This is a genomic window from Flavobacterium sp. N2270, assembly GCF_025947225.1.
In the GTDB taxonomy this organism is placed as follows: domain Bacteria; phylum Bacteroidota; class Bacteroidia; order Flavobacteriales; family Flavobacteriaceae; genus Flavobacterium.
The window spans coordinates 1,211,100-1,268,770 of the sequence record NZ_CP110005.1 but is presented as its reverse complement, the minus strand read 5'-3'; the positions used below and the strand labels follow the sequence as shown (position 1 = coordinate 1,268,770).

General features: G+C 30.6%; 52 protein-coding genes and 3 tRNA genes (2 of these 55 cut by a window edge). 26 read left to right on the top strand and 29 right to left on the bottom strand.

Annotation, left to right across the window (positions count from 1 at the left end; all coding sequences use genetic code 11):
• The 5 genes in view from OLM55_RS05850 to OLM55_RS05830 are tightly spaced (at most 12 nt apart) and all read left to right on the top strand, a layout consistent with a single transcriptional unit that may run on beyond the window.
• Positions 1–498, top strand: partial view of a M23 family metallopeptidase gene (locus OLM55_RS05850; protein WP_264560475.1) — the 3' portion only. 480 nt of this gene lie to the left of the window's left edge; only the last 498 of its 978 coding nucleotides appear in the window; the start codon falls outside the window, past its left edge; the stop codon is at positions 496–498.
• Positions 498–827, top strand: a complete 330-nt coding sequence (locus OLM55_RS05845) for a MerR family transcriptional regulator (RefSeq protein WP_264560474.1) — start codon at positions 498–500, stop codon at positions 825–827. Before OLM55_RS05850 ends, OLM55_RS05845 begins: the two co-directional genes overlap by 1 nt.
• Positions 828–839: 12 nt before the next feature.
• Positions 840–1,457 carry a LemA family protein gene (locus OLM55_RS05840; protein ID WP_264560473.1) on the top strand — a complete coding sequence of 206 codons (618 nt, stop codon included), beginning with the start codon at positions 840–842 and terminating at the stop codon, positions 1,455–1,457.
• Entirely contained in the window at positions 1,457–1,894 is a 438-nt protein-coding gene (locus OLM55_RS05835; protein ID WP_264560472.1) for a TPM domain-containing protein, read from the top strand. The genes OLM55_RS05840 and OLM55_RS05835 overlap by 1 nt, the downstream gene beginning before the upstream one ends.
• Positions 1,894–2,730: a TPM domain-containing protein gene (locus OLM55_RS05830; RefSeq protein WP_264560471.1), complete on the top strand. Its 837-nt coding sequence runs from the start codon at positions 1,894–1,896 to the stop codon at positions 2,728–2,730. The genes OLM55_RS05835 and OLM55_RS05830 overlap by 1 nt, the downstream gene beginning before the upstream one ends.
• 58 nt (positions 2,731–2,788) lie before the next feature.
• Here OLM55_RS05830 and OLM55_RS05825 read toward each other — a convergent pair whose 3' ends face one another.
• Positions 2,789–5,575, bottom strand: coding sequence for an outer membrane beta-barrel protein (locus tag OLM55_RS05825; RefSeq protein WP_264560470.1), 2,787 nt, complete (start codon positions 5,573–5,575; stop codon positions 2,789–2,791).
• Between the two features lie 134 nt (positions 5,576–5,709).
• Complete coding sequence (der, locus tag OLM55_RS05820) at positions 5,710–7,020, bottom strand: ribosome biogenesis GTPase Der (RefSeq protein ID WP_264560469.1); 1,311 nt, start codon at positions 7,018–7,020, stop codon at positions 5,710–5,712.
• 167 nt (positions 7,021–7,187) lie between these two features.
• On the opposite strand from der, the gene OLM55_RS05815 reads away from it, so the two are divergent.
• Positions 7,188–7,682, top strand: a complete 495-nt coding sequence (locus OLM55_RS05815; protein WP_264560468.1) for a hypothetical protein — start codon at positions 7,188–7,190, stop codon at positions 7,680–7,682.
• A gap of 32 nt (positions 7,683–7,714) precedes the next feature.
• Here OLM55_RS05815 and era read toward each other — a convergent pair whose 3' ends face one another.
• A complete protein-coding gene (gene era / locus OLM55_RS05810; RefSeq protein ID WP_264560467.1) occupies positions 7,715–8,599 on the bottom strand; it encodes a GTPase Era in 885 nt (294 codons plus the stop codon).
• Positions 8,600–8,752: 153 nt separating this feature from the next.
• On the opposite strand from era, the gene OLM55_RS05805 reads away from it, so the two are divergent.
• From OLM55_RS05805 to OLM55_RS05780, 6 genes are all read left to right on the top strand, one after another.
• Positions 8,753–8,825: transfer RNA gene (locus OLM55_RS05805), tRNA-Met, on the top strand.
• 34 nt (positions 8,826–8,859) lie between these two features.
• A tRNA-Met gene (locus OLM55_RS05800) sits at positions 8,860–8,932 on the top strand.
• Between the two features lie 114 nt (positions 8,933–9,046).
• Complete coding sequence (locus OLM55_RS05795; RefSeq protein ID WP_264560466.1) at positions 9,047–10,876, top strand: hypothetical protein; 1,830 nt, start codon at positions 9,047–9,049, stop codon at positions 10,874–10,876.
• A gap of 106 nt (positions 10,877–10,982) precedes the next feature.
• On the top strand, positions 10,983–11,429 hold the full coding sequence (locus OLM55_RS05790) for a KTSC domain-containing protein (protein WP_264560465.1): 447 nt from the start codon (positions 10,983–10,985) through the stop codon (positions 11,427–11,429).
• A gap of 94 nt (positions 11,430–11,523) precedes the next feature.
• Positions 11,524–12,006 carry a DUF1761 domain-containing protein gene (locus OLM55_RS05785; protein ID WP_264560464.1) on the top strand — a complete coding sequence of 161 codons (483 nt, stop codon included), beginning with the start codon at positions 11,524–11,526 and terminating at the stop codon, positions 12,004–12,006.
• A 75-nt stretch (positions 12,007–12,081) separates the two neighbouring features.
• Entirely contained in the window at positions 12,082–13,227 is a 1,146-nt protein-coding gene (locus tag OLM55_RS05780) for an 8-amino-7-oxononanoate synthase (protein WP_264560463.1), read from the top strand.
• Between the two features lie 35 nt (positions 13,228–13,262).
• On the opposite strand, the gene OLM55_RS05775 is transcribed toward OLM55_RS05780, so the two are convergent.
• Positions 13,263–15,173 (bottom strand): ABC-F family ATP-binding cassette domain-containing protein, encoded by a 1,911-nt coding sequence (locus OLM55_RS05775; RefSeq protein ID WP_264560462.1) that lies wholly within the window; start codon positions 15,171–15,173, stop codon positions 13,263–13,265.
• Between the two features lie 68 nt (positions 15,174–15,241).
• Between OLM55_RS05775 and OLM55_RS05770 the strand changes: the two genes are divergently transcribed.
• Positions 15,242–15,640 (top strand): DUF983 domain-containing protein, encoded by a 399-nt coding sequence (locus OLM55_RS05770; protein WP_264560461.1) that lies wholly within the window; start codon positions 15,242–15,244, stop codon positions 15,638–15,640.
• Here OLM55_RS05770 and OLM55_RS05765 read toward each other — a convergent pair.
• The 7 genes from OLM55_RS05765 to topA form a co-directional block, all read right to left on the bottom strand.
• Entirely contained in the window at positions 15,637–16,686 is a 1,050-nt protein-coding gene (locus OLM55_RS05765) for an NAD(P)/FAD-dependent oxidoreductase (protein ID WP_264560460.1), read from the bottom strand. The two genes, OLM55_RS05770 and OLM55_RS05765, sit on opposite strands and share 4 nt — an antisense overlap.
• A 66-nt stretch (positions 16,687–16,752) precedes the next feature.
• Positions 16,753–17,640: a gliding motility protein GldN gene (gene gldN / locus OLM55_RS05760; protein ID WP_264560459.1), complete on the bottom strand. Its 888-nt coding sequence runs from the start codon at positions 17,638–17,640 to the stop codon at positions 16,753–16,755.
• Between the two features lie 44 nt (positions 17,641–17,684).
• A complete protein-coding gene (gene gldM / locus OLM55_RS05755; protein WP_264560458.1) occupies positions 17,685–19,229 on the bottom strand; it encodes a gliding motility protein GldM in 1,545 nt (514 codons plus the stop codon).
• Positions 19,230–19,282: 53 nt separating this feature from the next.
• Entirely contained in the window at positions 19,283–19,918 is a 636-nt protein-coding gene (gene gldL, locus OLM55_RS05750; RefSeq protein WP_264560457.1) for a gliding motility protein GldL, read from the bottom strand.
• 52 nt (positions 19,919–19,970) lie between these two features.
• Complete coding sequence (gldK, locus tag OLM55_RS05745) at positions 19,971–21,362, bottom strand: gliding motility lipoprotein GldK (RefSeq protein ID WP_264560456.1); 1,392 nt, start codon at positions 21,360–21,362, stop codon at positions 19,971–19,973.
• Positions 21,363–21,506: 144 nt separating this feature from the next.
• Positions 21,507–22,655: a formimidoylglutamase gene (locus OLM55_RS05740; RefSeq protein WP_264560455.1), complete on the bottom strand. Its 1,149-nt coding sequence runs from the start codon at positions 22,653–22,655 to the stop codon at positions 21,507–21,509.
• Between the two features lie 3 nt (positions 22,656–22,658).
• Positions 22,659–25,160, bottom strand: a complete 2,502-nt coding sequence (gene topA / locus OLM55_RS05735; protein WP_264560454.1) for a type I DNA topoisomerase — start codon at positions 25,158–25,160, stop codon at positions 22,659–22,661.
• A 178-nt stretch (positions 25,161–25,338) separates the two neighbouring features.
• Between topA and miaB the strand changes: the two genes are divergently transcribed.
• The 7 genes from miaB to groL all read left to right on the top strand — a co-directional run bounded on the left by miaB (position 25,339) and on the right by groL (position 31,846).
• Positions 25,339–26,787: a tRNA (N6-isopentenyl adenosine(37)-C2)-methylthiotransferase MiaB gene (gene miaB, locus OLM55_RS05730; RefSeq protein WP_264560453.1), complete on the top strand. Its 1,449-nt coding sequence runs from the start codon at positions 25,339–25,341 to the stop codon at positions 26,785–26,787.
• Between the two features lie 54 nt (positions 26,788–26,841).
• Positions 26,842–28,110 carry a sigma-54 interaction domain-containing protein gene (locus tag OLM55_RS05725; RefSeq protein WP_264560452.1) on the top strand — a complete coding sequence of 423 codons (1,269 nt, stop codon included), beginning with the start codon at positions 26,842–26,844 and terminating at the stop codon, positions 28,108–28,110.
• A gap of 7 nt (positions 28,111–28,117) precedes the next feature.
• A complete protein-coding gene (gene lptE, locus OLM55_RS05720; RefSeq protein WP_264560451.1) occupies positions 28,118–28,621 on the top strand; it encodes an LPS assembly lipoprotein LptE in 504 nt (167 codons plus the stop codon).
• 15 nt (positions 28,622–28,636) lie between these two features.
• Positions 28,637–29,410 (top strand): tetratricopeptide repeat protein, encoded by a 774-nt coding sequence (locus OLM55_RS05715; RefSeq protein WP_264560450.1) that lies wholly within the window; start codon positions 28,637–28,639, stop codon positions 29,408–29,410.
• On the top strand, positions 29,410–29,772 hold the full coding sequence (gene secG, locus OLM55_RS05710; protein ID WP_264560599.1) for a preprotein translocase subunit SecG: 363 nt from the start codon (positions 29,410–29,412) through the stop codon (positions 29,770–29,772). Before OLM55_RS05715 ends, secG begins: the two co-directional genes overlap by 1 nt.
• A gap of 136 nt (positions 29,773–29,908) precedes the next feature.
• Positions 29,909–30,187 (top strand): co-chaperone GroES, encoded by a 279-nt coding sequence (groES, locus tag OLM55_RS05705; RefSeq protein ID WP_264560449.1) that lies wholly within the window; start codon positions 29,909–29,911, stop codon positions 30,185–30,187.
• A 30-nt stretch (positions 30,188–30,217) separates the two neighbouring features.
• Entirely contained in the window at positions 30,218–31,846 is a 1,629-nt protein-coding gene (gene groL, locus OLM55_RS05700; protein WP_264560448.1) for a chaperonin GroEL, read from the top strand.
• A gap of 74 nt (positions 31,847–31,920) precedes the next feature.
• Here groL and OLM55_RS05695 read toward each other — a convergent pair whose 3' ends face one another.
• From OLM55_RS05695 to xrtF, 12 genes are all read right to left on the bottom strand, one after another.
• On the bottom strand, positions 31,921–32,679 hold the full coding sequence (locus OLM55_RS05695; protein WP_264560447.1) for a DUF2490 domain-containing protein: 759 nt from the start codon (positions 32,677–32,679) through the stop codon (positions 31,921–31,923).
• An 87-nt stretch (positions 32,680–32,766) separates the two neighbouring features.
• Complete coding sequence (locus tag OLM55_RS05690) at positions 32,767–34,365, bottom strand: SulP family inorganic anion transporter (protein ID WP_264560446.1); 1,599 nt, start codon at positions 34,363–34,365, stop codon at positions 32,767–32,769.
• Positions 34,366–34,464: 99 nt separating this feature from the next.
• Positions 34,465–36,333 (bottom strand): proton-conducting transporter membrane subunit, encoded by a 1,869-nt coding sequence (locus OLM55_RS05685; RefSeq protein WP_264560445.1) that lies wholly within the window; start codon positions 36,331–36,333, stop codon positions 34,465–34,467.
• A gap of 6 nt (positions 36,334–36,339) precedes the next feature.
• Positions 36,340–38,829 (bottom strand): YbcC family protein, encoded by a 2,490-nt coding sequence (locus OLM55_RS05680; protein WP_264560444.1) that lies wholly within the window; start codon positions 38,827–38,829, stop codon positions 36,340–36,342.
• Positions 38,830–38,914: 85 nt separating this feature from the next.
• Complete coding sequence (locus OLM55_RS05675) at positions 38,915–39,301, bottom strand: hypothetical protein (protein ID WP_264560443.1); 387 nt, start codon at positions 39,299–39,301, stop codon at positions 38,915–38,917.
• 111 nt (positions 39,302–39,412) lie between these two features.
• A complete protein-coding gene (locus OLM55_RS05670; protein ID WP_264560442.1) occupies positions 39,413–39,766 on the bottom strand; it encodes a heavy-metal-associated domain-containing protein in 354 nt (117 codons plus the stop codon).
• Positions 39,767–39,785: 19 nt separating this feature from the next.
• Entirely contained in the window at positions 39,786–42,029 is a 2,244-nt protein-coding gene (locus OLM55_RS05665; protein ID WP_264560441.1) for a TonB-dependent receptor, read from the bottom strand.
• A gap of 54 nt (positions 42,030–42,083) precedes the next feature.
• Positions 42,084–42,491 carry an HYC_CC_PP family protein gene (locus tag OLM55_RS05660; protein WP_264560440.1) on the bottom strand — a complete coding sequence of 136 codons (408 nt, stop codon included), beginning with the start codon at positions 42,489–42,491 and terminating at the stop codon, positions 42,084–42,086.
• Positions 42,492–42,534: 43 nt separating this feature from the next.
• Positions 42,535–43,890: an MBL fold metallo-hydrolase gene (locus OLM55_RS05655; protein ID WP_264560439.1), complete on the bottom strand. Its 1,356-nt coding sequence runs from the start codon at positions 43,888–43,890 to the stop codon at positions 42,535–42,537.
• Complete coding sequence (locus tag OLM55_RS05650) at positions 43,887–44,720, bottom strand: restriction endonuclease (protein ID WP_264560438.1); 834 nt, start codon at positions 44,718–44,720, stop codon at positions 43,887–43,889. Before OLM55_RS05650 ends, OLM55_RS05655 begins: the two co-directional genes overlap by 4 nt.
• A gap of 24 nt (positions 44,721–44,744) precedes the next feature.
• Positions 44,745–45,179, bottom strand: coding sequence for an exosortase F system-associated membrane protein (locus tag OLM55_RS13270; RefSeq protein WP_413614315.1), 435 nt, complete (start codon positions 45,177–45,179; stop codon positions 44,745–44,747).
• Positions 45,172–45,711 carry an exosortase family protein XrtF gene (gene xrtF / locus OLM55_RS05645; RefSeq protein WP_264560598.1) on the bottom strand — a complete coding sequence of 180 codons (540 nt, stop codon included), beginning with the start codon at positions 45,709–45,711 and terminating at the stop codon, positions 45,172–45,174. The genes OLM55_RS13270 and xrtF overlap by 8 nt, the downstream gene beginning before the upstream one ends.
• Positions 45,712–45,794: 83 nt before the next feature.
• On the opposite strand from xrtF, the gene OLM55_RS05640 reads away from it, so the two are divergent.
• The 6 genes from OLM55_RS05640 to rpe all read left to right on the top strand — a co-directional run bounded on the left by OLM55_RS05640 (position 45,795) and on the right by rpe (position 53,020).
• Complete coding sequence (locus OLM55_RS05640) at positions 45,795–46,247, top strand: GAF domain-containing protein (protein ID WP_264560437.1); 453 nt, start codon at positions 45,795–45,797, stop codon at positions 46,245–46,247.
• 111 nt (positions 46,248–46,358) lie between these two features.
• Positions 46,359–46,628, top strand: a complete 270-nt coding sequence (rpsO, locus tag OLM55_RS05635) for a 30S ribosomal protein S15 (protein WP_264560436.1) — start codon at positions 46,359–46,361, stop codon at positions 46,626–46,628.
• 128 nt (positions 46,629–46,756) lie between these two features.
• Entirely contained in the window at positions 46,757–48,910 is a 2,154-nt protein-coding gene (locus tag OLM55_RS05630) for a polyribonucleotide nucleotidyltransferase (RefSeq protein ID WP_264560435.1), read from the top strand.
• 123 nt (positions 48,911–49,033) lie between these two features.
• On the top strand, positions 49,034–51,265 hold the full coding sequence (locus OLM55_RS05625; RefSeq protein ID WP_264560434.1) for an amino acid permease: 2,232 nt from the start codon (positions 49,034–49,036) through the stop codon (positions 51,263–51,265).
• A gap of 81 nt (positions 51,266–51,346) precedes the next feature.
• Complete coding sequence (locus tag OLM55_RS05620; protein ID WP_264560433.1) at positions 51,347–52,210, top strand: RNA polymerase sigma factor RpoD/SigA; 864 nt, start codon at positions 51,347–51,349, stop codon at positions 52,208–52,210.
• A gap of 150 nt (positions 52,211–52,360) precedes the next feature.
• On the top strand, positions 52,361–53,020 hold the full coding sequence (gene rpe, locus OLM55_RS05615) for a ribulose-phosphate 3-epimerase (protein ID WP_264560432.1): 660 nt from the start codon (positions 52,361–52,363) through the stop codon (positions 53,018–53,020).
• Positions 53,021–53,082: 62 nt separating this feature from the next.
• Here the strand turns inward: rpe and OLM55_RS05610 are convergent, their stop codons facing one another.
• From OLM55_RS05610 to ftsA, 6 genes are all read right to left on the bottom strand, one after another.
• Positions 53,083–53,502, bottom strand: a complete 420-nt coding sequence (locus OLM55_RS05610; RefSeq protein WP_264560431.1) for a CBS domain-containing protein — start codon at positions 53,500–53,502, stop codon at positions 53,083–53,085.
• 95 nt (positions 53,503–53,597) lie between these two features.
• Positions 53,598–54,398 (bottom strand): zinc-dependent peptidase, encoded by an 801-nt coding sequence (locus OLM55_RS05605; protein WP_264560430.1) that lies wholly within the window; start codon positions 54,396–54,398, stop codon positions 53,598–53,600.
• 142 nt (positions 54,399–54,540) lie between these two features.
• Positions 54,541–54,614, bottom strand: a tRNA-Arg gene (locus tag OLM55_RS05600).
• 60 nt (positions 54,615–54,674) lie between these two features.
• The gene (locus OLM55_RS05595; protein ID WP_264560429.1) at positions 54,675–55,124 is read right to left on the bottom strand and encodes a GatB/YqeY domain-containing protein; all 450 of its coding nucleotides are present in this window, start codon (positions 55,122–55,124) and stop codon (positions 54,675–54,677) included.
• A gap of 111 nt (positions 55,125–55,235) precedes the next feature.
• Entirely contained in the window at positions 55,236–57,194 is a 1,959-nt protein-coding gene (gene ftsZ / locus OLM55_RS05590; protein WP_264560428.1) for a cell division protein FtsZ, read from the bottom strand.
• Between the two features lie 11 nt (positions 57,195–57,205).
• Positions 57,206–57,671: the 3' end of a cell division protein FtsA gene (gene ftsA / locus OLM55_RS05585; RefSeq protein ID WP_264560427.1), read on the bottom strand. Its footprint extends 902 nt past the window's final position; 466 of the gene's 1,368 nt are visible here — the last part of the coding sequence; its start codon lies off the right edge, out of view; the stop codon is at positions 57,206–57,208.

Below are 57,671 nucleotides of genomic sequence, written 5' to 3'. Positions count from 1 at the left end.
GCAAAACAAAAAGAAAAGTTATTGGCTGCAATTCCTGCAATTCAACCGGTTAAAAATGAAGATTTGAAAAGAATGGCTTCTGGTTTTGGATATAGAAGTGACCCTTTTACAAAAATTAGAAAATTTCATTATGGAATGGATTTTACTGCAAAAACCGGAACTCCTGTTTATGCAACTGGAGATGGAGTTGTTCTAAAAGCAGACAATTCGCTTTCAGGATATGGAAATCATATAGAAATAAATCATGGTTATGGCTATGTAACTTTATATGCTCATTTAAGTAAATACAATTGTAGAGCAGGTCAAAAAGTAAAAAGAGGCGACATTATTGGATATGTAGGAAGTACAGGAAGAAGTGAAGCGCCCCATTTACATTATGAAGTAATTAAAGGAAAAGAAAAAATTAATCCGTTGAATTTTTATTACGGAAGTATTTCAGCTCAAGAATATGTTGAAATTACAAAACTTGCCAATCAAGAAAACCAATCTTTAGACTAATGCATTTAGAATTACCAGAGAAAAGATATTACAGCATTGGCGAAGTTGCCAAAGCATTTGATGTTAACGCATCGCTAATTCGTTTTTGGGAAAAAGAATTTGATATTATAAAACCCAAGAAAAATGCAAAAGGGGATCGGAAATTTACTCCTGAAGACATAAAAAACCTTCAATTAATTTTCCATTTGGTTAAAGAAAGAGGTTTTACGCTTGATGGCGCAAAAATACATCTAAAAGAAAACCAAAAGAAAACCTTAGATAAATTTGAAATCATTAGAAAATTAGAAACTATAAAATCACAATTAACAAATCTTAAAAATCAACTTTAAAAAATTAAACTTATGAAAAAATTCTTACCATGGATTATAGCAGTCGTAGTTATATTTGGAATGTACAGCTATGTAAAAGGAATTAATAATACAGCTGTAACTTTAGATCAAAGCGTACAAGAAGCCTGGGGAAATGTAAACACCTCTTACCAAAGAAGAAATGATTTAATTGGTAACTTAGTTAAAACCGTTAAAGGTGCTGCTGATTTTGAAAAATCAACTTTAGAAGCTGTAATTAACGCACGTTCAAAAGCAACATCTGTTACTATTGACCCAACGAACATTTCTCCAGAACAATTAGCGCAATTTAATCAAGCGCAAAGTGGAGTTTCATCTGCTTTATCAAGATTATTAGTAACAGTTGAAAGATATCCTGATTTAAAAGCCAATCAGAATTTCTTAAAATTACAAGACGAATTAGCAAGTACAGAAAATCAAATTTTAACAGCTAGAACTCGTTTTAACGAAGCTGTAAAACCATACAACAACCACATTAAAATTTTCCCAAACAATTTATTTGCAGGAATGTTCGGATTTAAAGAAAAAGTATATTTCGAAGCAGTTGCTGGGGCAGAAAAACCAGTTGACGTAGAGTTTGATTTTGGAAACGACAAAGAAGAAACAAAATAATGTCTAAAACCGAAGATTTCTTAACCAAAGAAGAAGAACAAGAAATTGTTCAAGCTATAGTTACAGCCGAAAAAAACACTTCGGGGGAAATTCGTGTACATATTGAAGAAACATCAGAAAAACCTCCTATCGAAAGAGCTAAGGAGGTTTTTTCTACACTAGAAATGCACAAAACAGAAGCCAGAAATGGCGTATTGTTTTATATAGGTGTCGCCAATAAAGGTTTCGCTATTTTAGGTGATGAAGGAATAAACAACGTTGTAGAAGCTGATTTTTGGGATTGCACAAAAGACCTTGTTTTAGAACATTTTAAAAATAAAGAATTTAAGAAAGGTTTAGTTGAAGGCGTTTTAAGAGCAGGTGAAAAATTGAAACATTATTTTCCATATCAGTCTGATGACACTAACGAACTTTCTAATGAAATATCAAAAGGATAATGAGAATAAGTAAAAAGGCAAAAGATAAAAGGCAAAAGATAAAAATAGTACGTAATCTATTTTTATTGTTTACCCTATTCTTCAGTAGCAATTTACTGTTTTCTCAGTATAACATTCCTGAAGTTCCAAAATTTCAAACGAGTGTATATGATTATGCAAACGTTTTATCTGCTTCAGAAAAGCAACAATTAGAAGAAAAACTAATCCATTTTTCCGACTCAACAACTACACAAATTGTTGTTATTACTATTGAAAGCCTTAAAGGCGAAGACATTGGAATTCTTACTCCTAAGTGGGGACAAGAATGGGGAATTGGTGGAACAGAAAAAAATGACAATGGTGTCATAATTTTATTAGCTAGAGACGAACGTAAAATATGGATTTCGCCTGGTTATGGCTTGGAACAATATTTATCTGCAGGAATAACTGGCGAAATTGTTAGAGACATAATTATTCCTGAATTTAAAGCAGGAAGTTATTATAATGGACTAAATGCTGGTACTGACGCCATTTTTGAAGTTATTAAGGGAACTTACAAAGGAACTCGCAAACAAAACAATAAAGGAAGCGGAATTCCTGTTTTCATTTTTATTTTCTTTATAATTATACTTATCATTTTAATTTCAAAAAACAAAGGCAACGGTAACAACAACGGAACAGGTGGTTTTGGCGGTCCTAGCCTAATGGATGTAATTATCTTAAGCAGCCTAGGTCGTGGAAACGGCGGAGGAAGTTTTGGTGGTGGTTCATCTGGTGGTGGTTTTGGTGGAGGAGGTTTCGGTGGTGGCTTTGGCGGCGGCGGTTTCTCTGGTGGAGGAGCTGGCGGAAGTTGGTAATTCAATTAACATAATAAATTAAAAAAAAACTCGTTAGAAAATCTAACGAGTTTTTTTATTAATCGATTATAATGAATGAATTATCGTCTTTTTTCTTCCCTCCAAACTTTTCTAATTTATAGGTCAAAGAGAACATTGCATATTGCTGTAAAACTGTATTCTCAGCATCAGTAATTGCTGTTGGTGTAATTGTTCTGGTGGCACTTACATTTTGATTTAAAACATCATATACTTTTACTTTTGCTAATAATTTATCTTGAAAGAAATTATATCCTAAACTCAAATTCCATAAATAAAAATCTTTTTGGAAACCATCGGCAATATTTGAGTTGTAATTATAACCAAAATCACTTCCTAAAACTACCTTTTTAGGCCAATAAGTTGTAATTTCTAATTTAGCATTATGTAAGAAGTTATTTGTATTATCAATCACATAATTAGTAAAATCATTTGTTATGTATGTATATTTATACGACGGACTAATTGTAATTAATTCATCGATAATCCAAGAAGCATTAATTTTCGGATTTAAATTCAACCCTCTTGATTCAAACAATGTAGTATTTGTTAATCCTTGATTATAGTCATAACCAACTTGCAATCCAAATCCGTATTTAAACGTTCTTGTTTCCTTTTTCAAGGATTTACTAAAGCTAAAGCCAATATAAGAACTATATGCTTTATCTACATTTTGATAAGTTGTTGTTGCTTTAAAATCTGAATCGTAGGTAGTTGAAGCCACAATTTGATTTACATCATAATCTCCTCCTGCATAAGCATAAAAACCACTTCGTGTAGGGTAATCATAATTATTAAAGTTCAAATAAAGAGAATAATTTTCATTTGGTTTTAAATCAGCATTCCCTATAAATGTATTCAAAGGATTTGAAAGGTTCTGGAAAGGTAAAATTTGATTTGCAGTAGGAAGATTAACGCTATATGAGTAATAACTGTAGATAGATTTTGATTTTGCCAATGTAATACTTAAATAACCATTCATTTTTGGATACATGTAATTTTTATTTACAGTAGTTTTAGTTGACAAATAATTAGACTGATTGTTGAAGTTTATAATTTCAGTTCCCATTGAAATACTTCCTCTAATTTTCTTTTTTCGAATACTAATTCCCGCCATTGGAATAACAGATGAAGTAGTTGAAAATATATCGTTTGAAAGTATATCGTTAAAAGTATCGTACTCATTAATTGAAGTGTTAAAATCAAAAGTGTTTCTTGAGTCTTTAGATTTTTTGTAACTGTAAGTTGTTTTAAAATTAAAAACAAGAGAATCCATCAAAGGTTCAGAATACCCTATTTCTGCTCTAAAACTATCTTTTCTTGAATCGTCAGCTCTAAACTGATCTCTATCATCGTTTGAGCTACCCGATTGTAAAAAAGTAGTGGTTGTTTTTGTATATAAATCGGAATTGTTTTTACTGTTCTCATTATTAAACGAAGCGCTAATTCCTCTACCTTTTTTCTTTAACCCTTTATAAAAGTAGATGTTGTTTTTGAAAGTATTATTATTACTTGCCCAACTATTATCCGTTGTGTTTTCGTTTAAAGCAGCTCCAGATTCATCAAATGTTGCATCAAATCCTGAGTTATTATTTACAATTTCACTTTTAGAAAAACTTGGACTTATGTATAATGTTGCAGTTGAATCTAGTTTTATTTCAAAATCCATTGCAATATTGTGTCCATCAGTAGTTGATTTTGTTTTTGATTCTGCAAGTGTATTTGTGTTTCCTGCAGGTAGTAAATTAACACGGTTGGTTCTATTAGAATTATTGGTTTCTGCATTAGAATAATAGTAACTTCCATTTGGACTAATTTTCTTATTTGCCCATTCATCTGCATAATTTACACCAATCATATTTGATTGTGTAATTCCATTATTTCCACCAAATTGCATTCCGTTAATACCAAAACTTCCGTTATCGTTAATCCAAATAGAGCTATTTCTTCCGCCGCCCATATTGTCAAATATTTCATCCATTGAAAAACCAATAGAATTAATATTATTTGAAGAACCTAAAACACTAATTTTTTGAACATCTTTAAAATAGTTAAACAATAAACTTGATTCATACCGATTGTCAGTTCCATAACCTGCTGTAACTTTACCAAACATTCCTTTATTTTTATCTTCTTGAATGGTTAAGTTTATCGTTTTTTCATTAGAAGTAGCATCTTGACCAGAAAGCTCTTCTTCTTTTGTTTTGGTATCAGAAACTTGTACCTTTTCAATCATATCTGCCGGTAAATTTTGGGTTGCAATTTTCCCGTCTTTACCAAAAAAAGGCTTTCCATTAACCAAAATATTATTTACTTCTTTACCGTTTACCGTTATTTTTCCTTCTTCATCAATTTCTACTCCTGGCAATTGTTTCAATAAGGCTTCAACGTTAGCATCTGGCCTTACTTTAAAAGAGGAAGCATTAAATTCTAGAGTATCATTTTTAATTGTAATTGGTGGTGCTTCAGACTTTACAACAACTTCGTTTAACGTATTTACATTTTCAGATAATCTTAGAAAACCAAAATCTTTATCTTGATTTATAGATTCTAATTTTTCAGAATAATCAATATATCCAATGTATGAAATTTTAAAAGCTACTGAGGTTTCAATTTTTTTAGTTTTTATTTCAAAGTTTCCGTTTTTATCTGAAATAGTATAATCTAAAACAGCATCAGTATTAATTGACTTTAAGTAAATTGTTGCTGATTCTAGTGGAAGTGAAGTTTCTTTATCAACCACTTTCCCTTTTAAGGAAACTGTATTCTGACTATAATTTGCTGTGAAATAAAATAAAAATAATGTAAATATTACTTTTTTGAACATATTGATAACGTTGTTTAGTTTACTTTTTTTAATTAAACAACGAAATAAAATAATTATTGTGTAAATAAAATTTTTCTTACGAAAAATTTAACTTTTTACAACAAAAAACCGAAGCATTAACTTCGGTTTTTATATTATTTCTGTCTAAAATAAATATCTATTGGTACTCCACTAAAGTTATATTCTTGTCGCAATTGATTTTCAATAAATCGCTTATATGGGTCTTTTACATATTGTGGTAAGTTAGCAAAGAAAACAAACTGTGGTGTAGCCGTTGGCAATTGCATACAATATTTAATTTTTACATATTTACCTTTTAATGCTGGTGGTGGCATTCTTTCAATAATAGGCAACATGGTGTCGTTAAACTTAGAAGTTGGAATACGTTGTTTTCTATTTTCAAAAACTTCAACAGCAGCTTCTAACGCTTTTAGTAAACGTTGTTTTGTAAGTGCAGACACAAACAAGATAGGCACATCTGTAAAAGGTTTTAATTCTTCACGTATACGTGCTTCATATTCTTTAGTAGACATGGTGTCTTTTTCAATTAAATCCCATTTGTTTACTAAAATTACAATTCCTTTTCTGTTTTTTTCAGCTAACCAAAAAATACTTTGATCTTGACCTTCAAATCCTCTGGTTGCATCAATCATTAAAATACAAACATCACTATGTTCAATTGCTCTTACTGAACGCATTACTGAGTAAAATTCTAAATCTTCTTTTACTTTAGCTTTTCTACGAATTCCAGCAGTATCCACTAATTTAAATTCAAATCCAAAACGATTATAAGTGGTATCAATTGCATCACGAGTTGTTCCGGCAATATCTGTAACTACAAATCGTTCTTCTCCAATTAATGCATTGATAAAAGATGATTTTCCTGCATTTGGTCGACCAACAACTGTAAAACGAGGCAATGGATTTTCTTCAACAACAACTTCTGGCATTTCTGGCAAAGCTTCAACAAGAGCATCTAACAAATCTCCTGTACCACTTCCACTCATTCCTGCAATTGTAAAATAATCACCTAAACCTAGATTATAGAATTCTACAGCGTCTTTTTCACGCATTGCATTATCTACTTTATTTACAGCAATTAAAATAGGTTTTGTGACTTTACGAAGTAATTTAGCCACTTCTGCATCCATAGGAGTTATACCTTCTTCAACATCAACCATGAAGATAATAGCATCTGCTTCATCGATAGCTAATTCTACCTGACGGCGAATTTCGCCTTCAAATACATCATCAGAGCCTTTTATATAACCTCCAGTATCAATTACAGAAAACTCTTTTCCATTCCATTCACTTTTTCCGTAATTTCTATCACGTGTTACTCCACTAACCGAATCTACAATCGCATCTCTACGTTGAATTAATCGATTGAACAAAGTTGACTTACCAACATTTGGCCTTCCTACTATGGCAACAATATTATTCATACTCCTATTTTTGAATTTGCAAAAGTACAATTTTTTTCGGAGCTTTTAAAGTATGCAATACAACACGATTAATTTATATTTTTTTATTTCAACTTCAACTGATATTTATCTCTGATTTATTTGAAAACTATTATTTTTTTTTACTTTAGCTTTCAAATAAACTATATATGGAAATAGAAAATAATATTGTGTTACGACCAAGGTTTCAAAAAGACATTGCGTTGACTACCGAAACTATTTTAGAAAATGCTAAAAAATTAAAAGAAGAAGTAAAAGAAGATTATCGTATTAAAATTTCAGATAATCATATTTTCTTTTTTATAACATTAGCTAAAAGAAAATATTATTCGCCTCATTTGCATATTGAATTAGAAGAAAACGAAGACAAAACCACTCATATAAAAGGGTTATTTGGTCCAGACCAAACTGTTTGGACTTTTTTTATGTTTCTTCATTTTATTATTGCAGGGATTTTTTTAATCTTCTCAATGATAGCTTATTCTCATTGGAGATTAAAACAATCTACTACATTAGATTTTATAATTATGGGCACAATGGTTGTTTTTTGGTTTGCACTATATACTCAAGCCAGAATAAATAGAAAAAAATGTGCTCCGCAAATGTATAAGTTAGAAGATTTAATGAATAAGATATTAGAATAAAAAAAAGCCTATCGAGTTCGATAGGCTTTTTTTTAATTATTATTATAACCAAATCTTTTTAATTGATAAGCACTGCTTCTCCAATCTTTATTTACTTTAACGTAAGTTTCAAGATGAATTTGTTTTCCAAAGAACTTCTCTAAATCGGCTCTTGATTGAATTCCAACTCTTTTTAAAGCCGAACCTTTATGCCCAATAATGATACCTTTTTGAGAATCTCTCTCAACCATAATTACAGCTCTAATTCTAATTATTTTTTCATCTTCAAGAAATTCTTCTGTTTCAATTTCAACAGCGTATGGAATTTCTTTGTCGTAATTAAGAAGTATTTTTTCTCTAATAATTTCGTTAACAAAGAAACGTTCAGGTTTGTCTGTTAAAGTGTCTTTTGGATAAAAAGGTGGTGAAACTGGTAGTAATTCAACAATTCTATCAAAAACCATTTGAACATTAAAATTTTCTAAAGCCGAAATAGCAAAAATTTCTGCATTTGGCACTTTTTCAGACCATAATTCAACTTGTTCGTCTAATTCTTCTTGGTTTGACTTATCAATTTTATTTAAAATTAATAAAACAGGAATTTTTGAATGGATAATTTTATTAAAAAAAGCTTCGTCTTTTAACTCCTTCTCTCCTATTTCCACCATATAAATAAGCACATCAGCATCTTCAAAAGCACTTTTTACAAAGTCCATCATTGACTTTTGCATTTCGTATGCAGGTTTAATAATACCAGGTGTATCAGACAAAATCATTTGAAAATCATCTCCATTTACAATTCCTAAAATTCTATGACGAGTTGTTTGTGCTTTACTTGTAATAATTGACAAACGCTCACCAACAAAAGCATTCATTAATGTAGATTTACCAACGTTTGGATTTCCAATAATATTTACAAAGCCCGCTTTATGATCCATTTAAAATATATTAATTCTTATTGTGAATATTTTTTGACTTAAAAAGTCTAGTTTACAAAGGTAATCATATCAGTTGAATACAAGAAATAAAAGAATATTTATTAAAAAACACTTGTATATTCAAATAATCGTTGTACTTTTGCACTCACAAATCGCGGGATAGAGCAGTAGGCAGCTCGTCGGGCTCATAACCCGAAGGTCACAGGTTCGAGTCCTGTTCCCGCTACTAAGTAACCTTATTGAGAGTACAAAACGCACATCGCGGGATAGAGCAGTAGGCAGCTCGTCGGGCTCATAACCCGAAGGTCACAGGTTCGAGTCCTGTTCCCGCTACTAAGAAGCTTTCTAGAAATAGAAAGCTTTTTTTATATAAAAAAATGCCTGTTGATTAATTTCCAATTTTTCTCGTAAAGATTCTTTAAATTTGAAAAAATCTCTTCTATATAAATGAAAATTAAAACATTTATTTTTTTATTATTTTGTCTCTTATGGAATAACAATTCCTTTTCCCAAAACATTACAGAAGCAAAAGACACAGTTTCTGTTTATCAGAATATTAAAGAATTTTCAGTTAAAAACAATGTTTCAGATTTTTTCTACAAACTGATTTTTAAATTAAAAAAGAAAAATAAAAATAGAAAAATTGTCAATACGAATTCAATAATTTCAGACACCTTAAACTATAATTCAAAAATAATAAGAAACATTTACATTGAAACTTATGATCCTTTTGGCTATTCTATTCAAGACAGCTTGAAGAAACCTGAAAACAAAATTGACAAGTTTGGAAATGCATTACATATAAAAACTAAAAAAATCACTATAAAAAACCTTCTTTTATTTAAAAAAAATGAACCTTTTGACCAACTAACCATCAATGAATCAGAACGTTTAATAAGAAGTCAACGCTATACAAGAAGAGTTACAATCACTCCCTTACCTATTTCAACCGAAAATGATTCAATAGATATTTTTGTAAAAGTATTAGATTCATGGAGCTTATTACCTAACGGAAGTGCATCATCAAATCAAGCAACAGGGAAACTAACTGAACGTAACTTGCTTGGATTAGGCCATCGAATCAGTGGGACATATAAAACCCGATTTGAAGACAAAGAAAAAGCTATTTCAGGATCATATACAGTTAACAACATAAAAAACACCTATCTACAATTTATTTTAGGCTATACTAACGACTTTGACAACAACAGTAAAAGAAGTGTAAATTTAAAAAGAGATTTCTTTTCACCAGTAACTAAATGGGCTGGTGGAGTATACTTTGAAAATAAAATTCAAAACGAAAAATTTATAAGCATTCCAGATACTATTGTTAATAATATGATAAAATCTGAGTATCAAGAATATTGGATTGGTAAATCATTTAAAATTTTTAGTTCCAATGATTACTTCAAAAGAAGCACACGATTAATAACTTCTATTACTTACCAAAAAACAAATTATTTGACAAAAGCAACATCTTATGCTGATCCTTATGATTATTTTTCAAACACAAAAAATATAATTGGACAAATAGGAATTACTTCGCAAAAATACTATAAAGATCAATTTTTATTTAATTATGATATTACTGAAGACGTACCTTATGGGGAAATATTTGCAATTATTATTGGTCTTCAAAACAAAAACAATCAAGAACAAATGTATTTTGGAGCAAAAGCATCAAGAGGCAGAAAATACAGTTTTGGCTACACTAGTTTTGACCTAGAATGGGGAAGTTTTTTTAATAATAACACTGCATTTCAAACAGCTTTTAAAACCGAAATTAACTATATAAGTCCTTTAATTGAGCTAAAAAATTGGAAAATTAGACAATTTATAAAACCTTCATACACTTGGGGAAACAACAGAAACCCGTCTGAAAAGGACAAATTATCTTTAAATGAAGAATATGGGATTCAAGGCTTCAATAGCTCTATTTTAGGCACACAAAAATGGCTAGTATCATTTCAAACACAAACATATACACCCGGAAGTTGGAATGGTTTTAGATTTAGTCCCTATCTTAATTTTACTTTAGGAAGCATCAACCACAAAAATGTTGATTTATTTAAAAATAAAGTGTACACTAAAATTGGTATTGGAGCATTAATTAACAACGACTTCTTAGTTTTTAATAGTTTTCAAATTTCATTTTCTTATTACCCAAATATTCCGTTAGAAGGAGACAACATCTTAAAAACAAATTCTTTCGAAAACAATGATTTGTCACTTCCTGAATTTCAACTAAATAAGCCAGAATATATTAATTATCAATAAAATATTTTTTATTAGTCTATAAAAATTAAAAAGAGTAGTTTTGCACAAAATTTAAAATTAGTAAAAATTGCTTTAAAGAAAGCACTTTATCTCCTTGATTATGAATATGAAAAAAATTGTTGAGTATAGAAAACTACTTAACGTTACTAAAGACGCTACTTTAAAAGAATTAAAGTCAATTTACAGAAACAGTATGAAAGAAAATCATCCTGACAAGTTTACTAATGAAGAAGATAAATTAGCAGTAGAAGAATTAAGCACTTTAACTATTGAAGCATATCATTTTTTAGTAAGTATTGCTCCTGAAACTTTAGAAAAAGACAAAGCAGAATATACCAAAACAACCACTTCAGTTAATATATTAGATTTTTATATGGAAAAAACTGTATTATATGTTCATTTCTTAGACGGAAGTAAATATGAATACTTTGGAGTTCCAAAAAACACATACATAAAAATGGTAAATGCAGAATCTCCAAGTAGATTTGCGAGACGTCATATTTATAATAATTTCTTGTACAGAAGCGCAAGCAAGTTAGTTGCTGCTGAATAAATAAAAAAAACCTTTCAAATGAAAGGTTTTTTTTATTTATTCAACAACTGTTAATTTTCGTATATTAGTCTTACCAATTTTAAAAACTAATCATATGGAAATTAACTTTTTTGCTATTTTAACAGCTGCTTTATCAAGTTTTGTAGTCGGATTTATTTGGTATCATCCAAAAGTTTTTGGAACTATTTGGATGAACGAAACAGGAATGACTGATGAGAAAGCAAGACAAGGAAATATGCTAAAAATATTCGGACTTACTTTTGTTTTCGCTTTTATACTAGCATTTTACATGCAAGTTTTAACTATTCATCAATTAGGAGTTGCCGGATTAGTAGGAGGAAATATTGAAAATGCTAAACCATCTTACTTTGCTTTTATGAGTGATTATGGCGAAGCATATAGAACTTTTAAACATGGTGTATTTCACGGTTTATTATCAGGTTTATTTATATCGCTACCTGTAATTGCTACAAATTGTTTATTTGAACAAAAATCATTTAGATATGCTGCAGTAACTGCTGGATATTGGATTGTTGTTATGTCAATTATGGGCGGAATAATTTGTGCTTGGAAATAAATATGAATAAATGTTGTCTTTTTAACATTTTATTTAATACCAATCGTCCTATTTTTGTGGGACGATTTTTTTATTTTGGAAAACATAAACTTTAAAGTATATACATCTATTTCAACTCTTCCGGAAAACTGGAATGAAGTAGCTGCATCAAATCATTTTTTACAAACTCCTTATTTACAAGTGCTAGAAAATTCTGCACCTACAAATATGGAATGTTTTTACATAGGAATATTTGAAAATGACAAGTTAGTTGGAACACTTTTATCCCAATATTTAGATTTAAATAAACTAGAGTCTTTTGGAGAAAGAGATAGCTGTTTAAAAACACACATTCGAAATTTTATTTTTAAAAACTTCGCCTCACATGTTCTCTTCATTGGAAATAATATGATATCAGGACAAAATGCTTATGCCCTTTCTAAAGAAATTGAACATAAATGTTTAAGTAAATTATTAATTGATTGCAGCAATGCACTTATTATTTACTTTAAAAATAAAGGAATTAAAATACACATTGTTTCATTTAAAGATTTTTACAAACAAAACGCAACTCTGTTCAAAAAGAATTATTTTAATAACCTTTACGAATTTAACGCACAACCTAATATGATTTTCAATTTAAATGAAAATTGGAGTTCAAAAGAAGATTATGTTGCTGCATTTACAAAAAAATACAGAGACCAATACAAAAGAGCACATAAAAAATATAATGGAATTATTGAAAAAGAACTTAGCTTAGATGATGTAATTTTTCATGAAAACAGAATTAATGAACTTTATCATTATGTTGCCAAAAACGCCCCTTTTAATACTTTTTTTCTAGCTGAGAATCATTTTTCGACATTTAAAAAACAATGCGGAAGTAGATTTAGAATATTTGGACATTTCTTAAACGACAAACTTGTTGGTTTTCACACGCTTTTACTTAACGAAGATGTTTTAGAAACGTATTTTCTTGGTTATGATGACGAAATTCAAAAAAACAACATGTTATATCTAAATATGTTGTATCATATGACTGAATTTGGTATTGAAAATCATTTTAAAAAAATAATCTTTGGACGAACCGCAATAGAAATTAAAAGTTCAATTGGTGCAGAACCAGTTTACATGTCGGGTTTTATCCTGCACACAAATTCATTTGTAAATAAATTTATAGGAAAAATATTTCAAAGCCTTGAACCCAATTTAGAATGGAATCAACGTCATCCTTTCAAATAAAAAAAACCAATTAAATTAACAATTGGTTTCATATTTTATAAAGAATCTATTTCTTCTTGAACAACTTCCCAGTCTTCCAATAATTGATCTAATTCTTTCTTTTTCTTCTCGTAAGCTGTAAAAAAAGCTGCATTTTCAATTAACTTATCATAATTTGAAGCTAATTCTCTATCGTCTTTTTGAATATCTTTTTCTAATTGCTGAATTTGACTTTCAATCTTACTTAATTTATTTTGTAATGATTTATTTTTCTTTTGATCTTCATAAGACAAACTCTTCGCTTCATTTTTTTCTTTGGGCTTAATCACTTCATCAACCTTTTCAAAAGCACGCATGTCATTTGCCTTCTTTTGCTCCAAGAAGAAGTTTATATCACCTAAATATTCACGAATTTTTTGATCTTTAAATTCATAAGTAACATTTGCTAAGCCTTGTAAAAAATCTCTATCGTGAGAAACCAATAACAATGTTCCTTCATATTTATTTAATGCCGCCTTTAAAACATTCTTAGACTTAATATCTAAGTGATTCGTTGGCTCATCCATCAAAAGCACATTAATTGGCTGTAAAAGCAGCTTACAAAGCGCCAAACGGTTTCTTTCACCTCCAGATAATACTTTTACTTTCTTTTCCACGTCATCACCTCTAAAAAGAAACGAACCAAGCATATCTCTAACTTTAGAACGATTAGAATCTGTAGCTGCTTCAAGCATTGTATCTAACAAGGTTTTTTCACCATCTAAATACTCAGCTTGGTTTTGGGCGAAATAACCAACTTGTACATTGTGACCTAATTTAATACTTCCTTCATATTCAAACTCATTTACAATTGCTTTAATAAAAGTAGATTTTCCTTGGCCATTTTGACCAACGAAAGCGATTTTACTTCCACGCTCAACCAATAACGAAATATCTTTTAAAATAGTTTTATCTCCGTAAGACTTTGTAACATGTTCAGCTTCAACTACAACTCTACCTGGAACTTGAGAAACAGGAAATGAAATATTCATTACAGAATTATCATCTTCATCTACTTCAATACGTTCTACTTTATCTAATTTTTTAATTAAAGATTGCGCCATTGATGCTTTAGATGCTTTTGCTCTAAATTTTTCAATTAACTTTTCGGTTTCTTCAATTTTTTTAGCCTGATTTTTTTGAGTAGCCAATTGCTTTTCGCGAATTTCATGACGTAACTCTAAATATTGAGTATAGGGTTTGTTGAAATCATATGCTTTTCCTAATGAAATTTCAATAGTTCTATTAGTTACATTATCCAAAAACATTTTATCATGGGATACAATAACCACAACTCCAGAAAAATTTCTTAAAAAACCTTCTAACCAAATAATACTTTCAATATCTAAGTGATTTGTTGGCTCATCTAAAAGCAGAATATCGTTAGACTGAAGAAGAAGTTTAGCTAATTCAATACGCATACGCCAACCTCCTGAAAAAGTATCGGTTTGATTATTAAAATCTTCACGTTTAAAACCAAGACCTAAAAGAATTTTCTCTGTATCACCCACGTAATTATAACCGCCGAGAACATCATAATGGTGAGTTACATCACTAAGTTCTTCAATAATTTTTAAATATTCCTCTGATTCATAGTCAGTTCTTGTTACCAACAAATGATTTAACTCATCTAATTTCAGCTCAGCTTTTTTAATTTCTTCAAAAGCTTGATAAGCCTCTTCTAAAACAGTTCTTCCTTCTTCAAAATCGATATCTTGGCGAAGAAAACCCATTTTCACTTCTTTTTCAGTAGCTATAACACCGGAATCTGGTTTAAAATCACCCGCCAAAATTTTCAACATAGTAGATTTTCCAGCTCCATTTTTTCCAACTAATCCAACTCTATCTCCAGAACCTAATCTAAAAGTAACTTCTTCAAACAAATATGTTCCGCCAAACGAAACCGACAAATTATGAATATTTAACATCTTCTTTTTGTAATGATTGTTACACAAATAAACACCTTAATTGGTATCTTTGTGTAAAATTTATGCAAATGTTAAAAAAAGGATCCAAACTATATAGTATTTTAACAGGAAGTTGTCCAAAATGCCATGAAGAAAGTATGTATTTGAATAAAAATCCATATAATTTAATGGAAATTTACAAAATGCATGAAAAATGCAGTCATTGTGAAACAAGATATAAAATTGAACCTTCTTTTTTTTATGGAGCAATGTATGTAAGTTATGCGGTAGGAATTGCATTTGCAGTTGCAGCATTTGTCATTTCATATATCTTTTGCAGTAGCACTTTAAAAACTGCTTTTATAGTAATAATAATTACTCAAATATTACTTATGCCTTTCACAATGAGAGTGTCAAGAAATATTTGGGCAAATATTTTTATACATTTTGATAAAAACTGGAAAAACAAAAAAGGAACTAAAAACTAGTTCCTTTTTTTATAAATTCTATCTATGTTAATTTCTTCATCTAGAGGAATATTATTCTCAATGTAATTAAATAATTGATGTGCTAAAAATGGACCCAACATAACTCCTCTTGTTCCTAGACCATTAAGAATATACATATTTGGATGATTTGGATGTAGACCAACTAATGGCCTTCTGTCTTTTACCGTAGGACGAACTCCTGCAAAATGCTCAAGTACTTCGTATTTACAATTAATCAATTCTTCTAACTTAGATAATAATTCAGTTTTTGCTTCTTCAGTTGTAGTATTTGTTTTATCATTCCAATCATAAGTTGCACCTACTTTATAACAATCTTTCCCAATAGGAATAATAAAAATACTAGCATTAATAATTGATTCAATTTTTAAATCTGCGGATTTAATTAGTAATAATTCCCCTTTTGTACCATCTAATGGTAAATCTTTAAAAAAAGGATTAGAATGCATACCAAATCCTTCAGCAAAGATTACATTTTTTGCTTTCACATCCTTATAGGCAACAAAATCATCACCAAACTCGAAGAGAGAATAATCTATTCTTTCAGAAATCAAAAGATTATTTACAATAAGATATTTTGAATAAGCATCAACTAAACAATTAACATCTAAATAACCAGTTTGATAAACTTCCCCGAAACCAAATTTGGCATTAATAGAAACATTCGTATTATTTAATAAGGTTGTAGAAAGAAAAGGTGATAAATTTGGTTTATCAGAAGCTTGAAACCAGTTATTTTGCTCTTCAATAGAATTAAAAACTCTAAGAACTGGAACATTATAATCAAACTTACAAAAAAGTTTCTCTTCTAATTGTTTATAGAAAACAGTAGACAAGGCAAGTTGTTCTTTAGCTTTCCAAACTTCGCTAAAACGTTTTAGGATAACAGGATTATACATTCCACCAGCAACTTTAGAAGAAGGCTGAGAACCATCATCAAAAACAAGAACTGACTTGTTATTTTGAATTGCAATTTCGGAAAAAGAAACTCCAGCAATACCAGCACCAACAATTAAATAATCTATCATAATACAAAAATAAAAAAACTCTTACCAATGGTAAGAGTTTTTTTTATGAATTGGAGAAAAACTATATTAATAATTCCACATATCTTGTTCGAAATCTCTAATTTTTTCTTTAACACGCTCAGACTCTAATAATTGCATTTGCGCATTTTCTTTCATATAATCTTTAATCAATCTATCACCGTAAACATTCTCTTCTAGATAAATTACACCATTAAAACGACGCGAATTTAACAAGTGATCAAATGTAAATGGCATAGCCGAATTTCTATCATTAAAAGCTTTAGCCTCGTGCAAGATATCTCTAGCTGCAGGAAAGTAAACCCAAAATAATTCGATATAATCTTTTACATCATTATTCATTGTATATACATCCGGAACAATTGGACAAATACCTAACATTCTGTATTTTAATTCACCTTGACGCTTATCAAAATACCAATATCCAACTAATTTATAAGCATCTACATGAAATGCTTCAATTTGTGTTTTAACAATATATTCTTCAGGAATAGATTCTCCAGCATTGTAATATTCTCTACCTGCATCGGTAGTATCAATAAATACTAAAGAAGCTTCAATATCCTTTAAAGATTTTTTGTCAGTAAAATAACTAGAATCATAGATCTCTGTAATTTTACCATCTTTAATTCCATCAATAAGCACTTTATATAAAGGCTTTCTGTCTGGACCTAAATCACCTTCAATAGGAAAATAGAAAGGAAAATTAACACGCTCATCTAGATCAACAATTTCCCATGTACGTTTACCCATTAAGATATCTCTATCATGAACATAACCGTAAGGCATTGGTTTATCATTGTCAGCTACTAATTCTGCTTCAGTCTTCTTACCTATTTGATCAGGTGTCTTTGCATTTAATAAATTAGATTGAGCAAAGGTAAAAGTTGAACTTAAACCTAAAGCAACTACTAATATAAAATTTCTCCAATTCATTTTTTTATTCTTTTAGTTTATAAATAAACTCTGAAAGTTAATTTTTATTGTACTTCAAATGTACAAGGAGCAGTTTTCTTTAACATAATAGAACTACCTCTTAATTTTGTTTTAATCTCAGAAATAACAACTAAGTCACCTCTACTAGCTTTAGCAATAGCTGCTTTTGCTCTACCATCCATACGTGTTCCATTAACAACAATTGTAGGTTGTCCAGGCACTTTAATGTTAAAACTAACAACATCAATATTTAATTCAAAATCAAAATCCTCTAATTTAGCACCAACTGAAGAAACTTCTAAACTGTTCTTAGGTCCTTTTGCGCTATATTCACCACGGATTGTACCCATTGGTGCAGGGATATCTTTAATTCTGAATATTTTCTTATCCGAAACAGGTTTACCATCAGGTAATTTACCGTTTACGTTAATAGTAACCTCACGTCCTGAACCTGGATTCATGTTGTATTTACCTACACCAGATCCTTTAGACAAACCAGCACCAGAAGCACTTACTTTATCATCTGAAATACCAGCAAATGAAATTGTCATTGGGTTAGTTACACCTCTATAAACAACATTCATTTTATCTGCCGAAATAGTAGCAGAATTTGGTCTAGGAACTACTACATAGTTACCTTTAATTGGTAAACTAACAACTTTACCACCTTCATCAAAGTTAAATGAACCCGTAATTTCATGCTCTCCAACACTACCTGCATTGAAAGAGAAATTAGCCTGTCCAGCTTCGGCTTTTACAGTTTGACCATTAACAATAACAGATTTAGCTACTAATGTTGGATCGAATTTACCTAATATAACTCTTCCTTTTACAGCTTCTCCTTGGAAAAAAGCTGATTTTTCAGGAACAACTATTGGTTGATAAGCAGTTAAAGATGCTGCAGCAACTAAGTCAGATTGAAACATTCCACTAATAACATCACTTTCAGTGGTTTTAATATCTGCTTGTAATTGAGATAATTTAGTAACTGTAGCTATTAAAGGGAAACCTTTATAGTTATAATCTAACCAATTTAAAGTTGCACCTGCACTTTTAGATTTTACAGGAGCAGTTGCAAATCTAGCTTCAATTTTCTTCATTTCTGGATCAGAAATAGAACTTCCTCCTGCTTTTTTAATATCTGATGAAAAAGCTGCAAGTCTATCTAAAAACTCTTGACCTTTAGGTGTTGGTTTATCACCAGCGAACCACATTTCATCAACAGCATCTCCTTTATCCATTGCTTCAAATGGTAAATTACCATCTTCGTCTCTAGGATAATCTTTAGTTATTTCAGTTTTAATTTTTTCAATATAATCAGAAAAGTCTTTAGCTAATTTTCTAATTTTATCAACTTTTGCTTTCTTATCACCAAACTGACCTGGTTGATCAGCTGCTTTTTGAGCTAATTGTTCAAATGAAGACTGATTACGCACATCAGCAATTCCATTTGATTCTATAATTTTGTTATTTAAAATCCCAAAAGCAGATAATACTTCTTTTGACATATTTAAAGCTAACATTGCGATGAAAACCAAGTACATTAGGTTTACCATCTTTTGTCTAGGACTTAATTTTCCTCCTGCCATTTTCCTGTAATTAGTTTTTGATTATTAATTTATTTAATTTTCGATAAAACTAATTATCCTCTGTTATTCATAGCAGTTAACATTCCACCGTAAACTGAGTTTAAAGATGCGATGTTAGAAGTCATAGACTGCATTTGTTCTTTTAATTTAGATGCATTTTCAGCAATTTCTTTATTAGCTTCAGCATTTCTAGAAGCACTTTCTAATTGTACTTTATACAAACTATTTAAAGCTTCCATCTGAGCAGCTGCTTGAGACATTTCCTCAGCATATTTCTTTTGACCTGCCATAGCATCTACAGTTGGAGAAATACTTTTAGCAGCTCCTTCAAAATTTTTGATACTAGCCCCTAAACTTTCCATTAAAGCACCATCAATTTTTGCTTCTTTTAACATGTTATCTAATTTTTGAGACAACAATCCTTGTGCTTCAGCTGGATTTTCTTTCTTAGGTTTTTTATCATTAGCAACACCGTTTGCTAATTCTGGATATACTAAAGTCCAGTCTAATTCATCTTCTGGATTATCAAATGCAGATAAACCGAAAATTAAAGCCTCTGTTCCTAAACCTACGATCAACATCAAACTAGCTCCTGGCCAGTGCATTAATTTAAATAATGCTCCGATGATTACTACTGCCGCTCCCATACCGTAAGCGAAATTCATTGCTTTTTTGCTTAAAAATCCCATAATAAAATTTGTTAGTTAGTTAAGTTAAATATAAAATTGGTTAATATATTTATTATTTTGGACTGTTTCCAGTCGAACCAGTACCCATATAATCTTGCACTGTTCTAAATCCGATATAACTTCTAGCTGAATCAGCATATTCAAAGTCACGTGTTGCTACCTGTAAGAAATATCCAACATCTTTCCAAGAACCACCTCTTACAACTTTACGTTGATTTTTACGATCTGGAACATTTGGATTCATAGTAGAAACAAACTCATAAGCAGATGCATCATAAGAAGACTCAGTCCATTCAGAAACATTACCTGCCATATTGTATAAGTTGTAATTATTTGGCTCATACGAACGTGCCTCAACAGTATACAAAGCACCGTCAGCTGCATAATCACCTCTATTTGGTTTAAAGTTAGCCATAAAACAACCTCTATCATTTTTAGCATAAGGACCTCCCCATGGGAAAGTTGCAGATTCAATTCCACCTCTAGCAGCGTACTCCCACTCAGCCTCTGTTGGCAAACGGAAAGAATTCACTTGATCTCTTCCTTTTTTCTTTTTAATATAAGAATTCTTATACAAAGTTCTCCAAGCACAGAATGCTTTAGCTTGATTCCAAGACACTCCAACTACAGGATACTCCCCATAAGCTTGGTGCCAAAAGTAATCATTATGCATTGGCTCATTGTAAGAATATGCAAAATCTTTAATCCAAGCTGTTGTATCAGGATAAACCTCAATTGGTTTTGTATTTTCATAAAGACCTTTACGTCCTTTTTTCTTTACAGCCTCATTCCAATCAACTTCTCTAAATTTAAATTTCAATTTAGAAACATCTAATGTTTTCAATCCATTATAAGATTCAGATTCTGGCAAGTACATAGAATCCATTACTTCAACATAATACTCATCTGGATATTTCTGAGGGTCATCAAGTAAATTAATTTTCTTATTTAGCTTTCTTCCAGCATACATATCGTCATCTGTACCAATACTGTAATAGTTTTCATACATATATTTGTCGTAAGCAGACATTTCTTCAACATTAGCATCCGCAAAAGCGTAATCCCCAATACTTCCACCTTCTTTACCACTTCTTCCTCCTTCAGCTGGTTTTTGACCAACTTCATCAGCAAGAATCGCTAATCTTGTTCTAATTGTTGAATCTTTTACCCATCCAATGAATTGACGGTATTCACTATTCGTTATTTCTGTCTCATCCATATAAAACGAACGAACCGTAACTGTTTTTGTTGGAGCGTCTTGGATATTAGCTAAATCATCATCTGATTTACCCATAATAAAGGCTCCACCTGGAATTAATGTCATTCCATAAGGCTTTTCTGGATGCCATTTTTTTCCTTTGACACCTACTAACTCACCTCTATCACCCTTACTACAACTAGCAAAAAATGACAAAATCAACGTAAATGCAACTAACTTCTTCATATAAACTGGGGTTAATTATAATTTTTCTTTTAAAGGCGTAAACCTATTTAATAATTTTGAAAAAAACAATTATTTTTAAAAAAAATCTTAAAAATATATTAAAATTAACAAAACCAAGGTAAAACTATCCTTTCATATTTTATGTTAAACAATATTTCTTCTTTGAGCTTTCCACCATCTTTCAGGAACATCTCCCTCACAAGACGCTAAATAATCTTCATAAGAACAAGGTAATAACGTATTTCTTTTTAATTTATTATTAACATTTGTAAATAATGATATTTCAATCCACCACCTACTTGTTTTATCACTCTTGTAAAAAACAAGTTCATCATCATCAATCAACACGGTATATTTAAGATAACTTTCTTTACTACCAAAAGGATACTCGTTAGATCTAAAACTGAAACCTTCTAAAAAATACCAAATCACTTGAGCAACTAAATTAAATTCAACTGAAGTTAAATTAAAGTTAAACACTCCAAACGAAGAAACTTTATCACTAATTCCAGCGTATCTTGCTAAGGCACAAACTTCCTTACCTGTAAACCCATTTGGGTTAAAATCAATAAAATTACCCGAAAAAGACGACTGAACCGAAGTCATATCAACACTTACAATATCAGCATCTCTAAAAACTGGTTCTGCAATTGTTATGTTATTTGAAACCTCACCAAGTCGATATGCTTCAAAGTAAAGCTTATCAATTAAATCAATCTCTTCTTGCGAATTAAAATACGTTTGAAAACCAATATTACTGTAGTTAAACAGATTATTTGGCTCTTCAACGATTATATTTGTCAGAAAAGAGTTGGCCAAGTTACTATTTTCTTTTGAAAAATCAAATTTATTATCAATAGAAATAAAATTCACCATTTGATCTAATTCATCATACGACCTATACATAGGATAAGATAAATCTTGACTACCACCAACGATAATAGGTATAATTTTTTTTCTTAATAAATCTTCGCAAATAGTTTGGACTAAAAAATAAGTATCCTTTAATGACGCTCCAGCCTCAATTGTTCCTAAATCTGCAATTGCAACACTCCAGTTCCCTGGGTATAAACTATACAAAACTTTTCTAAAATCATCTAAAGCTCCATGTGAATTTTCTTTTTCCAAACCTCTAAAATCATTTACTCCAATTATTGCAATAGAAATAGCATCTAAGTTTGGGAATTCACTTTCTGTATGTAAAGTAATTTTCCTACCTAAAGACTGAACCGGTAACTTACTAATATACTCAACACAAGAAGATGACAATGGTTGTAGAAAATCAAACACCATAAACTATTTTTTAGTTGTTTTTTTCTTTACTGGCGATTTCTTTTTAGCTGTAGCTTTTTTTGCAGGTGCTTTTTTCTCTATCATTTCCTTAGCTTCATCTAAAGTTAGCGCTTTAGCATCTACATCTTTACTCAATTCTATTTTTACTTTACCTTTTAAGATAACACTTCTTCCCCAACGTGCTTTTTCAACACGAATTCCATCTTCTTTCCAATCATGAATAACTTTATCTATTTCTTTTTGAATTTTATCTTCGATAAGCTCAACAATATCTTGTTGAGATAAGTTATCAAAATCATATTTCTTGTTTACATTAATAAACATTCCATTCCATTTTAAAAACGGTCCAAATCTTCCAACACCTTTTTGAACTGGTAATTCTCGAAAAGTTGCTATTGGAGCGTCTGCTGCTTCTTTTTCTGCGATTAATTCTTTTGCTCTATCAAAAGTAACATCCAACGGATCTTCTCCCTTTGGCAACGAAATAAACATTTTTCCAAATCGCACATAAGGACCAAAACGACCGTTACTTACCTCAACTTCTTCCTCTTTATAAGTCCCTAAGTTTTTAGGTAATAAAAATAATTTTAAAGCCTCCTCTAAAGTTATAGTTCCAATATTTTGATCAGACATTAAACTTGCAAATTGTTTCTCTTCATCTTCTGCATCACCAATTTGAGCCATTGGTCCAAATTTACCTAAACGAACAGAAATTGGTTTACCCGATTTTGGATCGGTACCTAAAATTCTTTCACCACTTTCTCTATCTGCATTTTCTTCAACATCGACAACATTTGGATGAAATTTAGAATAAAACTCATTCATCATGTTTGCCCAATCAATGTTACCTTCAGCAATTTCATCAAAATCTTGCTCTACTTTTGCCGTAAAGTTATAATCTAAAATTGCCGAGAAATTTTTAACCAAGAAGTCATTTACAATGGTACCAATATCTGTTGGAACTAACTTTCCTTTATCTGAACCTACATTTTCAGTCAAAACTTGCGATTTAATAGTCGAAGCTAATAATGAAATTTGTGTGTATTTTCTTTCCACTCCTTCAGAGCTTCCTTTTTCAACGTAATTACGATTAATAATTGTTGAAATGGTTGGCGCATAAGTCGACGGACGACCAATCCCTAATTCTTCTAATTTTTTTACCAAAGCAGCCTCAGTATAACGTGCTGGTGGTCTAGAAAAACGCTCAGTTGCCTGAATATAAGTATTTGTTAATTTCTCGTTTATTTTCAAAGCCGGAAGCATTCCCTCTTGCTCTTCCTCATCATCATCATGCCCTTCAAGATACACTTTTAAGAATCCTTCAAATTTAATTACTTCACCACTTGCTACAAAAACTTCATTATGATTATTTGCTTCAATTTTAACATTTGTACGTTCTAGCTGTGCCTCACTCATTTGAGAAGCTAAAGTTCTTTTCCAAATTAAATCATATAAACGCGCTTGATCTCTGTCGATATTTACAGTATGTAAAGACATGTCTGTAGGACGAATTGCTTCGTGCGCTTCTTGAGCTCCTTTACTTTTTGAAGTATAATTTCTTGGCTTACTGTATTCTTTACCATACGAACGGATAATTTCTGACTCTGCAGAAGCCATTGCTTCATTCGACAAATTAACACTATCTGTTCTCATATAAGTAATCAAACCGGCTTCATATAACCTTTGTGCAATTTGCATTGTAATTCCAACTGGTAAATATAATTTACGAGCAGCTTCTTGTTGCAAAGTTGAAGTTGTAAATGGCGCTGCTGGAGATTTTTTTGTTGGTTTTTTTTCTAAATCAGCTACCTTATAATTAGAACCAATATTTTTTTGCAAAAAGTCTTCTGCTTCTTTTTGTGTATTAAAATTTTTAGGGAGCTTTGCTTTAAATGATTTTCCAGCTTCATTTGTAAATTCAGCTGTTATAGAATAAGTTCCTTGCGGATTAAACTCTTGAATTTCTCTTTCACGTTCTACTATTAATCGAACAGAAACCGACTGAACTCTTCCTGCAGACAAACCACCTTTTACTTTTTTCCATAAAACAGGCGATAATTCGTAACCAACTAATCGGTCTAAAACCCTACGTGCTTGTTGTGCATTTACTAAATTATAATCGATTCCTCTAGGATTTTCAATTGCTTTTTGAATAGCAGATTTCGTAATTTCATGAAAAACAATACGCTTTGTTTTATTTTCATCTAACTTAAGTTCTTCTGATAAATGCCAAGAAATAGCTTCTCCTTCTCGGTCTTCATCGGAAGCCAACCAAACCATGTCGGCTTTTTTAGACAAGTCTTTTAATTTTTTTACTAAAGCTTTCTTATCTGGTGAAACCTCATACTTAGGTTTAAACCCATTTTCTACATCTACTCCAATTTCTTTAGAAGGTAAGTCTGCAATATGTCCATAACTAGATTCAACTTGAAAATCTTTACCTAAAAATTTCTCTATTGTTTTTGCCTTTGCAGGTGACTCAACTATTACTAAATTCTTCGCCATTATAAAATTTGTTTGGCGCAAAAGTATAGGTTTTTTTTAAATTTAAGGATTTTAGAAAAAAAATTAAGATAAGATTTTACTTTTTTAAGTTAAAATACATCATGAAAAAATCTGTCAAGTTGTCATATTTTACTTTTTAGTATTATCTTTGTAGTTGCAAAAAAGAGAAAAAACTTTTATGGAAAAGACAATTGACGAAAACAAACAAGGAACAAAACTTGTTTTAGAAGAAAAGAAAGAAAACACTAAAAAACTTTTTATAGAAAGTTATGGTTGCGCTATGAATTTCTCTGATAGTGAAATTGTAGCTTCAATTCTTAACAATCAAGGATATAATACTACAGACAAACTTGAAGATGCCGACTTAGTTTTAGTTAATACATGTTCTATTAGAGATAAAGCAGAACAAACTATTAGAAAAAGACTTCAAAAATATAATGCTGTAAAACGAGATATTAACCCTAACATGAAAGTTGGTGTTTTAGGCTGTATGGCAGAACGCTTAAAAGAAAAATTTCTTGAAGAAGAAAAAATTGTCGATTTAGTTGTGGGCCCTGATGCTTATAAAGACATTCCAAACTTATTAAATGAAGTTGAAGAAGGAAGAGATGCTATAAATGTTATTCTTTCTAAAGAAGAAACCTATGGCGACATTTCTCCTGTTCGTTTAAACAGCAACGGAATAAATGCTTTTGTATCTATTACACGCGGATGTGATAATATGTGTACTTTTTGCGTGGTTCCATTTACAAGAGGAAGAGAACGAAGCAGAGAACCGCAAAGTATTTTAGACGAAATAGCTGATTTATGGAATAAAGGATATAAAGAGGTATGTTTATTGGGTCAAAATGTAGATAGTTATTTATGGTATGGCGGAGGACTTAAAAAAGATTTTGATAAAGCTTCAGAAATGCAAAAAGCAACATCGGTAGATTTCGCACAATTATTAGACATGTCTGCAAAAGCATTTCCAAAAATGCGTTTCCGTTTCTCTACTTCAAATCCGCAAGACATGCATGAAGAGGTATTACACGTTATTGCAAAACATCAAAATGTTTGTAACTACATTCATTTACCGGTTCAAAGTGGAAGTACTAGAATTTTAAAAGAAATGAATCGTCAACACACACGTGAGGAATACATGACTTTGGTAGACAAAATCAAACAAATAATTCCTAATTGCACGATTTCTCAAGATATGATTACAGGTTTCCCAACAGAAACTGAAGAAGATCATCAAGACACATTGTCTTTAATGCGCTATGTAAAATATGATTTTGGTTATATGTTCTCTTATTCTGAAAGACCAGGAACTATGGCCGCGAGAAAACTAGAAGATGATGTACCCGAAGAAGTTAAAAAACGTAGATTACAAGAAATAGTAGACTTACAACAAGAATTATCATTAGAAAGAACACAACGCTTTTTAGGACAAACAGTGGAAATTTTAGTAGAAAGAGAATCTAAAAAATCTAAAGATGAATGGAGCGGAAGAAATTCCGAAAACATGGTTACTGTTTTTCCAAAAGAAAACTATAAACCTGGCGATTTTGTAATGGTTGAAATTTACGATTGTTCATCAGCTACTTTAAAAGGGAAAGCTATTGGTTATTCTGAAATGAATTAAACTATTAAAAACTAACTAAACTATCAATTGTAAATTACTAATTATCAATTAAACATGGAATCTATACAAGCCACAAAACAACGATTTGAAATTATTGGAAATGATCCAAAACTAAATCGAGCTATAGAAAAAGCAATACAAGTTGCTCCTACTGATATTTCTGTATTAGTAACTGGGGAAAGTGGTGTTGGTAAAGAAAGTATTCCAAAAATAATCCATTCACTTTCTCATCGCAAGCATGCAAAATATATAGCTGTAAACTGTGGAGCAATACCAGAAGGTACGATTGACAGTGAATTATTTGGACACGAAAAAGGTTCGTTTACTGGCGCAACAAACTCTCGTGATGGGTATTTTGAAGTGGCTGATGGAGGGACTATATTTTTAGACGAAGTTGGTGAATTACCGCTAACCACTCAAGTACGTTTATTACGTGTTTTAGAAAATGGCGAATTTATTAAAGTTGGTTCTTCAAAAGTTCAAAAAACAAATGTTCGAATAGTAGCTGCCACAAACGTTAACATGTTTGATGCTATTGAAAAAGGAAAATTTAGAGAAGATTTATATTACCGTTTAAGTACTGTAGAAATTTTACTTCCTCCTTTAAGAGAAAGAAAAGAAGACATTCATTTATTGTTTAGAAAATTTGCGGCTGATTTTGCTCATAAATACAAAATGCCTCCTATTAAATTATCTAACGAAGCTATTCAATATCTTATTCAATATAGATGGAGTGGTAATATTAGGCAATTACGAAATATTGCCGAACAAATTTCTGTTCTTGAAACCAACAGAGAAACTTCGCTGCAAACTTTAAAAGGATATCTACCTCAACAAGGAAATAATTTACCATCGGTAGTTAACAATCAAAAATCTGAAAACGATTTTAGCAACGAGCGTGAAATTTTATACAAAGTGCTATTCGATATGAAAAGCGATTTGAATGATTTAAAGAAGCTCACTCTTGAATTAATGCAAAATGGAACATCTAAAGTTCAGGAAGATCAGAAAAATTTAATTAAAAGAATTTACGAAAAAAGTGAAGATAATTCTATCTTTGAAAACGAGAAAAAACAAGAACTCCTTCCTCAAGCTACAAATGAAATAATTCAAGAAGAATTTATTGACGAGGAAGAAGATGATTCTAATTACCTTTTCGCAGAAACAGTTGAAGAAGAAGAAACACTGAGTCTAGAAGCTAAAGAAATTGAATTGATTAAAAAATCGTTAGAACGAAATAACGGAAAAAGAAAAGCTGCCGCTGACGAATTAGGAATCTCCGAAAGAACACTTTACAGAAAAATCAAACAATACGATTTATAAATAAAAAATGAAAAAAGGAATTTATATAATACTAATTGGATTAACGCTTACTTTAAATAGTTGTAGTGTTTATAATTTCACAGGAACCGGAAAAATTGACGCTGATACATTTCAAGTAAATTATTTTCAAAACAATGCTGAACTGGTTGAACCTGGAATTGAAAGAACTTTTACAATTACATTACAGGAAATTTTACAAAACCAAACAAGCTTAAACCTTACTAATCAAGGCGGCGACTTATTATATGAAGGCGAAATTGTTGAGTATAGAATTACTCCAATGACAGCAACTTCTAATCAAACAGCAGCACAAAACAGACTAACAATTGCAGTGATGGTCCGTTTTTCAAATAAAAACAAAGAAGAAGATAATTTTGAAAAACGTTTTTCTTTTTATCATGATTATGATGCAAACGAACAAATGACAGGAACAAGGCTAACAACTGCTCTTGATGAAATTTTTGAAAGAATTACTCAAGACATCTTTAATGAATCATTAGCTAAATGGTAATTAAAAGAAAATAATTTGAACAGTACTGAATTAACATATTTACTTAACAAACCTTTCGCTTTAAATGAAAAGCAAACCGTTGCATTGGAAACAGTTCTTCATGAATTCCCCTATTTTCAAGCAGCAAGAGTTCTTCATTTAAAAGGATTGCTAAATCAAGAAAGTTTCAGATACAATTATGAATTAAAAAAAACAGCAGCCAATACTGTTGACAGATCAATACTTTTTAATTTCATTACTTCAAATGAGTTTACAACTATTCAAAGTAACTTAATTGACCTAGAGATAGAACATATTAATAATATAAGCGTTGTTCAAAGCGAAATAATTGAGGAAATAAAAATTCAAGATTCTGCAATAGAAGTTGAAACCGAAAACATTGATTTGGAAATAGGAAAACCTTTAGCATTTGAAAACAGCGAAAAACATTCATTTCAAGAATGGTTAACATTAACAAAAATAACACCTATTGAAAGGAAAGAGGATTCTGAAATTGAAGAATTTACAGAAGAAAAACAAAAAAAAATAGAACTTATTGACCGATTTATTGAATTAAATCCAAAAATTTCACCTGTAAAAGAAAACGCTAAAACACCTTTAAACATTAACATAAACAAAGATGAACCAACGCACTTAATGACTGAAACGTTAGCAAAAGTTTATTTAGAACAAAAAAAATTCAATAAAGCAATACAAGCTTATGAGATTTTAATTTTGAAATATCCAGAAAAAAGTAGTTTCTTTGCAGACCGAATAAAAAAAATAAAAGATTTACAACAAAATAATTAATTATGGGATTCACAGGTTTTTTAATCGCAATAGCATTAGTTTGCTTTTTATTAATATTAGCAGTTATGGTTCAAAACCCTAAAGGTGGAGGATTAGACTCTTCTTTTGGAGGTTCTCAACAAATGGGTGGAGTACAAAAAACTACAGACTTTTTAGATAAGAGTACTTGGACATTAGGTGGTATTTTAATTGCATTAATATTATTATCTACACTTGCTTTTAATAATGGAAACACAAGTGGTTCAAAAATATTAGGAAACGATGATGCAGCAGCTCCTGCTACTACAACTATCGCTCCTACACCTGAAGCTACTCAACAAGCAGCTGAAACTGCAACTTCAACTGAAGAAGAAGCAAAATAAGCTTAAACAATATTTTAAAAATGCCAGCCTGTCAGTGCTGGCTTTTTTTTTACAAGAAAAATTGTCATAAAAATGCTTTGGCACAATTTCTGACCATTTTTAAACAATCAAATAAAATTAAAAAATATAATAAATTATGTCACTAAACATTAAACCACTTTCAGATCGCGTAGTTATAGAGCCAATGGCTGCTGAAACTACAACTGCTTCAGGATTAATTATTCCTGACACTGCAAAAGAAAAACCACAAAAAGGAACAGTTGTTGCAGTTGGAAACGGTAAAAAAGATCATACAATGACTGTTAAAGTTGGAGACACAGTATTGTATGGAAAATATTCTGGTACAGAATTAAAATATGAAGGCGCAGATTATCTTATCATGAAAGAAGAAGAAATTTACGCAATTTTAGGTTAATAATTTACTCATTAAAAAAGCATATTTAAAATGGCAAAAGATATAAAATTCGATATAGAAGCAAGAGATGGACTAAAAAGAGGTGTAGATGCATTGGCAAACGCTGTAAAAGTAACTCTTGGACCAAAAGGAAGAAATGTTATTATTAGCAAATCATTTGGTGGCCCATCGGTAACTAAAGATGGAGTTTCGGTAGCTAAAGAAATTGAATTAGCTGATCCATTAGAAAATATGGGAGCGCAAATGGTAAAAGAAGTTGCTTCTAAAACTAATGATTTAGCAGGAGATGGAACAACAACTGCAACTGTTCTTGCACAAGCAATTGTAAAAGAAGGGTTAAAAAACGTAGCAGCTGGTGCAAACCCAATGGATTTAAAAAGAGGAATTGATAAAGCTGTAGAAGCTATTGTTGAAGATCTTGGAAAGCAATCTCAAACTGTTGGTAATTCTACAGACAAAATAAAACAAATCGCTTCAATTTCAGCAAATAACGACGAAACAATTGGAGAGTTAATAGCGACTGCATTTAGCAAAGTTGGAAAAGAAGGAGTAATTACTGTTGAAGAAGCAAAAGGAACTGATACTTATGTAGATGTTGTTGAAGGAATGCAATTTGACAGAGGATATCTTTCTCCTTATTTTGTAACAGATGCAGATAAAATGGTGGCTGAATTAAATAACCCATACATTTTATTATTCGATAAAAAAATATCAAACTTACAAGAATTGTTACCTATTCTTGAACCAGTAGCGCAATCTGGAAAACCTTTATTAATTATTGCGGAAGATGTAGATGGTCAAGCATTAGCAACTTTAGTAGTTAATAAATTAAGAGGTGGATTAAAAATCGCTGCTGTAAAAGCTCCAGGTTTTGGAGACAGAAGAAAAGCAATGTTAGAAGATATTGCTATCTTAACTGGTGGTACTGTAATTGCCGAAGAAAGCGGATATTCTTTAGAAAACGCTACTTTAGAAATGTTAGGAACGGCAGAAAATGTAACAATTGACAAAGACAATACAACTATTGTAAATGGTGCAGGAAGTGCAGACAACATCAAAGCAAGAGTAAACCAAATCAAAGCTCAGGTTGAAACTACAACTTCTGACTATGATAGAGAAAAACTGCAAGAACGTTTGGCTAAATTAGCTGGTGGTGTTGCCGTTTTATATGTAGGTGCTGCTTCTGAGGTTGAAATGAAAGAGAAAAAAGATAGAGTTGACGATGCGTTACATGCAACTAGAGCAGCTGTTGAAGAAGGTATTGTTGCTGGTGGTGGAGTAGCTTTAGTAAGAGCAAAAGCTGTTTTAACTAAATTAAAAGCTGAAAACGCAGACGAAGCTACGGGTATACAAATTGTAAACAAAGCAGTTGAAGCGCCTTTAAGAACCATTGTTGAGAATGCTGGCGGAGAAGGTTCAGTAGTTATTTCTAAAGTATTAGAAGGAAAAGGAGATTTTGGCTATAATGCTAAAACTAGTGAGTATGTTCAAATGCTAAAAGCTGGAATTATTGACCCTAAAAAAGTTACCAGAGTTGCTCTTGAAAACGCAGCTTCAGTTTCAGGAATGATTCTTACGACTGAATGTGCTCTTATTGACATTAAAGAAGAAAGTTCAGCTATGCCTCCAATGGGCGGAGGAATGCCTGGAATGATGTAATTTAAAACTTCATAATTTATATAAAAAAACCGATTAGAAATTCTAATCGGTTTTTTGTTAATATATCTAAAAAATTATTCTTTTTTTGTCCAATCAAAGTTAGTAATATAAGACACTCTAACCGTTGGATTACTTTCTTGTATTGTATTCGAAAAATTCCAAATATTTTGATGAATGTAATTCAATTGCAATTGATGATTTGAATTTATATTATAACCTAATCCAGCAATTATTCTATTTTGATTAAAAAGTGTTTTCCCAGCATTTGAACCTATATTTAAAAACATTTCATCTCCAGCAACAGCAAAAAGCTTAGTTTTATCATCAACTTTTGTCAATGCATAATTAGCTAAAAACATATATCGAACCCTATTTCGGTATTCATAATGATCAATTTCAAAATCACCAGAAGTTATATTTAATTTAGTAATTCCTACAAATCTATTTTCATCTCTTAAGCGATGAATAAATTTAAAATCTCCTATTGAATGCGTATAAACACCTTGTATCCAAATATGATTTTCTGGGCTCGTAATTTTATTCATAGCAGGATCTCCATATGAATATGTTTCATAATGTGTAAATCCTAAGCTTCCTGTAAATTTTGATGTAAATTTATAATCAAATGATGGACGAATAAACCACTGTTGTTTTTCTGAAAACCCATTGGCATATCGCATAGTTGCTTCTAAAGTAAATGAAGTCTTCTCTGAAATCATATTTTTTCCAACATAATGAAACCAAATATCATTATTTTGACTTTTCAATTGAGAAAATGATTTAATTGAAAACAAGACTACAAGAGCAAATATTAAAACTATTTTATTTTTCATGTTTTTTATTTTTAATAGGATAGCGCCAAGCGCCTTATACATAATTAAGGCGCTTATAACTAAATAAGTAATCTAACTAACTCAATATTATTTATTTTTTCTTCCTGACAATGGGTGAGCTGAAAGTGGTTGATGATTTTCTAAACCAATAATTGTAACTGTACTATTATCATTTGACTCATAATCATGTTTAAAATGTTCTAAATTTTCCATTACGGAATGATCAACGAGTTTTGTTTTCTTTAAATCAATAGTAACATTAAATCCCGGAGGGATCGATTCTAGCTTTCGCTTTACTCCTAAATAATTAGTAAAAATAGCAGCTTTATCAATTTCAACTAAATAATTATTACCTTCAAAAGAAACTAAAGTTGGAGCTTTAAAGAAAGAAGAAATAGGTGTTCCATTAACTAAATGAATAATCATTTTTAAGATAATTCCGGCTGCAATACCAACTAATAAGTCTTCAAACAATGTAAAGAAAATAGTAACTAAGAAAATTGCTAATTGTTCTTTCCCAATTTGAAAAGTATGAATAAACTCTTTTGGATGAGATAATTTAATTCCAACAGTAATTAACATAGCTGCTAAAGCTGCATTAGGAATCATCTCTAAAATTGGCGAAGCTAGCAAAACAAAAGCTAAGATAAAAACACCATGAAAAAAGTTTGCCCAACGTGTTTTTGCGCCATTATTAACATTTGAAGAAGAACGAGCCACCTCAGAAATCATTGGCAAACCACCTAAGAATGCTGCGAAAGTATTTCCTATTCCAACAGCAATCAAATCTTTATTCATGTCTGATTTACGTTTAAAAGGATCCATTAAATCAATTGCTTTAACTGTTAAAAGAGACTCTAAAGAACCGACCAACGCGAACATGATAACATATTTAATAAAAATACCGGTTTGAGAAAAGCCATCAAAACTGGCATTAAAACCTAAAGCATCAACAAAGTTTCCAATTTTCACTAATGCGTAAGCTGGTTCCGTTTCTTTAAAGTGCATGAACAATTCACAAGGAATAGCAAACAACAACACTACTAATGGAGCTGGAATCATTTTAATACTTTTGTTTTTAATATAAGGCCAACCCATCATAATCGCTAAACTTACAACACCAATAAACGTAGCTTTTGGATCTAAATTCATGATAAAATTTGGAATATTTGCTAATAATTCTAATGGCCCTTTTCCTTTTCCTAAAGCAGGATCATCATTCAATAAAACCGGAATTTGTTTTGCTATAATTATAATCCCAATAGCAGCCAACATTCCATGAATAGCAGAAAGCGGAAAAAAATCGGCAAGTTTACCTAATTTAAAAACGCCAAATAATATTTGAACCACACCTGCAACAACCATGGCACCTAATGCTAATTTCCAACCTAAAACATTATCTCCTTGACCAAATTCGGCAACAGAACCTGCAACAATTACAATTAAACCAGCAGCTGGTCCTTTTATGGTCAATCGAGATCCCATCATGAGACTCACCACAATACCTCCAATAATAGCAGTTAACAAACCCATAACTGGAGGGAACTCTGATGCTTTTGCAATTCCTAAACTCAAGGGCAATGCTAGTAAGAAAACAATAAAGCCAGAAATAGCGTCGGTTTTAAAATTTTCTTTTAATCCTGCTAAACCATCAGCAGGAATCATTTTTTTTATGTTTGTATTCATATATGTTTTTATATTTATTGTCAAACCTGAAATTGATTCAGGGTCTTTTTATTTTTATAATTGAAGTTGATTTTACAATTGATATTGGAATTGATATTATTACGAAGAACGATAAGGTATTTCGTGATATGTTTTAATATGTGGCCCAAGGAATAATCGAGTGTAAATTCGAATTCCTGCAATACCAGAAACGATAAAACTTGAAGCTATAAAGAAAGCTAGCATTACTTGATGACTTTCGATATGACTAAAAATTAAATCTTCACCAATAAATGTAGTTGTAATTGGAAACCCTGTTACTCCTAAAGCTGCTAATAAAAAGAAAAAAGCAAATTTTGGATGTTCATAAACATGACCCAAATATTGATTTAAACTCACTTTTTCTTCCATTTTCTTAAGATATAATAGTGATGCATATCCGACAAATCCGGCAACAATAATTCCTGATAGATAAACTACTAATTCCGAATAATCTATTTTTTCATTAAAAACTATAGCTAATGAAATCCAGAAGTGATTTAAAACAATTAACATCCAAGCTATAAAAGGACTTTTTCTTTCGGAAAATGATTTAAAAACAAATAATAATCCTATAAAAGCAAATACTTCAGGTAGAACTGAAACTATTTGTGTAGGCACAATACTCTTAAATTCATAAAGTAAAATTCCTATAACAAATGTTGGAATAAAAACTAAAATCAATCGTTTTAAGTTTAAAAAATCTAAAGACTTACCTAAGGTTTTTAGAGGTTTCCAAAGCACAATTGCCATAAAATTTTCCAAATTAAATTCTTTTAAACTCCATACATAAAGTGCATATTCAATTCGTTTTGGAAAAGTATTTTTAATTCCTCTTTCTTTAGGCTGAAAATTATAAAACTGCTCACGAATCATATAACTCACAACAGAAGGAGAAACCAATAATTGATACGTTCTTAAAAAAGCATTTCCTGCAAAATGAAACAAAGCCAATGTTTCAAAACCAAGTGCTACTTCAATAAAAATTAAACCAATTTGAGAAATTGAACTATAAGCAACTTGACTTTTAACAGATGACTGAACTTTTGCCATATAAGCAGCCATAATACTAGTTGTTAATCCCATTAAACCAATTGCAATTCGGATTGAGGTTTGATGTTCCCAAAAAGGAAAAGTTCGCAACATTAAGAAAACTCCCAAATGCACAGAAAGAGAACCGTAGAATATCGCGCTCGAAGGTGTTGGTCCTTCCATAGCTCTTGGTAACCAAGACGAAAACGGAATTTGAGCCGATTTTGCCGCAGCTGCTAAGACTAATGAAAGTGCGATAAAAGCTCCGATAAAAGAATGACTTTGCAAATGCTCACTCATTAACTCAAAATTGTTCATTTTCATGAAGGTTATATTTTCATGAAATAAATGATGACTTGCCCACATGGCTAATATCATTCCGATATCTCCAATTCTATAAATTGAAAACACTTTAAAAGCGTTTTTAACTGGCAAATAACGTTCTCTATAAAAAGCAATTAATAAGAAAGAAGAAATTCCGATGATTTCCCAACCAATAAAAAGAGTTTCAAAATTTCCTGAAAGAATCGCTAAATTGTAGCCAAAAAAGAAAAACAAAACTGTGTTAAAAAAACGTTTATATCCTTTTTCTCTGTGTAAATAATAACGGCTATACGTAGTAATCATTGAAGTTAATAAAGCTCCAATAAACAAATAAACTGCCGAAATTTTATCAAAATAAAAATCAATAAAAAACTCGTAATGATCTGTTTTTAATAATGTAATTTCATTTAAATTTAAATGTGCTGCACCGTTAAATACCCAAAATATGATAAAAACAACTAATGCTACTAATTGAATAAAAACGGTTCCAAATGCTACTCTTGAAATTAAAGTTTCCTTTTTTTCTGGCAACAATAAACTTATGATAAAGCCAACTAATGGTAAGGCTATAAAAAACTGTAATATCTCGTTCATAATTCCTTAATTAAATACTCCAATTGGAAGGTTATCAATTGTTTTTTCGGCTAATTTTAATTCGTCATCAATATGAACAACATCATGTTGAATTGGGTCATAAATTTCAAAATTACCACCTTGAAAATGATATAACGCTAACGTTTCTGGATGAACCACAACCAATTTGACCCATTCATTAATAAACCATTCATAAGTTGCAGGATTTTTTGTAATAGCATATTTTACTTTCTCAGGAAAATGTTCTACAATTACTAACAAGCGAATTGGATCATGCACTTCAATCATTTGACTTGGCAAACCTGGTCTTAAATCGCCATCAATTCCGTTGGCAACACCAATTAAACCCATTACATTATGAGGCAATTTACTTCCTGCACCCAATTTTTGATTATCTACTCTTGAAAAATAATATTCCAAATTAATTCCACCACCAACTGGTGCAACAGCATTTAGTATACCAGACAAATAATCACCTGATGGATCAATAGTATAATCATATGAATTCATAAACGAACGTCTGTCTAAAAACAAATGTTTGGACAAACTTCTTCTTCCTACAACACACATGGCATTTGTTGCATGATTTAATTCTGGACGAGGCTCAAACAACGAAACCGAACGTCTTTTGATACTTTCATGCACTTTTTTAAGCGACTGAGTCGTATCTATCGTATCAAATCTTCTTGAACGCTCTTTTGCATTATTCAACAATGCTTCTTCAAAAACAATTACATTTTGTTGGTGTAAATTTTTATTGTTATCAGATAAAGAATCTTCTTGATAAAAAGTAATTTCATCACGAGTAGTATCATGTAAAGCAGGTAAAAATTGTGTTTCAGCTGGAATAACAATTCCTCTTTGAGCCAAAATTTTTCTAACTTCAGGGTGATTGATTGCAAAACAAGCCACTGTTGCATTAACCGAACTTGGTCTTCCACAACATGCACCACAGTCATAACCCGCATAATGTGTATTATTTACACTTGTTGCACCATGACCCACTAAATATACAATTGGAGCAAAATTATCTACCAAACCATTACTTTTTAGCAAACCTTCTACTCTATTTGCCATTTCTTCAACTGTAAAACCTACTTGTAAATTATCAACTCTATCGGCAACATTTTTATTTTCTATATGAAGTTTAGATTTTTTATTTAAATGTTTAAATGACGATGTTGTTGCTGGTGTCATTGTTGGTTTAAAAATATTAACAAACAACTTAAAAGCAGCAGAAAAGCCTAATGTTTGAGAAATTAACCATCCATAAAATAAAGAATGAGAACGTTTGTGATAATGAAAATCTTTTGCGTGTTTTTTCTTTCTGTGCTCTTCTTTGACTAAAAAAGTTGGCGTCATTGGAGCAGGACAAAGTTTAGTAAAAAACTTTCCGTCAACAGGTTGATAAAAGAATTCAAAATTAAAAAAAGCAGCCGTTCCAAATGTAATAGCATTTTTATCTAAATGTTCAACATGTCTTCTAAAAGAACATTCTCTGTCATCCATACAAAAGAAAGCTTGAAAACTTGCATTTACTTTCTCGTGATTTGGTTTATATTCCTTAATTCCAGCTAAAACTTGATCATATAATGTCCACTCAAAAGCTTGTTGCCATAAAGACAAAACTTCAAAATGCTCATCAGCAGCTACAGCTCTAAATAAATCTTGAGGCTCATCAGTAATTCTACTAGCTAATGGTGCCCAATTTTCACCAAATTTTTTATCTAGTGTATCAATTTCAAGAAGTAATTCGAAAATAATTAATTCTTCTAAAGTAATTGATTTTTTATCTAAAAGTGAAGCTGGATTACTCTCTATTGTTGCTACCATTCCACTCCAACCTGGATGAGAAAATTGTTGGTCAAAAATATAAGTTTCATAAAAACGTTCATCACCAACTACAATTTTTAATAAATCTGTAATAGATGCTTTTTCTTGAAGTAATTTTTTTGCTCTTTTATTGCTAAAAAAACCTGAAAAACTAGTGCGTTCTAATTCACGAATAGAAGACAAAAACCCTTTATCATGAATAGGAAAAGACCACATAGAAATTCCTTGATCTAAATAACTACAAAGCACTCTAAATAAAATACTGTGTGTAGATTTTTCTAAATTAATTGCATATTGCGTTTTCCAGTTGGAACGAAGTGCACCAATTCTTGGGCTTACAGATTCGTCATACTGTTTTTTAAGCATTTTATCTAACCAAACAGAAGCGTTTTCTTGACCTTTATTTTTAGTTATAACATGATTTAAAACAGGAGCACTAATTTCATTTTTATGAAAACGTTTTCTAAAATCCGCTATAGACAAATAGGTTTTATAGCCAAATATTTCAGAAGATTCTTGCAAAGCATCAAAAAAATGTCTGTCTTGAAAAGCATGCAAAGTATTGTGATGCACAAAGTCTTTCAACGGATTTTGTGCTGGTAAATAATGGGTTAAGTGATGAAGAACATGATGTTCATCAAAACTTGAATGAGAAGTATTCATTTTAAAATGAAAATAAGATTAATACATAAGTGAATTTTTGGATTCTAAATCAAGTTCAGAATAACAAAAAAATAAAAAGTATGTATTAAGAAAGATGCAATTTCCAATTGCAAAACAAATCATACAAAGGTATTCTGCGATTTGATTCGTGAAAATTAAGGAAATCTGAAAAAGGTTCAGATGTAGCATTTATTTGAAGGAAATTATCTTCAAAAGAATAAAAATTAATCCAATCTACTTCAATTTCAGTTTCAGAAGGCTCAGATTCGTTATAAACTAAATCTTTATTTTCATTATCTGATAAAACAAATGTGGGAAGTAATTTATGATTTGAATCGTATTGAACTATGGTCGAAGTTTCAACAGATTTATTTATTTCATGATATTGTGTAAAAGATGAAAGTGCTAACAAAAAAGTTAACAATGGTAAAATAAAAAGTAGTTTCTTAAAACCGTTATTTAATCTATTCACTTTTACATAGAAATATTAAACAAATGTATAACAAAAAACAAATACGAAAATTAATATTGACTTATTTTTTTATAAAAAAATCCCGAATATATTTTCGGGATTTTTATTTATTTAATCTAATCGCTCATACTTGCAGCAACTGTGCATTTTTTCGTAAACATCGTCAGGAGCCTTAACTAAACTCGTATCATGTCCTACGCTTGCAATTGCTTTCGCTACATCTTCTTTTGAACATTTGTTTTCGTCGATATAAACGTGTATGTCTTGACAATCAATATGCCACTCAGCACTTTTTACACCTTTAACTGAAAATGCAGCTTTTTCAATACGTTTTTCACACATTTCACAGTTTCCAGAAACCTTAATTATTACTTCTTTATTTTTACTTTTCTTTACACTTTTTTCTTGTGCTTGAGCTGCTATTCCAACAATTGACATAAGCAACACTAAAATTATTTTTTTCATTTTTCTAATTATTTAATTATTATTTTATTTTAAATCTTAATCCTACATAATACATTGAACCAAAAGTTGGGCCATAAATCATGCTGCTATCAAAACTAGAACCAAAAGGATTATCTGCACTTACAATAGCATTATCTTGTTTGTAGTTACCAATATTTTCTCCGCCAGCATATATTTCAAATGTGCTTGAAAAAGTTCTTGTTATTTGCGCGTTGAAAACTGCAAAGGAAGGTGCATATTCACCTAATTGATACTGAGGTAAATTAGTTGACGTGTTTGGCAATCTTTGTTCTCCTAACCAATTATAAGTAACATCAAATTTCCATTGTTGCCCTTTATCTAAAATGTGTGTTTGAAATGCTAAGTTAGCAAAAAATCGATTTTTAGCCTGAAGTGCTTTTTGAAGATTCCCAACACTATAATCAGTATTAACATCATAATATTTATAAGCTGTTTTTAAATTTAAATGCTTAATTAATTCAATATTGAATTCTGCTTGAAAGGAGTTGGCAACACTTTTCCCTTCTAAATTATAAAACAAAACTTGTTGCGGACTATTATCAATATCTACAACAGCTTGGTTTTGGAAATCAGTTACATAATAATCTAAAGCAATTTCAGAATCTTTACCAAACAATTTAAACGTTTGAGAAAAACTTAAACCATAATTCCATGCAATTTCGGGATTTAATCCATATAGTTTTCCACTAGTATTCAAGATTGAAAAATTACGAGATGACGCAAATAGGTTTTGGTTTTCGGCAAAAATATTCGCCGCTCTTTTCCCTCTTCCTGCCGAAGCTCTAATTACTGAGTTTTCCCATGGGTTATATCTAATATGCAAACGAGGCGTTACAAAAGTTCCTAACCGATTATGATTATCAACTCTTGCTCCAGCAACTAAACTAAAGTTATCTAAATTATCATAAGTATATTCAAAAAAAGCTCCTATTGAGTTATCAACTCTTGAGAAATCTTTTGAAAAATTTAATCCTACAAATTCGTCATAAGCATCATAAGAAAAATTAATTCCGGTAGTGAACTTATTTTTTGTGTTACTAATTATTGAATTAAATAATAAGTTAGAATAATAACTTTTTTGATGAATATTGTATTGGTTTAAACCAAAATACGAATCTTGTTTATGCGATTGAAATGAATTTTGAAATCCGAAACTTTGATAAGGCATATTGGGAAAAACATAACCTGTTTTATTTGAAATTTCAATTTTTTCGGTATTAATTTCGCTTCCCCATGCATTTGTAGTAAACTTATCTTCATCAGGATTAAAAGAAACTTCACCCGATTGTTTATCGTCTTTCATATAACGCACATTTAAGAAACTTACAATTCCTTTTTCTGCATCGTTATATTGCCAACGGTTTAAAATATTAACTTGTTTTCCAATTGGGTTATCCAAAAAACCATCGTTATTCATGTCATTTTTTACTTGTCGAGTATTTCCATGAATAAATAAAGTAGAACTTAACTTATCTGAATACTTTTGATTGAAATGCGTATTCAATTCGAATCTTCCTTCGGTAGAACCATAAATATTTACAAAAAAAGGAATATCTGTTGCTGGTTTTAGAATTTCATAATTAATTTGACCCGAAATACTTTCGTAACCATTAATTACGCTTCCTGCACCTTTGGTAATTTGAATGCTTTCAACCCAAGTTCCTGGCACAAAAGACAATCCGTAAGCTTGTGATGCACCACGAACAGAAGGAATGTTTTCTTCGGCAATTAAAATATAAGGACTTGTTAAACCTAACATTTTAATTTGTTTGTTACCTGTAACAGCATCAGAAAAATTAACATCAATTGAAGGATTGGTTGAAAAACTTTCCGACAAATTACAACAAGCGGCTTTCAATAGTTCCTTTTGCCCCATCGTTTGAAGATTGATAGAAGAAGTATAAGAATTTCTTGTACTCTTAACTGTTTTAGAAACTGTAACTTCATTTAAAGTTGTTAGTGCAACCAGTTTTATTTGTAAAGATGTTGAAGAAGTAACTTCAATTTTTTGAGTTTTAAAACCTATATAACTTACCAATAAGTTTTTTGTATCTGGTGATGTTTTAAGTGTAAACTTTCCGTTTTCATCGGAAGTTGTTCCAATAGAAGTTCCTTGCCAAAAGACATTAGCTCCCATTAATGGAATATTATCTTCATCTAAAATTGTTCCTTTAATTTCTGAATTTTGTGCGAACAATGATGATGAAATAAAGAGTAGCAATACTGCTATTTTTTTATACATGAGTATTTAATTTAATGTTTTTATTTTCGATTAAATCGGAGTTAAAACATTAAATTAAGCGTATAAAACTAATTGGCAATATAGTTTGTAAAAGGGTGGCGCGTGTGAATCGCAATAAAACGAAATGATTTCTTTTTTAGAAACAAAATCATTCTTTTTAATTGGCAATACTGTTTTACATTGTGTAAAATAAACAGCATTAAAGTCAATTTTAGAATAATGAGACAAGAAATTATCATTCTTTTCTTGTGCTTTAATTATTTTGTTTGAACAACAAGAATCATGTGTTTTTTCAACTTTACAACAAGATTTTACATCTTCAATACAAATTTCTTCAACTTGAGTTGTAAACGAAACACCTGCAATTTTATCTTTACAATAATGCACATTAATAGCCAATCCTAAATTTGAGAATAGGATTAATATAGCTAAAAATAAAGTGGTGCTTTTTCTAAATTGCATAATGCAAAGTTATAAAACTTTTATCTATTAAACTCAAAATTAACTAAATTTCAATAACTTGACCCAAATAAGGTACAACACAATCGAAATTATATTTTTCTTGTATTTTAATACGAAGCTCATCTGAAGCCATATTTTCTCCATGAACTAAAAATATTTTTTTAGGTTTTTCAGTCAAATCACTCAACCAATCTAAAAGATCTTTTTGATCTCCATGTGCAGATAAACCTTCAATTAAAAATACAGAAGCATTTACCTCATAATATTTTCCATACATTTTTATTTCTTTTGCACCTTCTAATAATTTTCTTCCACGCGTTCCTTCTGCTTGATAACCTACTAATAAAACTGAGTTTTCAGGTTTAGAGATATATCTTTCTAAATAAGACAAAACTCTCCCTCCAGTTATCATTCCGCTAGCAGCGATAATAACTTTAGGTTGCTTATCATAAATGGTTTCTATTGTGTCTTTATAATCAGAAATTAATGTAAACATACTACACATTTCTTCACATTCTTCAAAATTTAACTTATGCCATTTTCTATTTTCTTGAAAAACCTTCAAAACACTTATTCCCATTGGAGTATCAATAATATAAGGAATATTAGGAATTCTGTCTTGTTTTTTAAGTTGCCAAAGTAAGTACATAACTGTTTGCACTCGTTCTACGGCAAAACTAGGAATTACAACATTTCCTTTCTTTTGAAATGTATTATTAATTAACATCTCTAAATCAAATAAAGGATCGTTATTTGGATGCAAACGATTTCCATAAGTACTTTCTATAAAAACATAATCTGCTTTTTTAGGCTTTATTGGAGGAAATAGCAACACATCATCATCTTGACCAACATCTCCTGAAAAAACTAATATTTCATTATTGACTTGTAAAGAAATTGAACAAGCGCCTAAAATATGCGAAGCATAGAAAAATGAAAAATAAATATCATCAGTTATTTTTATATCTAAATCAGGTTCTACAACTCTAAACAACGGAATTACTTTATTAACATCTTCAACCGTATAAAGCGGAATTGCAGGTTCGTGCTTTGAATACTTCTCTTTATTAGCACGTTCGGCTTCTTCTTCTTGAATTTTAGCACTATCATACATAATTAACCTCGCAATTTCTTTTGTAGGTGCGGTACAAAATATTTTTCCCGTAAAACCATCATTTACTAATTTAGGCAACCAACCGCAATGATCTAAATGACCATGAGTTAAAATAACATAATCAATATTTTCTGGTTTATAAGCTAAAGGTTCTCTATTTAATTCTCTTAGCATTTTAATTCCTTGAAACAATCCACAATCTATTAAAATAGAAGTTTCATCTGTCTCTACTAAAAATTTAGAACCTGTTACAGTTCCGGCAGCACCTAAAAAATGAATTTTCATAATTGTGTATTTAAGAGTTGATTACATTCTTTTTGAACGTTTTTTAACCTAGATTGACTAAGTTTTAATTTTGCAAAACTATTTTTATCATGGATTAAATTATAAACTGTTAAAACATCTTGTAACAAAAGCACTTCTTTTTCTGCAATTGTTAAAGTTGTTAGACATGTTATTGGATAAACTCTATATTGTTTTACAATATCTTTTAATCCGTTACCTATTGGGTAATCCCAACTTAAGAGCGATAAACCAGAACATTCTCCAAACTTAATTGCTTCGGAAGTAAATTTATTATTGGTAACCAACCAACATTTAGAAATAAAATCATTTGAGGAGAAATGATTGATTTTGGTTGTTTTTAAGTCGTTAAACCTTGATAAAATATACATCGGAATTTTTACATCAGTCTTCACTTCTTGGCTTCCATGAAATTTACATTCAACCATTGCTACATGATCGTTTTTTTTAATTAAAACATCCATTTCATGCGAAGTACATTTTCCCTCTAAAAAAACATTTGTAACAGTTGTATAACCTTGAAGTTCAAATAATCTTGAAATAAATTTTTCAAAATAAAAACCAGCCGGACCAAGCGCCATGATTCCATTTTTTAATCCGTATCGGGCAGCATGAGCTTTGGAAATAGTTTTAAGTTTTTGAAAAGCTAGTTTGTAAATTTTCTTAGAAGGAATTCCTTCATAAAGTTGAGGCTGAATTTCTTTTAGTATTTCTTTTGCCGTTTGAACATCAGCTCCAGAAGAAACCATTGATTTAATTAGTTTTTCTTCATTAAAATTGACTATTTCACCCGAGAATTTTCTAACTTTCATAAGCTATACAGATATAGCCCTAAGTTAGTGATTTATTTTGTTTTTTTGATAATAAAATGCAGGAATAAACAAAACCAAAAGTACAGGTTGTATTAAAAACCTTCTTATGTAAAATAGAATCATATAATCTGGATTCTCTGAATACAAATAGGTAAAAAAAGAAATGATTAAAATTAAACTAATAAATACATACAAATAGACTGCAATTTTTAAAATGGCCTTATCTGAAAACAATTTATAAATTATAAATATAGACAGTAAAGAATTTATAGAATATCTAAATAAAAGATTTGAAAATAATTTAACAGAATCAAAATTTGGCAAAGACTTATGAAAATACTCTGATTTATAAAATGCAATAAAGGGATCGTAAAATATTTTAGTTTCAAAAGCCCTTATACTAGCTAATAAAACAAATGCTAAACCAATTAAAAATATACTTAGCTTATTTTTAATCATCTTTTCTATTGTTTCCTGAAAATTTCAAAACCCACCCTATCCACAATAAAAAAACCACACCATATATGAATAACGGAAATACTGTTCCGTGTAATAATTCCTCGTAATCTGGATAATAATATAAAGAGTAAGTTAAAAGTGCAATTCTGACAATGTTTAAAACATAAATAAGTATAACTCCTAAAATAATATATAAAAACGTTTTTTTTATGGTACTTGAAAAGGCAAAAATAAAAGCTGCAAATAGAATTATTACACTAACAGCATTACAGCCTTCTATAATTCTAGACACATATTTACCTTTATAAAATATTTTAATTGAAGGCTCAAACTCATGATTAACAAGTTTACTATCCTGTTTTAAAAAAAGTAAAAAATCATTTGTATTATGAGCTACTAAAGTAGAAATTGAATCTACCTCATTTAACATAGGGTTATACTGGTTTAAATATTGCCTATAAATAAAAGTAAAAACCATATAAAAAAGTAAAAACTTAATAAGGAATATAAAAAAAAGCTTATGTTGTAACAATAAAGATCTCAATTCTTCTATTTTTAACAAAAATATATAAATTTTTAAACTATAGATTAAATACTTTTGTAAAAAAATTGAAAATGAATTCAGAAGCAATATTACAAACTGTAAATACCATTGTTATTAGTGACTCTACAAGAGATGAGAAATTACTCAGTATTTGCAAACTATTAAACGAAAATATAGAATATTATAATTGGGTTGGTTTTTATTTTGCCAATCACGAAACTAAAACATTGCATTTAGGACCATATGTAGGAGCAGAAACTGACCATACAGTTATTCCATTTGGAAAAGGTATTTGCGGACAAGTAGCAGTTTCAAATGAAAACTTCGTCGTTCCAGATGTATCTGCACAAGATAATTATATTGCTTGTAGCTTCACGGTTAAGTCAGAAATTGTTGTGCCATTATTTGTAAATGGAATAAACATAGGTCAAATAGATATTGACTCTCATGTAATTAATCCATTTACCGAAGCTGACGAATTACTATTACAATCTATAAATCAAGAAGTTGCAAAATTATTTTAAACCAAAAAAATAATTTATAATTTATAATTCATAATTTATAATTATTACTATATTTGCATCCGAATTGTAAAACGCAATTCATACATAATAATCATTTAAAATAATATTAGCATGTACTTAACTAAAGAAGTAAAAGCGGAAATTTTCGCTAAGCATGGTGGAAAAGCAGAAAACACAGGATCTGCTGAAGGACAAATCGCATTATTCACACACAGAATTTCACATTTAACAGAGCACTTAAAAAGAAATCGTCATGATTACAATACTGAGCGTTCATTAGTACTTTTAGTAGGTAAAAGAAGAAGTCTTCTTGATTACTTAATTAAGAAAGACATTTTGAGATATCGTGCGATAATCAAAGAATTAAACATCAGAAAATAATAGATATGAGGGGCTTTGTGCCCCTTTTATTTTACGTTTTATATTAGAAAAAGTTCGTTTTTCATTGGGTACACAACAACTACAACTACAACACAACTGACCCTTTGTTTAATTAAGAATTAAAAATTATGATTCCACAATTATTTGTAGAAAACATCGATTTAGGTGATGGAAGAAACATTACAATCGAGACAGGTCGTTTGGCTAAACAAGCCGATGGTTCTGTAGTAGTTAGAATTGGTAAAACTGTAATCTTAGGAACAGTTGTATCGTCTAGAAAAGCAAGCCCAGGTATTGACTTTTTACCGTTAACAGTAGATTATCGTGAAAAATTTGCCGCAGCAGGTCGTTTTCCTGGAGGTTTTTTCAAAAGAGAAGCACGCCCAAGCGATAGCGAAGTACTAACAATGCGTTTAGTTGACCGTGTTTTACGTCCACTTTTCCCATCAGATTATCATGCAGAAGTTCAAGTTATGATTCAATTAATGTCTCATGACGACGACGTAATGCCTGATGCATTAGCAGGATTAGCAGCTTCGGCAGCATTAGCTTTATCTGACATTCCTTTTGAAACTTTAATTTCAGAAGTTAGAGTAGGAAGAATTGATGGAAAATTCATTGTTAATCCATCACAAGCACAATTAGAATTATCAGATATTGATATGATGATTGGAGCTTCAACAGATTCTATCGCAATGGTTGAAGGTGAAATGAAAGAAATTTCAGAAGCAGAAATGTTAGAAGCTATTAAATTTGCTCACGAACATATTAAAGTTCAAATCGCAGCACAAGAAAGATTAGCAAACGCTTTTGGTAAAAAAGAAGTTCGTACTTATGAACCAGAAAAAACAGACGAAGCAATTCATGCTAAAGTAAAAGCTGCAGCTTACGATAAAATTTATGCAATTGCATCTAAAGGTTCTGCTAAACACGAACGTTCAGCAGCATTTGATGAAGTTAAAGAAGAAGTTAAAGCTTTATTTACAGAAGAAGAATTAGAAGAAAATGGAGATTTAGTTTCAAAATATTTCTATAAAGTCAATAAAGAAGCTGTTCGTAACGTAACTTTAGATTTAGGAACTCGTTTAGACGGAAGAAAAACTACGGAAATCAGACCAATTTGGTGTGAAGTTGATTATTTACCATCTGTTCATGGTTCTGCATTATTTACACGTGGAGAAACTCAAGCTTTGGCAACAGCAACTTTAGGAACTTCTAGAGAAGCAAACCAAATTGACTCACCTTCACAACAAGGAGAAGAAAAATTCTATTTACACTATAACTTCCCTCCTTTCTCAACTGGAGAAGCTCGTCCATTAAGAGGAACTTCAAGAAGAGAAGTTGGACACGGAAATTTAGCACAACGTGCTTTAAAAAACATGATTCCCGCAGATTGTCCTTATACCATTCGTGTAGTTTCAGAAGTTTTAGAATCTAACGGTTCTTCTTCAATGGCAACTGTTTGTGCTGGAACATTATCATTAATGGATGCTGGAGTTCAAATGATTCGTCCAGTTTCTGGAATTGCAATGGGATTAATTACAGATGGAGATCGTTTTGCAGTTTTATCTGATATTTTAGGTGATGAAGATCACTTAGGAGATATGGATTTCAAAGTTACTGGAACTTCAGAAGGAATTACAGCTTGTCAAATGGACATCAAAATCGACGGATTAAAATATGAAATCATGGAGCAAGCATTAGCTCAAGCTCGTGATGGACGTTTACACATCTTAGGAAAATTAACTGAAACTTTAGCTCAACCAAGAGTAGAAGTTAAAGACCATTCTCCAAAAATTATAACAAGAAGAATTCCAAATGCATTTATTGGAGCATTAATTGGACCAGGCGGAAAAGTAATTCAAGAATTACAAAAAGCAACTGGAACAACAATTGTCATCAATGAAGACCCAGTTTCTGAAGAAGGAATTGTTGAAATTTTAGGTACTGACCCAGCAGGAATTGCAACGGTTATGGCTAAGATTGATTCAATCATTTTTAAACCAACAGTTGGCGAAGCTTATGAAGTAAAAGTAATTAAAATGTTAGATTTTGGAGCGGTTGTAGAATATACAGCAGCACCAGGAAACGAGGTTTTATTACACGTATCTGAGTTAGCTTGGGAAAGAACAGAAAATGTTGCTGATGTTGTAAAACTAGGTGACGTATTTATGGTAAAATACTTCGGTATTGACCCTAAAACAAGAAAAGAAAAAGTTTCTAAAAAAGCTCTTTTACCTAGACCTCCTAGAGAAGAGAAAAAAGAAAATAAAGAAGGTTAATTAATTCAGTATTAATTTTTTTAAAAAAGCCATACATAAATATGTGTGGCTTTTTTTATTTCCTATATTTAGAAATTATTTGTGACTTTAAACAAAAGATAATATCTAGTGAAAATTACTTTTATGGAAAATAAATTACAAAATCTAAAAGCTAACTTCGGTACATTACCAGTCTTTTTAACTGCTATTTCAACAATATTAGGAGCTGTTATGTTCTTGCGTTTTGGCTATGCGGTTGGAGAAGTTGGATTTCTAGGAACACTTCTTATCATTTTAGTAGCTCATATGGTAACTATTCCTACAGCTATGGCATTGGCAGAAATAGCAACCAATCAAAAAGTTGAAGGTGGTGGAGAATATTTTATCATTTCTCGATCATTTGGAGTTAATATTGGGGCTTCAATTGGACTAGCATTATATCTTTCACAAGCCATTAGTGTTGCCTTTTATATTATTGCTTTTGCCGAATCATTTGAAGCCATTAAACCTTGGGTATTATCTGAATTTGGCTATGAAATTTACGACAACAGAATATTTAGTGTACCTGCACTTTTATTACTAATAGGCCTTATGGTTACTAAAGGTGCCGATTTAGGAATGAAAGCATTATATGTAGTTGTTGCTATTTTATTTGTATCCTTAATTATGTTTTTTTTTGGAACTACTGACTATGCAACAACTTATGATAGCTCTTTATTATTCAGTAATGTTGAATCTAAAAATGGCTTTTTCTTTGTTTTTGCAATCATTTTCCCTGCATTCACAGGAATGACAGCTGGAGTTGGATTATCTGGAGATTTAAAAGACCCTAAAAAATCAATTCCTATGGGAACGTTAGCAGCTACTATTGTTGGAATGATTATATATATATTTATTGCTTTAAAACTAGCTTATTCTGCTTCGCCAGAAGACTTAGTTAACGACCAATTAGTAATGAGTAAAATCGCATTGTGGGGACCAATTATTCCTTTAGGACTTGCTGCTGCAACAATTTCATCAGCATTAGGTTCATTTATGGTAGCTCCAAGGACATTACAAGCAATTGGTAGCGACAACGTAATTCCAAACCAAAAAATAAATGATTTTGTATCAAAAGGTACTGCAAAAAACAACGAACCTAAAAATGCAACAATAATTACTGCTGCAATTGCAATAATTTTTGTTTTAATGGGAGATGTAAATGCTGTAGCCGAAGTAATATCGATGTTTTTCATGGTTACTTATGGTTCATTATGTTTAATATCTTTCATGCAACACTTTGCAGCCGATCCAGCTTACAGACCTTCTTTTAAATCTAAATGGTACTTATCATTAATGGGAGCAATTTTGTGTGTTTACTTAATGTTTAAAATTAACGCTGTTTACGCAGTTGCCTCAATTTTATTAATGATAGCAATCTATTTTTACATCACCTATAGTAATGATAATAAAAAAGGAATGGCAAATATTTTTCAAGGTGTCATCCATCAATTAAGTAGAAATTTACAAGTGTTTTTACAAAAAACCGATAAAGAAACAGATTCTGATTACTGGAGACCGGGTGTTTTATGTTTATCAAAAGAAAGTTTTGAACGCTTATCAGCATTAGAAATGATGAAATGGATTTCCTATCGTTATGGTTTTGGAACTTATATTCATTATGAAAAAGATTATTTCTCAAAACAATCTAAAGAGTTGGCCGATCAAAAACTTGCAAAATTAATCAAGACAGCAAACAAAACGAATTCTAATGTTTTCTTAGAAACAATTATATCGCCATCAAACACTGCTGCAATTGTACAAGCAATTCAGCAACCAGGAATTTCAGGTCATGATAACAATATGATGCTTTTTGAATTCAAAAAAGGAACTTCAGAATGGCTTGAAGATATTATAGATAATTATAGTTTAATTCAAAGCGCAAAATATGATCTTTGTATTCTAGCGACTTCTGACAGAAATTTTGGCTATAAAAATGAAATTCATGTTTGGATTAAGAAAGAAGATTTTGAAAATGCAAACTTAATGATTCTTCTATCTTACATAATTTTAGGTCACCCAGACTGGAAAGGCGCAGAAATTAAAATATTCGCAGCTGTAGACAAAGCTAATTTAGAAACTGAAAAAGCCTATTTAATAGAATTAACAACAACTGGTAGGTTACCAATATCTCCAAATAATATTATTGTAATTCCAATTGAAGATACAACAGATAAAGTAGAGTTAATCAATGAAACTTCTAAACTTGCAGATTTAACTATCCTTGGTTTCCACGAAAGTTCAATAAAAACAAAGGGAGTAGAGCAATTTAACAACTATAATAGAATAGGAAATGTACTATTTGTAAACACTCAAAGTGGAAAACAAATAAAATAATTAAAAAAATATTTTATTTATGTAACTTTTTTGTAACTACAAACGTATAATAACCTGAATACTTAAAATTACTGCAAATTAATGAGACAGCTTAAAATCACCAAGCAGGTAACTAATCGTGAAACTGCATCCCTAGACAAATACCTACAAGAAATTGGAAAAGTGGATTTAATTACCGCTGATGAAGAGGTAGAATTAGCTCAACGTATAAAAGCTGGTGACCAACGAGCTTTAGAAAAATTAACAAAAGCTAATTTACGTTTCGTTGTATCGGTAGCTAAACAATACCAAAATCAAGGACTTACACTTCCCGATTTAATTAATGAAGGAAACTTAGGTTTAATTAAAGCTGCTCAACGTTTCGATGAAACTCGTGGATTTAAATTTATTTCTTATGCAGTTTGGTGGATTCGTCAATCTATACTACAAGCATTAGCAGAGCAATCTCGTATTGTTCGTTTGCCATTAAATAAAATTGGTTCTATAAACAAGATTAACAAAATGTTTGCTTTACTTGAGCAATCTAATGAACGTGCTCCTTCTGCTGAAGAAATTGCAAAAGAATTAGACATGACTGTTAATGATGTTAAAGAATCTATGAAAAATTCTGGTCGTCATTTATCAATGGACGCGCCTTTAGTTGAAGGAGAAGATTCAAATTTATATGACGTTTTACGTTCTGGTGAATCTCCAAATCCTGATAGAGAATTAATTCATGAATCGTTACAAACTGAAATTGAAAGAGCATTAGAAACATTAACTCCACGTGAAGCAGATGTAGTTCGTTTATACTTTGGTTTAAGCGACCAACATCCAATGACTTTAGAAGAAATTGGTGAAACTTTCGATTTAACTCGTGAGCGTGTTCGTCAAATTAAAGAGAAAGCAATTCGTAGATTAAAACATACTTCAAGAAGTAAGATTTTAAAAACATATTTAGGATAACCTAATAACAATAACAACAGTTTCAATAACTGTTCGTTTTTTGATTGATGATTGAAACCTCGGCTGATTACCGAGGTTTTACTTTTTTAATCAGAACTTGTTTCAGATTATCTATATATAAATTACCTTTGTACAAACAACACAACTACTATGAGTAAAAATACACTTATTGCACCATCAGTTTTAGCTGCTGATTTTGCAAACTTACAACGCGACATTGAAATGATAAACAACAGTGAAGCAGATTGGTTTCACATTGACATTATGGACGGTGTTTTTGTTCCAAACATTTCTTTTGGAATGCCCGTTTTACAAGCTATTTCTAAACATGCAAAAAAAACTATCGATGTTCATTTAATGATTGTTGATCCTGATAGATACATTTCAACTTTTAAAAAATTAGGTGCTGACATTTTAACTGTTCACTATGAAGCTTGCCCTCATTTACATCGTTCTTTACAAGCCATTAAAACTGAAGGAATGAAAGCTGGAGTTGCAATTAATCCTCACACTAATGTAAGCTTACTGGAAGATGTCATTAAAGACATTGATTTAGTATGCATCATGAGTGTTAATCCTGGTTTTGGTGGGCAATCTTTTATTGAAAACACATATAAAAAAATAACTCAGTTAAAAGAAATTATTACTCGTAATAATGCCTCTACTTTAATTGAAATTGACGGCGGTGTTACTAACAAAAATGCAAAAGCTTTAGTTGATGCTGGAGCAGATGTTTTAGTGGCTGGTAGTTATGTTTTTGGAGCTCAAAATCCAACTGAAACAATTGCTGACTTAAAAAAACTTACATAGTAAAAAACATACATTTTAAGTACGCCCCAAAAAAATTAATATTATTTGGGGCATTTTTTATTTTAATATTGATTAATTAAATACTTAATTAAATCAGTAGTTGTTACAATTCCTACTAATAAATTACCCTCTACTACTGGTAAAGCATGAAACTCTTTTGAAGCAAGTATTTCTGCTGCTTCTTTAATTGTAGTCTCGGGAGAAATTGATACTAAATTTTTAGCCATAACTTGTTCCACTGAAAACATATTATAAACCGTTGCATCAACTTCTTCTTCTTCATCGTCAATAGCATCTGCAAATGAAATTCTAAGCAAATCGGTATAACTCAACATTCCAATAATTTTATTCCCGGTCATAACAGGAATGTGACGAATGCGGTGTTTTTTAAATAACCCTTCGGCCTTAGTCAAAGTATCGGTAATATTTAACTTTACAACCTCTTTTGTCATAATAGTTGAAACTGGAACAATTTGCTTCATAATAGTCTTCTTTAAATTAATAGTTTAAAGATAATCAATAAAAAACAATCCTAAAACAACTTAAATCATTGATTTAAAGACATTTTATTCGTATATTATATCGCTTCTGTAAAGTTAATCATGACCTTTACCTTTTCGAATAATTGTGGAAATTCTGATTTAAACTGGCTTGGAGTTTCAAAAAAATGCTCTAGAATTACCGCTATAAATTCAAACTCATTGGTATACGCGTAAATTCTAAAATAATCAGATTCAAGGAGTTTTTTATAGTTTGGCGGGTATTTTACTTGTTCTATAATCTCATTATAAGTAACTGCAAAAATAGTAGCCGAAGTATCGTTTTTCTTTAATCCTTCAAAATGCAGTACATGAGAAAATTCATGTAACCCTAAATTTAAGTTATCATTAGAAATTTCATAACCTTCCATAAAGTGTTTCCATGAAAAAACAATTGCTTTCATTCTTGGATTAAACTCACCTTTATGATATTCATTATTTGTAGATGAATAATAGATGTCTGGAAAAACAATAATTTTATTAATTACAGTAAAAAGATAGTTTCTCATTCCAAAAGTCAACATAATCGCCGTTGCTGCAATAAGCACACGAATTTCTTCCGTAATTTGTAGGCCTTCTTTTCCGTAAAAAGGATATTTTTTTAAAAAAACAGCAACTCTGTGTTCAAAATATAATTTTTCTTTAGAAGACAGTTTTTTATAGAAATCAAACTGATTATGCAAAACACTTAATTGAGCTAACGAAAGTTTTTTAGAAAATGGGTAAAAATGCACATAAATAGGCTTTCTAAAGAAAAATGCATAAATAGGTTCTACAATTACATTATAGGCAAAAAAACCAAAAAAAGTAAAACCAATTAAAAGTAAAATGTAAATCAATGGGTAAAAAATTGAGTTTAGCTAAAATACATATTCTGACTCAGTTAAAATGATTTGATTTATTTTTTTTTCAATAAAATAAAACCTTAAAAAACAACCTTGAGCAAACATGATTATTCTTTAAGATTTTATTTATTAAGTGTGACTTCGGCAGGGTTCGAACCTGCAACCAACGGAGCCGAAATCCGTCATTCTATCCAGTTGAACTACGAAGCCTTATTGAGTAATTAGTGAATAGTAAAAAGTGATTAGATAATTACTATTCACTAATTACTTTTATACTAAAAGTTTCTTTACAATACCAGAAATCGTTTTTCCTTCAGCTTGCCCGCCAATTTGTGCAGAGGCCAATCCCATAACTTTTCCCATTGAAGCAATACCAGAAGCACCTGTTTCAGAAATAATTTTAGCAACTATAGCTTCTACTTCGTCTTCTGATAATTGAGCTGGTAAAAATTGTTCAATTACTGTAATTTGAGCTAATTCTGGTTCTGCTAAATCAGGACGATTTTGTTCAGTAAAAATAGTTGCGCTGTCTTTACGCATTTTTACCAATCGTTGTAACATTTTTATTTCTTGATCTTCTGTCAAACCTTCAGAAGCTCCGGCTTCTGTTTTTGCTAAAATTATAGCCGATTTTATTGCTCTTAATGCTTCTAACGCTACAGAATCCTTAGCTTTCATAGCTTCTTTCATGTGCGTCATTATGTTTGTTTCTAAACTCATATTTTCTAATATATTTATATTCTCTTCTTGTAAAATTATTTATGCAAAAGTAATAAAAAAACCCGAAGATTTCTTCAGGTTTTTAAATGTGTAGGTTTGTTTTATTGCAGATTAATCTACGTTATCATGTAAAAATGAATTATTCGATCTTAGTTGAACATCATCGTTACTATCTGTTCCTAATGACATCCTAGATTGGTTATTACTTGCAGGTTGCTGTGTTAAATCAATGCCCATTCTTTTGTAAGCTGGTTCTTTTTCAATTTCATCAATTCGAGAAGCGCTATTGTTAAACTTATAATTAAAGTCTTTCATTTTTCTTTTACGTTCTTCAGCTCTCGCTCTTAAAGAATCCTCAATAGACATATCTAAAGGAGAAATAGTCTCATTTAGATTTGATGTTTGAACATCGTTATTTTTAGTAGCTATGTTTTTGAATGAAAAATTCAATTCCTCATCTACAGGCTCTTTTACTTCTTCAACTTTAGCTGTTGCAGTTAATTCTTTTTCTTTCTCTAAATAATCTTCAAGAGAATATTTTATAATTCCATTTTGACCTACTTCTGTTACTGGAATAAAGTTTACTGGCTCTTTTACTTCCATTTCCTTAATTTCATCTGTTAAATCAAATACAATTTGATTATTTTCTTCTTTCTTATCTTCAAACAAGTTTAAAGAAAAATTAAATTCATTCTCTTTTGCTTTAACAAATTCTGGCTCAACAACTTCAATTTCTCTAATTTGTGGAGTTATAATCTCAAAGTTATTTACAACATCTGGTGCTACAACTTCAAATGTTACGTCGATATTTTTTAAAAACTCTGTTGTAGGAATTAAATTCATAGAAGGAAGAGATGGCTCTTGAATTTCAAAAGCAATTTCTTCTTTTTCTGTTTCTTCTAAAGTAAAAATTACTTTTTCATCACAAATTGGATTAATAATTTCTTCTTGAGTTTCCGCTTTTGTTTCTATAATTGGTTCATTAACTATAATATTCGAAATTGCTTTTGCAGACAAATCATGAACAATTTTTTGTTCATCTTCTAGTGAATGAATTATTTTTTTAGGTTCTGTATTTACGATTTCAGCTTGTTGCTCAACGTTAAAACCCGTAGCAATAATAGTTACCGCAACACCTTCACCAAGAGTTTCATCTTCACCAACTCCCATTATGATATTAGCATTATGGCCTGCCTCTGATTGAATAAAATCATTAATTTCTCCAATTTCATCAAGTGTAATTTCAGATGTTCCAGATACAATTAACAACAACACGTTTTTAGCTCCAGAAATTTTATTATCGTTTAATAATGGAGAATCTAATGCATTTTTAATTGCTTCTTTGGCTCTATCGTCACCAACAGCAATTGAAGAACCCATAATAGCTGTTCCGCTGTTTGCTAAAACAGTTTTAGCATCACGTAAATCAATATTTTGTGTGTAGTGATGCGTAATAACTTCAGCAATTCCTCTAGAGGCTGTTGCTAATACTTCATCTGCTTTAGAGAAACCAGCTTTAAAACCAAGATTTCCATATACTTCACGTAACTTATTATTATTGATAACAATTAAAGAATCAACTTGTTTACGGAGCTTCTCAACTCCGTTCATTGCTTGTTCATAACGTATTTTACCTTCAAACTGGAAAGGAATAGTAACGATTCCAACAGTTAAAATATCACGTTCTTTTGCTAATTGTGCTATTACAGGCGCAGCTCCTGTACCAGTACCACCACCCATTCCGGCAGTAATGAAAAGCATTTTAGTGTTAGTATCAAGCATTTTTTCAATAGCTTCCATACTTTCTATTGCAGATTGTTGACCTACTTCAGGATTTGCTCCTGCACCTAAACCTTCAGTTAGTGTTAAACCTAATTGAATTTTGTTTGGTACTGGACTATTTTGCAATGCTTGTGCATCTGTATTGCAAACCACAAAATCTACACCTTTAATCCCTTGTTGAAACATGTGATTAATAGCGTTACTTCCACCACCACCAACTCCGATCACTTTAATGACGTTAGATTGGTTTTTAGGCAAATCGAATGAGATGTTTGTAAATTCTGACATAATGTTACTTTTTATTCTGCGTTATCTAAAAATTCTTTAATCTTTTCTATATACTTATCAAAAAATGACTTTTTGATTTTTTCTTCTGTTGATTCTGTTGGTTTTGGTTCTTCAGCTTTAGGTTTTGTTACTTCCTCAAATGAATCTTCAATTTCGACTTCATCTTTTTTAACAGGGACTTCTTTTTTCAATTCAACAATTGGAGTAGCACTTTTAGTATTATTACGAATACTATTCATAACTAAACCTACAGCTGTTGCATACATAGGACTTGAAAGTTCTTCATCTGAACCTCCCGCAAGGTGTTCGTTTGGAAAACCAATCCTTGTATCCATTCCTGTTATATATTCTACTAATTGCTTAATGTGTTTTAGTTGAGCTCCACCTCCTGTTAAAACAATTCCTGCAATAAGCTTTCTTTTTGGGTCTTCATGACCATATATTTTAATTTCAGCATACACTTGTTCTATAATTTCT

Coding starts and splice junctions, on each gene's coding strand:
- OLM55_RS05665 (WP_264560441.1), bottom strand. CDS start 42,029: ATGTATAAAAAAATAGCAGTATTGCTACTCTTTATTTCATCATCATTG.
- OLM55_RS05655 (WP_264560439.1), bottom strand. CDS start 43,890: ATGAAAATTCATTTTTTAGGTGCTGCCGGAACTGTAACAGGTTCTAAA.
- rpsO (WP_264560436.1), top strand. CDS start 46,359: ATGTACTTAACTAAAGAAGTAAAAGCGGAAATTTTCGCTAAGCATGGT.
- OLM55_RS13270 (WP_413614315.1), bottom strand. CDS start 45,179: ATGATTAAAAATAAGCTAAGTATATTTTTAATTGGTTTAGCATTTGTT.
- OLM55_RS05695 (WP_264560447.1), bottom strand. CDS start 32,679: ATGAAAAATAAAATAGTTTTAATATTTGCTCTTGTAGTCTTGTTTTCA.
- OLM55_RS05670 (WP_264560442.1), bottom strand. CDS start 39,766: ATGAAAAAAATAATTTTAGTGTTGCTTATGTCAATTGTTGGAATAGCA.
- groES (WP_264560449.1), top strand. CDS start 29,909: ATGTCACTAAACATTAAACCACTTTCAGATCGCGTAGTTATAGAGCCA.
- gldM (WP_264560458.1), bottom strand. CDS start 19,229: ATGGCAGGAGGAAAATTAAGTCCTAGACAAAAGATGGTAAACCTAATG.
- OLM55_RS05770 (WP_264560461.1), top strand. CDS start 15,242: ATGTTAAAAAAAGGATCCAAACTATATAGTATTTTAACAGGAAGTTGT.
- OLM55_RS05845 (WP_264560474.1), top strand. CDS start 498: ATGCATTTAGAATTACCAGAGAAAAGATATTACAGCATTGGCGAAGTT.
- OLM55_RS05650 (WP_264560438.1), bottom strand. CDS start 44,720: ATGAAAGTTAGAAAATTCTCGGGTGAAATAGTCAATTTTAATGAAGAA.
- OLM55_RS05660 (WP_264560440.1), bottom strand. CDS start 42,491: ATGCAATTTAGAAAAAGCACCACTTTATTTTTAGCTATATTAATCCTA.
- OLM55_RS05765 (WP_264560460.1), bottom strand. CDS start 16,686: ATGATAGATTATTTAATTGTTGGTGCTGGTATTGCTGGAGTTTCTTTT.
- OLM55_RS05775 (WP_264560462.1), bottom strand. CDS start 15,173: ATGTTAAATATTCATAATTTGTCGGTTTCGTTTGGCGGAACATATTTG.
- OLM55_RS05625 (WP_264560434.1), top strand. CDS start 49,034: ATGGAAAATAAATTACAAAATCTAAAAGCTAACTTCGGTACATTACCA.
- OLM55_RS05640 (WP_264560437.1), top strand. CDS start 45,795: ATGAATTCAGAAGCAATATTACAAACTGTAAATACCATTGTTATTAGT.
- OLM55_RS05630 (WP_264560435.1), top strand. CDS start 46,757: ATGATTCCACAATTATTTGTAGAAAACATCGATTTAGGTGATGGAAGA.
- OLM55_RS05725 (WP_264560452.1), top strand. CDS start 26,842: ATGGAATCTATACAAGCCACAAAACAACGATTTGAAATTATTGGAAAT.
- gldL (WP_264560457.1), bottom strand. CDS start 19,918: ATGGGATTTTTAAGCAAAAAAGCAATGAATTTCGCTTACGGTATGGGA.
- der (WP_264560469.1), bottom strand. CDS start 7,020: ATGAATAATATTGTTGCCATAGTAGGAAGGCCAAATGTTGGTAAGTCA.
- OLM55_RS05595 (WP_264560429.1), bottom strand. CDS start 55,124: ATGAGTTTAGAAACAAACATAATGACGCACATGAAAGAAGCTATGAAA.
- OLM55_RS05825 (WP_264560470.1), bottom strand. CDS start 5,575: ATGTTCAAAAAAGTAATATTTACATTATTTTTATTTTATTTCACAGCA.
- gldK (WP_264560456.1), bottom strand. CDS start 21,362: ATGAAGAAGTTAGTTGCATTTACGTTGATTTTGTCATTTTTTGCTAGT.
- groL (WP_264560448.1), top strand. CDS start 30,218: ATGGCAAAAGATATAAAATTCGATATAGAAGCAAGAGATGGACTAAAA.
- rpe (WP_264560432.1), top strand. CDS start 52,361: ATGAGTAAAAATACACTTATTGCACCATCAGTTTTAGCTGCTGATTTT.
- lptE (WP_264560451.1), top strand. CDS start 28,118: ATGAAAAAAGGAATTTATATAATACTAATTGGATTAACGCTTACTTTA.
- OLM55_RS05690 (WP_264560446.1), bottom strand. CDS start 34,365: ATGAATACAAACATAAAAAAAATGATTCCTGCTGATGGTTTAGCAGGA.
- OLM55_RS05680 (WP_264560444.1), bottom strand. CDS start 38,829: ATGAATACTTCTCATTCAAGTTTTGATGAACATCATGTTCTTCATCAC.
- OLM55_RS05830 (WP_264560471.1), top strand. CDS start 1,894: ATGAGAATAAGTAAAAAGGCAAAAGATAAAAGGCAAAAGATAAAAATA.
- OLM55_RS05785 (WP_264560464.1), top strand. CDS start 11,524: ATGGAAATTAACTTTTTTGCTATTTTAACAGCTGCTTTATCAAGTTTT.
- gldN (WP_264560459.1), bottom strand. CDS start 17,640: ATGAATTGGAGAAATTTTATATTAGTAGTTGCTTTAGGTTTAAGTTCA.
- topA (WP_264560454.1), bottom strand. CDS start 25,160: ATGGCGAAGAATTTAGTAATAGTTGAGTCACCTGCAAAGGCAAAAACA.
- OLM55_RS05790 (WP_264560465.1), top strand. CDS start 10,983: ATGAAAAAAATTGTTGAGTATAGAAAACTACTTAACGTTACTAAAGAC.
- OLM55_RS05840 (WP_264560473.1), top strand. CDS start 840: ATGAAAAAATTCTTACCATGGATTATAGCAGTCGTAGTTATATTTGGA.
- miaB (WP_264560453.1), top strand. CDS start 25,339: ATGGAAAAGACAATTGACGAAAACAAACAAGGAACAAAACTTGTTTTA.
- OLM55_RS05685 (WP_264560445.1), bottom strand. CDS start 36,333: ATGAACGAGATATTACAGTTTTTTATAGCCTTACCATTAGTTGGCTTT.
- OLM55_RS05835 (WP_264560472.1), top strand. CDS start 1,457: ATGTCTAAAACCGAAGATTTCTTAACCAAAGAAGAAGAACAAGAAATT.
- OLM55_RS05795 (WP_264560466.1), top strand. CDS start 9,047: ATGAAAATTAAAACATTTATTTTTTTATTATTTTGTCTCTTATGGAAT.
- ftsZ (WP_264560428.1), bottom strand. CDS start 57,194: ATGTCAGAATTTACAAACATCTCATTCGATTTGCCTAAAAACCAATCT.
- OLM55_RS05610 (WP_264560431.1), bottom strand. CDS start 53,502: ATGAAGCAAATTGTTCCAGTTTCAACTATTATGACAAAAGAGGTTGTA.
- era (WP_264560467.1), bottom strand. CDS start 8,599: ATGGATCATAAAGCGGGCTTTGTAAATATTATTGGAAATCCAAACGTT.
- OLM55_RS05620 (WP_264560433.1), top strand. CDS start 51,347: ATGAGACAGCTTAAAATCACCAAGCAGGTAACTAATCGTGAAACTGCA.
- OLM55_RS05740 (WP_264560455.1), bottom strand. CDS start 22,655: ATGGTGTTTGATTTTCTACAACCATTGTCATCTTCTTGTGTTGAGTAT.
- OLM55_RS05815 (WP_264560468.1), top strand. CDS start 7,188: ATGGAAATAGAAAATAATATTGTGTTACGACCAAGGTTTCAAAAAGAC.